The organism is Pseudomonas fulva NBRC 16637 = DSM 17717, from assembly GCF_000730565.1.
GTDB classification, from domain to species: Bacteria; Pseudomonadota; Gammaproteobacteria; order Pseudomonadales; family Pseudomonadaceae; genus Aquipseudomonas; species Aquipseudomonas fulva.
Window position 1 is genome coordinate 114,164 of the sequence record NZ_BBIQ01000002.1, and the last position, 55,829, is coordinate 169,992.

At 62.4% G+C, this 55,829-nt stretch carries 51 protein-coding genes and 1 tRNA gene (2 of these 52 running past the window's edge); 22 read left to right on the forward strand and 30 right to left on the reverse strand.

What is annotated here, in order from left to right:
- The 9 genes from PFU01S_RS03000 to cspD form a co-directional block, all read right to left on the reverse strand.
- On the reverse strand, positions 1-108 hold the beginning of the coding sequence (locus tag PFU01S_RS03000; protein ID WP_028686538.1) for a DNA topoisomerase III. It extends 1,863 nt beyond the left edge of the window; 108 of the gene's 1,971 nt are visible here — the first part of the coding sequence; it begins with the start codon at positions 106-108; its stop codon lies beyond the left edge, outside the window.
- Positions 109-406: 298 nt separating this feature from the next.
- Positions 407-841 (reverse strand): GNAT family N-acetyltransferase, encoded by a 435-nt coding sequence (locus tag PFU01S_RS03005; protein ID WP_027916195.1) that lies wholly within the window; start codon positions 839-841, stop codon positions 407-409.
- Entirely contained in the window at positions 834-2,000 is a 1,167-nt protein-coding gene (locus PFU01S_RS03010; RefSeq protein ID WP_028686537.1) for a ribosomal protein uL16 3-hydroxylase, read from the reverse strand. Before PFU01S_RS03010 ends, PFU01S_RS03005 begins: the two co-directional genes overlap by 8 nt.
- Positions 2,001-2,081: 81 nt before the next feature.
- Positions 2,082-3,452 carry an adenylosuccinate lyase gene (purB, locus tag PFU01S_RS03015; protein WP_023534849.1) on the reverse strand — a complete coding sequence of 457 codons (1,371 nt, stop codon included), beginning with the start codon at positions 3,450-3,452 and terminating at the stop codon, positions 2,082-2,084.
- A gap of 273 nt (positions 3,453-3,725) precedes the next feature.
- Positions 3,726-4,352: a high frequency lysogenization protein HflD gene (gene hflD, locus PFU01S_RS03020; RefSeq protein ID WP_028686536.1), complete on the reverse strand. Its 627-nt coding sequence runs from the start codon at positions 4,350-4,352 to the stop codon at positions 3,726-3,728.
- Entirely contained in the window at positions 4,349-5,473 is a 1,125-nt protein-coding gene (gene mnmA / locus PFU01S_RS03025) for a tRNA 2-thiouridine(34) synthase MnmA (protein WP_028686535.1), read from the reverse strand. The genes hflD and mnmA overlap by 4 nt, the downstream gene beginning before the upstream one ends.
- Before the next feature lie 58 nt (positions 5,474-5,531).
- Complete coding sequence (locus tag PFU01S_RS03030) at positions 5,532-5,972, reverse strand: NUDIX hydrolase (RefSeq protein ID WP_027916190.1); 441 nt, start codon at positions 5,970-5,972, stop codon at positions 5,532-5,534.
- A 95-nt stretch (positions 5,973-6,067) separates the two neighbouring features.
- Positions 6,068-8,293, reverse strand: coding sequence for an NADP-dependent isocitrate dehydrogenase (locus tag PFU01S_RS03035; RefSeq protein WP_027916189.1), 2,226 nt, complete (start codon positions 8,291-8,293; stop codon positions 6,068-6,070).
- A gap of 462 nt (positions 8,294-8,755) precedes the next feature.
- A complete protein-coding gene (cspD, locus tag PFU01S_RS03040) occupies positions 8,756-9,013 on the reverse strand; it encodes a cold shock domain-containing protein CspD (protein WP_088523364.1) in 258 nt (85 codons plus the stop codon).
- Positions 9,014-9,242: 229 nt separating this feature from the next.
- Here cspD and clpS point away from each other — a divergent pair, with 229 nt between their 5' ends.
- Entirely contained in the window at positions 9,243-9,605 is a 363-nt protein-coding gene (gene clpS, locus PFU01S_RS03045) for an ATP-dependent Clp protease adapter ClpS (RefSeq protein WP_023534830.1), read from the forward strand.
- A gap of 30 nt (positions 9,606-9,635) precedes the next feature.
- Entirely contained in the window at positions 9,636-11,906 is a 2,271-nt protein-coding gene (gene clpA, locus PFU01S_RS03050; RefSeq protein ID WP_023534842.1) for an ATP-dependent Clp protease ATP-binding subunit ClpA, read from the forward strand.
- A gap of 86 nt (positions 11,907-11,992) precedes the next feature.
- On the opposite strand, the gene infA is transcribed toward clpA, so the two are convergent.
- From infA to aat, 3 genes are all read right to left on the reverse strand, one after another.
- Positions 11,993-12,211, reverse strand: a complete 219-nt coding sequence (gene infA / locus PFU01S_RS03055; RefSeq protein WP_002553999.1) for a translation initiation factor IF-1 — start codon at positions 12,209-12,211, stop codon at positions 11,993-11,995.
- A 101-nt stretch (positions 12,212-12,312) separates the two neighbouring features.
- On the reverse strand, positions 12,313-13,020 hold the full coding sequence (locus tag PFU01S_RS03060) for an arginyltransferase (RefSeq protein ID WP_027916187.1): 708 nt from the start codon (positions 13,018-13,020) through the stop codon (positions 12,313-12,315).
- A 56-nt stretch (positions 13,021-13,076) separates the two neighbouring features.
- Positions 13,077-13,757, reverse strand: a complete 681-nt coding sequence (gene aat, locus PFU01S_RS03065; RefSeq protein WP_027916186.1) for a leucyl/phenylalanyl-tRNA--protein transferase — start codon at positions 13,755-13,757, stop codon at positions 13,077-13,079.
- 443 nt (positions 13,758-14,200) lie between these two features.
- Here aat and PFU01S_RS03070 point away from each other — a divergent pair, with 443 nt between their 5' ends.
- From PFU01S_RS03070 to cysG, 6 genes are all read left to right on the forward strand, one after another.
- The gene (locus tag PFU01S_RS03070; RefSeq protein WP_174435398.1) at positions 14,201-16,756 is read left to right on the forward strand and encodes a DNA translocase FtsK; all 2,556 of its coding nucleotides are present in this window, start codon (positions 14,201-14,203) and stop codon (positions 16,754-16,756) included.
- A 61-nt stretch (positions 16,757-16,817) separates the two neighbouring features.
- Positions 16,818-17,441 (forward strand): outer membrane lipoprotein periplasmic chaperone LolA, encoded by a 624-nt coding sequence (gene lolA / locus PFU01S_RS03075; RefSeq protein ID WP_027916184.1) that lies wholly within the window; start codon positions 16,818-16,820, stop codon positions 17,439-17,441.
- A 12-nt stretch (positions 17,442-17,453) separates the two neighbouring features.
- Positions 17,454-18,779 (forward strand): replication-associated recombination protein A, encoded by a 1,326-nt coding sequence (locus PFU01S_RS03080; protein WP_027916183.1) that lies wholly within the window; start codon positions 17,454-17,456, stop codon positions 18,777-18,779.
- Positions 18,776-19,150: a fluoride efflux transporter CrcB gene (gene crcB, locus PFU01S_RS03085; RefSeq protein WP_027916182.1), complete on the forward strand. Its 375-nt coding sequence runs from the start codon at positions 18,776-18,778 to the stop codon at positions 19,148-19,150. Before PFU01S_RS03080 ends, crcB begins: the two co-directional genes overlap by 4 nt.
- Before the next feature lie 29 nt (positions 19,151-19,179).
- Positions 19,180-20,460 (forward strand): serine--tRNA ligase, encoded by a 1,281-nt coding sequence (serS, locus tag PFU01S_RS03090; protein WP_027916181.1) that lies wholly within the window; start codon positions 19,180-19,182, stop codon positions 20,458-20,460.
- A complete protein-coding gene (gene cysG / locus PFU01S_RS03095) occupies positions 20,461-21,852 on the forward strand; it encodes a siroheme synthase CysG (RefSeq protein WP_028686533.1) in 1,392 nt (463 codons plus the stop codon).
- A gap of 142 nt (positions 21,853-21,994) precedes the next feature.
- Here cysG and PFU01S_RS03100 read toward each other — a convergent pair whose 3' ends face one another.
- The 5 genes from PFU01S_RS03100 to PFU01S_RS03120 all read right to left on the reverse strand — a co-directional run bounded on the left by PFU01S_RS03100 (position 21,995) and on the right by PFU01S_RS03120 (position 27,075).
- Entirely contained in the window at positions 21,995-23,320 is a 1,326-nt protein-coding gene (locus PFU01S_RS03100) for an OprD family porin (protein WP_027916179.1), read from the reverse strand.
- A gap of 65 nt (positions 23,321-23,385) precedes the next feature.
- Positions 23,386-23,784: a PPC domain-containing DNA-binding protein gene (locus PFU01S_RS03105; protein WP_028686532.1), complete on the reverse strand. Its 399-nt coding sequence runs from the start codon at positions 23,782-23,784 to the stop codon at positions 23,386-23,388.
- On the reverse strand, positions 23,781-24,332 hold the full coding sequence (locus tag PFU01S_RS03110) for a PCC domain-containing protein (RefSeq protein WP_027916177.1): 552 nt from the start codon (positions 24,330-24,332) through the stop codon (positions 23,781-23,783). The genes PFU01S_RS03105 and PFU01S_RS03110 overlap by 4 nt, the downstream gene beginning before the upstream one ends.
- On the reverse strand, positions 24,329-25,909 hold the full coding sequence (locus tag PFU01S_RS03115) for an acyl-CoA synthetase (RefSeq protein ID WP_028686531.1): 1,581 nt from the start codon (positions 25,907-25,909) through the stop codon (positions 24,329-24,331). The genes PFU01S_RS03110 and PFU01S_RS03115 overlap by 4 nt, the downstream gene beginning before the upstream one ends.
- On the reverse strand, positions 25,906-27,075 hold the full coding sequence (locus PFU01S_RS03120; RefSeq protein WP_028686530.1) for an acetyl-CoA acetyltransferase: 1,170 nt from the start codon (positions 27,073-27,075) through the stop codon (positions 25,906-25,908). Before PFU01S_RS03120 ends, PFU01S_RS03115 begins: the two co-directional genes overlap by 4 nt.
- Positions 27,076-27,463: 388 nt before the next feature.
- Here PFU01S_RS03120 and PFU01S_RS03125 point away from each other — a divergent pair, with 388 nt between their 5' ends.
- From PFU01S_RS03125 to PFU01S_RS03135, 3 genes are read left to right on the forward strand one after another with little or no spacing between them, the layout of a single operon-like run.
- Entirely contained in the window at positions 27,464-28,495 is a 1,032-nt protein-coding gene (locus PFU01S_RS03125) for a TRAP transporter substrate-binding protein (RefSeq protein WP_028686529.1), read from the forward strand.
- Entirely contained in the window at positions 28,495-30,375 is a 1,881-nt protein-coding gene (locus PFU01S_RS03130) for a TRAP transporter large permease (RefSeq protein WP_050437972.1), read from the forward strand. Before PFU01S_RS03125 ends, PFU01S_RS03130 begins: the two co-directional genes overlap by 1 nt.
- 12 nt (positions 30,376-30,387) lie before the next feature.
- Complete coding sequence (locus PFU01S_RS03135) at positions 30,388-31,179, forward strand: SDR family NAD(P)-dependent oxidoreductase (protein WP_042139069.1); 792 nt, start codon at positions 30,388-30,390, stop codon at positions 31,177-31,179.
- A 69-nt stretch (positions 31,180-31,248) separates the two neighbouring features.
- Here the strand turns inward: PFU01S_RS03135 and PFU01S_RS03140 are convergent, their stop codons facing one another.
- The gene (locus PFU01S_RS03140) at positions 31,249-32,172 is read right to left on the reverse strand and encodes a LysR family transcriptional regulator (RefSeq protein WP_042139073.1); all 924 of its coding nucleotides are present in this window, start codon (positions 32,170-32,172) and stop codon (positions 31,249-31,251) included.
- Positions 32,173-32,331: 159 nt separating this feature from the next.
- Here PFU01S_RS03140 and PFU01S_RS03145 point away from each other — a divergent pair, with 159 nt between their 5' ends.
- Both PFU01S_RS03145 and PFU01S_RS03150 read left to right on the forward strand, forming a co-directional pair.
- The gene (locus PFU01S_RS03145) at positions 32,332-33,363 is read left to right on the forward strand and encodes a sigma-54-dependent Fis family transcriptional regulator (RefSeq protein ID WP_081783923.1); all 1,032 of its coding nucleotides are present in this window, start codon (positions 32,332-32,334) and stop codon (positions 33,361-33,363) included.
- Between the two features lie 87 nt (positions 33,364-33,450).
- Positions 33,451-34,233, forward strand: coding sequence for an SDR family NAD(P)-dependent oxidoreductase (locus PFU01S_RS03150; protein WP_033695162.1), 783 nt, complete (start codon positions 33,451-33,453; stop codon positions 34,231-34,233).
- A 27-nt stretch (positions 34,234-34,260) separates the two neighbouring features.
- Here PFU01S_RS03150 and PFU01S_RS03155 read toward each other — a convergent pair whose 3' ends face one another.
- The 8 genes from PFU01S_RS03155 to PFU01S_RS03190 all read right to left on the reverse strand — a co-directional run bounded on the left by PFU01S_RS03155 (position 34,261) and on the right by PFU01S_RS03190 (position 40,045).
- Positions 34,261-35,223 (reverse strand): glutathione S-transferase family protein, encoded by a 963-nt coding sequence (locus PFU01S_RS03155; RefSeq protein WP_028686526.1) that lies wholly within the window; start codon positions 35,221-35,223, stop codon positions 34,261-34,263.
- 94 nt (positions 35,224-35,317) lie between these two features.
- Positions 35,318-36,319, reverse strand: a complete 1,002-nt coding sequence (locus PFU01S_RS03160) for a glycosyl transferase family protein (protein ID WP_028686525.1) — start codon at positions 36,317-36,319, stop codon at positions 35,318-35,320.
- Positions 36,316-36,651 carry a TusE/DsrC/DsvC family sulfur relay protein gene (locus PFU01S_RS03165; RefSeq protein WP_023534859.1) on the reverse strand — a complete coding sequence of 112 codons (336 nt, stop codon included), beginning with the start codon at positions 36,649-36,651 and terminating at the stop codon, positions 36,316-36,318. Before PFU01S_RS03165 ends, PFU01S_RS03160 begins: the two co-directional genes overlap by 4 nt.
- Complete coding sequence (gene tusB / locus PFU01S_RS03170) at positions 36,648-36,944, reverse strand: sulfurtransferase complex subunit TusB (protein WP_027916166.1); 297 nt, start codon at positions 36,942-36,944, stop codon at positions 36,648-36,650. Before tusB ends, PFU01S_RS03165 begins: the two co-directional genes overlap by 4 nt.
- Entirely contained in the window at positions 36,944-37,303 is a 360-nt protein-coding gene (gene tusC / locus PFU01S_RS03175) for a sulfurtransferase complex subunit TusC (RefSeq protein ID WP_028686524.1), read from the reverse strand. Before tusC ends, tusB begins: the two co-directional genes overlap by 1 nt.
- The gene (gene tusD / locus PFU01S_RS03180) at positions 37,304-37,696 is read right to left on the reverse strand and encodes a sulfurtransferase complex subunit TusD (protein ID WP_027916164.1); all 393 of its coding nucleotides are present in this window, start codon (positions 37,694-37,696) and stop codon (positions 37,304-37,306) included.
- Positions 37,697-37,764: 68 nt separating this feature from the next.
- A complete protein-coding gene (locus PFU01S_RS03185) occupies positions 37,765-39,144 on the reverse strand; it encodes a nucleobase:cation symporter-2 family protein (RefSeq protein WP_028686523.1) in 1,380 nt (459 codons plus the stop codon).
- A 229-nt stretch (positions 39,145-39,373) separates the two neighbouring features.
- Entirely contained in the window at positions 39,374-40,045 is a 672-nt protein-coding gene (locus PFU01S_RS03190) for a Bax inhibitor-1/YccA family protein (protein WP_028686522.1), read from the reverse strand.
- 133 nt (positions 40,046-40,178) lie between these two features.
- Between PFU01S_RS03190 and PFU01S_RS03195 the strand changes: the two genes are divergently transcribed.
- Positions 40,179-40,266 (forward strand) — tRNA-Ser (locus PFU01S_RS03195).
- Between the two features lie 212 nt (positions 40,267-40,478).
- Positions 40,479-41,117, forward strand: coding sequence for a TetR/AcrR family transcriptional regulator (locus tag PFU01S_RS03200; protein ID WP_027916162.1), 639 nt, complete (start codon positions 40,479-40,481; stop codon positions 41,115-41,117).
- 2 nt (positions 41,118-41,119) lie between these two features.
- On the opposite strand, the gene PFU01S_RS03205 is transcribed toward PFU01S_RS03200, so the two are convergent.
- From PFU01S_RS03205 to PFU01S_RS03220, 4 genes are all read right to left on the reverse strand, one after another.
- Positions 41,120-44,683, reverse strand: coding sequence for a molybdopterin cofactor-binding domain-containing protein (locus tag PFU01S_RS03205; RefSeq protein WP_028686521.1), 3,564 nt, complete (start codon positions 44,681-44,683; stop codon positions 41,120-41,122).
- Positions 44,680-45,153: a (2Fe-2S)-binding protein gene (locus PFU01S_RS03210; RefSeq protein WP_028686520.1), complete on the reverse strand. Its 474-nt coding sequence runs from the start codon at positions 45,151-45,153 to the stop codon at positions 44,680-44,682. The genes PFU01S_RS03205 and PFU01S_RS03210 overlap by 4 nt, the downstream gene beginning before the upstream one ends.
- Before the next feature lie 195 nt (positions 45,154-45,348).
- Positions 45,349-45,825 carry a MarR family winged helix-turn-helix transcriptional regulator gene (locus PFU01S_RS03215; RefSeq protein ID WP_028686519.1) on the reverse strand — a complete coding sequence of 159 codons (477 nt, stop codon included), beginning with the start codon at positions 45,823-45,825 and terminating at the stop codon, positions 45,349-45,351.
- 69 nt (positions 45,826-45,894) lie between these two features.
- Positions 45,895-46,947 carry a 2,5-dihydroxypyridine 5,6-dioxygenase gene (locus PFU01S_RS03220; protein ID WP_028686518.1) on the reverse strand — a complete coding sequence of 351 codons (1,053 nt, stop codon included), beginning with the start codon at positions 46,945-46,947 and terminating at the stop codon, positions 45,895-45,897.
- Between the two features lie 326 nt (positions 46,948-47,273).
- Here PFU01S_RS03220 and nicC point away from each other — a divergent pair, with 326 nt between their 5' ends.
- The 7 genes from nicC to PFU01S_RS03255 form a co-directional block, all read left to right on the forward strand.
- A complete protein-coding gene (gene nicC / locus PFU01S_RS03225; protein ID WP_027916157.1) occupies positions 47,274-48,422 on the forward strand; it encodes a 6-hydroxynicotinate 3-monooxygenase in 1,149 nt (382 codons plus the stop codon).
- Positions 48,419-49,225 carry an N-formylmaleamate deformylase gene (nicD, locus tag PFU01S_RS03230; protein ID WP_027916156.1) on the forward strand — a complete coding sequence of 269 codons (807 nt, stop codon included), beginning with the start codon at positions 48,419-48,421 and terminating at the stop codon, positions 49,223-49,225. The genes nicC and nicD overlap by 4 nt, the downstream gene beginning before the upstream one ends.
- Positions 49,226-49,238: 13 nt before the next feature.
- Positions 49,239-49,991 carry a maleate cis-trans isomerase family protein gene (locus PFU01S_RS03235; RefSeq protein ID WP_028686517.1) on the forward strand — a complete coding sequence of 251 codons (753 nt, stop codon included), beginning with the start codon at positions 49,239-49,241 and terminating at the stop codon, positions 49,989-49,991.
- Between the two features lie 15 nt (positions 49,992-50,006).
- Positions 50,007-50,648 (forward strand): N-carbamoylsarcosine amidohydrolase, encoded by a 642-nt coding sequence (locus tag PFU01S_RS03240; protein WP_028686516.1) that lies wholly within the window; start codon positions 50,007-50,009, stop codon positions 50,646-50,648.
- 209 nt (positions 50,649-50,857) lie between these two features.
- Positions 50,858-52,171, forward strand: a complete 1,314-nt coding sequence (locus tag PFU01S_RS03245; protein ID WP_028686515.1) for an MFS transporter — start codon at positions 50,858-50,860, stop codon at positions 52,169-52,171.
- 135 nt (positions 52,172-52,306) lie between these two features.
- Positions 52,307-53,599 (forward strand): OprD family porin, encoded by a 1,293-nt coding sequence (locus tag PFU01S_RS03250; protein ID WP_028686514.1) that lies wholly within the window; start codon positions 52,307-52,309, stop codon positions 53,597-53,599.
- Positions 53,600-53,787: 188 nt separating this feature from the next.
- Positions 53,788-55,829: the 5' portion of a TonB-dependent siderophore receptor gene (locus PFU01S_RS03255; RefSeq protein ID WP_028686513.1), read on the forward strand. 175 nt of this gene lie beyond the right edge of the window; the window shows 2,042 of its 2,217 coding nt (coding positions 1-2,042); the start codon lies at positions 53,788-53,790; the stop codon falls past the right edge of the window.

Genomic DNA, 55,829 nt, shown 5'->3' on the forward strand with positions numbered 1-55,829 from the left:
CACGCACACGTCGGTGCCTTGCCAACAGCCATCGCCTTTGCGATTGGCGCCGAGCACTTTGGCGATGTCTTTTGCCTGGGAGGGTTTTTCACACAGAAACAGCCGCATGACCATTGACGCTTCATCGATGGAGATGAGCGCTAGGATGCGGGTGCGCAACGAAGTAGGCAAGTTTTATGTGGATGGATGTACAGTGCGAGGCGTATCCGGATGTGCCGGTGATGTGAGCCGGCACAGGATCGGTACGTTAGCAGCGCGATTGAATACGGCTAACGGTCAGCCTGTCGCCGGCAAGCCGGCGCCTGAAGGGGACGTGTACGCGCGTGAGCTTGAACCGCTCCTGTGGGGACAAGAGCGGCGGTCGCGCCGGCATGCCGGGGTCAGATGCGAACAGGCCTGGCACGCTTCAAGAAGGCAAGTGCGACTCGCGCACCATGTCTACGTGAGGGATGCCGGCCTCGAGGAACTCTTCGCTGACCACTTTGAAACCCAGCCGCTCGTAGAACGGTGTGGCGTGCACCTGCGCGCTGAGGCGTTGAGGCTTAAGGTCACGGGCCTGCGCTTCGGCGATGACGGCATTGACCAGTGCGTCGCCCACTTTCAGGCCGCGCCAGTCCTTGAGCACCGAGATTCGGCCGATGGTGCCATCGGCGAGCAAGCGTGCGGTGCCGATCGGGTAGTCGCCCTCCAGTGCCAGGAAGTGCAAGGCATCCTGGTCTTCGGAGTCGAATTCCAGTTCGACCGGTATGTGCTGCTCGGCGACGAACACTGCCTCACGGATGCGGCGAATGTCGGCGTTGTCCTTGACCCAATCGGCCAGGCGCACCCGAATCTTATTCATCGGCAAAACCCAGGCTACCTTGCTTGACCAACTGCTGGATCAGCATCAATGCATCTTCATCCTGCAGCCACTGGCCGAGGTTCTCGCTGTGCAGGGCGTCGGCAGCGCACACCAGCTTGAGCAGGTCGCGCAGCTTTCCAGGCAGCGGGCAGCTACGGCCGCTGGCAAAGAGCAGCAGGTCGCTGTCGAACTCGGACCAGGCCATGCGGGCGCTCGGGTTGCGGATCAGGATGGCGCCCTGCTGCAAGGCGTTGAGCAGCTCCTGCTCGGACAACTCCTCGCCAACGATCTGCTCGGGGTAACGCGGCTCGGTCATGAACTGGCCGAACCAGGTCAACAGCAGATCCTTGTCACCCATGTGCTTGTCCAGCAGCGCCTTGAGGCGGTCCAGGGCATCATGCTGGATCTGATGAGGGTCGCTGACTGGCTGTGCATCGGCGTCGCTGTAGCGCTCTTCGTCCGGCAGGAACTGGCCGAGGAAGTCGGTGAAGTGAGTGAGCACTTCGGCGGCGCTCGGTGCGCGGAAACCGACCGAGTAGGTGAGGCAGTCGTCCACGGCAACGCCATAGTGAGCCAGGCGCGGCGGCAGGTAAAGCATGTCGCCAGGCTCCAGGGTCCACTCGTCACTTTGCTCGAAATCGGCCAGGATGCGCAGGTCGCTGTGCTCGAGCAGGGCGCTGTCGCTGTCGCACATCTGCCCGATCTTCCAGTTACGCTGCCCTTGGCCTTGCAGCAGGAACACGTCGTAGTTGTCGAAGTGCGGGCCCACGCTACCGCCTGGGGTAGCGAAGCTGATCATGACGTCGTCGATACGCCAGCTGGGCAGGAAGCGGAAGTTTTCCAGCAACTCTGCCACTTCCGGCACGAACTGGTCGACGGCTTGTACCAGCAACGTCCAGTCTTTTTCCGGCAGCTCGGCAAACGTGTCCTCGTTGAACGGACCGCGGCGCATTTCCCACGGGTGTGCGCCGTGCTCGAGCACGATACGGGACTCGACTTCCTCTTCCAGCGCCAGACCAGCCAGCTCGTCCGGATCGATGGGGCTGATGAAATCGGGGAATGCCTGGCGCACCAGCAGCGGCTTTTTCTGCCAGTAGTCGCGCATGAATTCACGGGCTGTAATGCCGCCCAGCAGCTGCAGTGGAGTATCAGGATTCATCTTCAACCTATTGAAAAAACGTAATTTTCAGACGGGAATAAAAACGCCCGGCCAGGCCGGGCGTTGGGCGCAGAGCGCGCGTTAGACGCGTTTGGCCTGCGCAGCCGCGTTACCGATGTAGGTAGCGGGCGTGAGTTGCTTGAGTTCGGCCTTGGCTTCGGCGGGCATGTCCAGCCCATCGATGAAGCTCAGCAGAGCATCCGGGGTGATGCCCTTGCCGCGGGTCAGCTCCTTGAGCTTCTCGTAGGGGTTCTCGATGTTGAATCGACGCATCACGGTCTGGATCGGCTCGGCCAGCACTTCCCAGCAGGCATCCAGGTCGGCCGCGATACGGGCGTGGTTCACTTCGAGCTTGCCGATGCCTTTGAGGCTGGCTTCATACGCGATGACGCTGTGGGCAAAGCCCACGCCCAGGTTGCGCAGCACGGTGGAGTCGGTCAGGTCACGCTGCCAGCGCGAAACCGGCAGCTTGCTGGCCAGGTGCTGGAACAGGGCGTTGGCGATGCCCAGGTTGCCTTCGGAGTTTTCGAAGTCGATGGGGTTGACCTTGTGCGGCATGGTCGAGGAGCCGATTTCGCCGGCAACGGTCTTCTGCTTGAAGTAGCCCAGCGAAATGTAGCCCCACACGTCCCGATCGAAATCGATGAGGATGGTGTTGAAGCGCGCGATGGCGTCGAACAGCTCGGCAATGTAGTCGTGCGGCTCGATCTGAGTCGTGTAGGGGTTGAACTGCAAGCCCAGCTCGTCTTCGATGAAGGCGCGGGCGTTCTGCTCCCAATCGATCTGCGAATAGGCCGACAGGTGGGCGTTGTAGTTGCCCACGGCGCCGTTGATCTTGCCCAGCAGCGGCACGGCAGCGACTTGGGCGATCTGGCGTTCCAGACGGTACACGACGTTGGCCAGCTCCTTGCCGAGGGTAGTCGGGGAGGCAGGCTGACCATGGGTGCGCGAGAGCATCGGCACATCGGCATGGGCGTGGGCCAGGGCGCGAATGGCGTCGGCGATCTGACGCATCAGCGGCAACAGCACCTCGTCACGACCGGCGCGCAGCATCAGGGCGTGGGACAGGTTGTTGATGTCCTCGCTGGTGCAGGCGAAGTGGATGAATTCGCTGACCTTGGCCAGCTCAGGCAGCTGGGCGGCCTGCTCCTTGAGGAGGTATTCGATCGCCTTGACGTCGTGGTTGGTGGTGCGCTCGATTTCTTTGACGCGCTCGGCGTGCTCGAGCTTGAAATCGGTGGCCAGGTTGTCCAGCAGCGCGTTGGCTTCGGCGGAAAACGCCGGCACTTCGCTGATCTGCGGGTGGGCGGCCAGGCGCTGCAACCAGCGCACTTCGACCAGGGCGCGGAAACGGATCAGGCCGAATTCGCTGAAGATGGGGCGCAAGGCCTGGGTTTTGCCGGCGTAACGGCCGTCTACAGGGGAAACCGCAGTGAGCGAAGAAAGCTGCATGGGGTGTTCTCGGACAGTCAGGCTTTTGGAGGGCGCATATCATACATTAAAAATGCGCTGGAGTCGGGGGGCTGACCAAAGGTTGCTTCAATCTGCTCGGTTTGCTGAGCGGGCGCTGCACCGATCTGGTGGCGGAGCAACGCCATTGACTGCTCTCTGTCAGCTCGCGTCGGGGCTGCCGTGCAGCCCGTCGGGGCACAAGGCCCCTCCTGCAAGGAGTGTGGTCAGCCAGGCGCGTTCGCGTCTGTGCGCCCGAATGTGTGAGGCTGGGTTTCAGGGCGCTGTGCGCATCATGTCGTACAGCTCGTTGAGCAATTTGCGTCGGCTGAACACCAGCTGCCAGCGGTGCCCACCGAGCTGGCGCCATAGCCGTGCAGCGCGGATACCGGCCAGCAGCAGGGCGCGGATCTTGGAGGCGTTGTTGGGCTGCTGCAGGAAGCGCATGTCGCCGTGCACCTGGATGCGCTGACGCAAGGTGCTCAAGGTGTCCTGGTACAGCGCGCCGCTCGACGCGATGACGTTCTCGTGCACCAGGCCGAAGTGATCGGCCTGGGACTGGATCTGCGGCAGGCGGTTACCGATGGTCTCGAGCAGGTCGCCGCGCTTGTTCAGCTGCCGTTCCAGGCCCAGCATCGACAAGGCATAACGCAAAGGCTCGCGCTGCAGGCTGCTGGGGTCGCGCTCCAATGCCCCGACCAGCGCGCGGTAACCGTCGCGCAAGTTCAGGTCATTGCCACCGAAGACCTCCAGCGTATCCTTGGGATCACGCACCAGCAGGCTGCCCAGCATGCAGCCGATATCAGCTTCGCTGGCCTGCCCGGTACGGGCGATACGGTCCACCAGCACGGCTGCCTGGAATACGCCGCCCAGCGCGATCAACTGTTCCTGCACGCGGTTCACGAGCGTGGGCTCCACGGCTCGGCTGCTTCGATCACGCCACCGCCCAGGCACACCTCGCCGTCATAGAACACCACCGACTGGCCAGGGGTAACTGCGCGCTGCGGCTCGTCGAAGACGGCCCGATAACCGGTGGCCGTACGGTGCAGGGTGCACTGCTGGTCGTGTTGTCGGTAGCGAACCTTGGCAGTGAGCTGGCGCGGGCTATCGAGGTCGACCGGGTTCACCCAGAAGATTTCGGAGGCCAGCAGGGCGCGGGAGAACAACCAGGGGTGTTCATTGCCCTGGCCGACCACGAGCACATTGCGCGTCAGGTCCTTGTGCAGCACGTACCAAGGCTCGTCCCCAGCATCCTTCAGGCCGCCGATACCCAGGCCCTGGCGCTGGCCGATGGTGTGGTACATGAGGCCATGATGGCGACCGATCACTTCACCGTCGGTGGTTTCGATGTCGCCGGGTTGGGCCGGCAGGTATTGCTTGAGGAAGTCGCTGAAACGTCGCTCACCGATAAAGCAGATGCCGGTGGAGTCTTTCTTCTTGGCCGTGGCCAGGCCGTGTTTCTCGGCAATGGCGCGCACCTCGGGTTTTTCCAGCTCGCCCACCGGGAACAAGGTGCGGGCAATTTCCTTGCCGCCCACGGCATGTAGGAAATAGCTCTGGTCCTTGTTCGGGTCCAGGCCTTTGAGCAGCTGGGTCAGTTCGGCGGTGTCGCGGCGGCGAACATAGTGACCGGTGGCGATCAGGTCGGCGCCCAGGGACAGGGCATAGTCCAGGAAGGCCTTGAACTTGATCTCGCGGTTGCAGAGGATGTCGGGGTTCGGGGTACGGCCGGCCTTGTATTCCTCAAGGAAGTGCTCGAACACGTTGTCCCAGTACTCGGCCGCGAAATTGGCGGTGTGCAGGGTGATGCCGATGCGGTCGCAAACAGCTTGGGCATCTGCCAGGTCTTCACGGGCCGTGCAGTATTCGGTGCCGTCGTCCTCTTCCCAGTTCTTCATGAACAGCCCTTCCACCTGGTAACCCTGCTCCATGAGCAGGAGGGCGGAGACGGAAGAGTCCACGCCGCCGGACATGCCGACGATGACGCGGGTCTTGGCGGGGTCTTTGAGTGCTGGGCTGGTCATGGTTACCGATGTAGATCAAGAGGAAAAACGCCGATACTACCAAACCCGCGGCGGCGCGTCAGTCGCGCAGCAGGTCAAGGCTGTGCAGCGGGCCCTGCAGGTAGTCGTCAAGGCAGCGAGGCACCAGTTCGCTGCGCCAGCGCGCCGGATCGGCGAGCAGCTCGTCACGCGTCAGCCACAAGGCGCGCTCGATATCGCTGTCCAGGGGGCTGTCGACGCGATGCCGGACAGGGCGGGCGGCAAAGCAGATGCGCTGGTAGGTCACGCCGTTGCTCGGCGCCGTATACAGGTAAATACCCACCAGCCCGGTCAGCTCCACCTCCCAGGCCGTTTCTTCCAGGGTTTCACGCAGCGCCGCCTGGGCCAGGGTTTCATTGGGTTCGAGGTGGCCGGCAGGTTGGTTGAAGACGTGTCGCCCGGCCTTGAACTCTTCGACGAACAGAAACCTGCCGTTGTCTTCGACAACGGTGGCGACGGTGATATGAGGGTGCCAGGTCATGCAGTGCTCCAGGGTGAGCGAGTTGGCCGTTGTGCGGCCCAGAAAGCACGAACCCCGGTGCGTGGCCGGGGTTCGTGGGTTACGTCAAGCGAGCCTTACAGGGCGGCGATGGCGCTGTTCAGGGTCTGGCTTGGGCGCATGACCTTGGCCGTCAGGTCGGCGTCAGGGGCATAGTAGCCACCAATGTCCACTGGCTTGCCTTGGACAGCGTTGAGTTCGGCAACGATTTTTTCTTCGTTGTCGCTCAAGGCCTTGGCCAGAGGGGCAAAGCGAGCTTTCAGGGCTGCATCGTCGTCCTGGGCGGCCAGTGCTTGTGCCCAATACAGGGTCAGGTAGAAATGGCTGCCGCGGTTGTCGATGCCGCCGACCTTGCGCGAAGGCGACTTGTTGGTGTCCAGGAACTTGCCGGTTGCCTGGTCCAGCGTCTGGGCCAGCACCTTGGCGCGTGGGTTCTCGTAGGTGTTGCCCAAGTGCTCCAGGGAAGCGGCCAGGGCCAGGAATTCACCCAGCGAGTCCCAGCGCAGGAAGTTCTCTTCTACCAACTGCTGCACGTGCTTGGGGGCCGAGCCGCCAGCGCCGGTTTCGAACAGGCCACCGCCATTCATCAGCGGCACGATCGACAGCATCTTGGCGCTGGTGCCCAGTTCCATGATCGGGAACAGGTCGGTGAGGTAGTCGCGCAGCACGTTGCCGGTCACCGAGATGGTGTCCTTGCCTTCGCGGATGCGAGCCAGGGAGAACTTGATGGCCTCGACCGGGGACATGATGCGGATATCGAGGCCGGACGTGTCGTGGTCCTTGAGGTAGGTCTGCACCTTCTCGATCATGGCGCTGTCGTGGGCGCGAGCCGGGTCCAGCCAGAACACGGCCGGGGTATCGCTCAGGCGGGCGCGGTTGACGGCCAGCTTGACCCAGTCCTGGATGGGTGCATCCTTGACCTGGCACATGCGGAAGATGTCACCTGCTTCGACCTTCTGTTCCAGCACCAGGTTGCCCTTGGTGTCGACAACGCGCACGACGCCATCGGTCTTGATCTGGAAAGTCTTGTCGTGGGAGCCGTATTCCTCGGCTTTCTGCGCCATCAGGCCAACGTTCGGCACGCTGCCCATGGTGGTCGGGTCGAAGGCGCCATTGGCCTTGCAGTCTTCGATGGTGGCCTGGTAGATGCCAGCGTAGCAGCGGTCCGGGATGATCGCCTTGGCGTCCTGCAGCTCGCCGGCGCTGTTCCACATCTTGCCCGAATCACGAATCATGGCCGGCATCGAGGCGTCGACGATCACATCGCTCGGCACGTGCAGGTTGGTGATGCCTTTATCGGAGTTGACCATCGCCAGGGCAGGGCGCTCGGCGTACAAGGCCTGGATGTCCGCTTCGATTTCGGCTTGCTTCTCGGCGGGCAGGTCCTTGATGCGGGCGTACAGGTCGCCGATGCCGTTGTTGGCATTGAAGCCTACTTCGGCCAGGGCAGCCGCGTGCTTGGCTAGTACATCGTTATAGAATTCTTCGACGATGACGCCGAACATGATCGGGTCGGAAACCTTCATCATGGTCGCTTTGAGGTGCACCGACATCAGCACGCCCGATGCCTTGGCGTCGGCGATCTGCTCGGCGACGAAGGCCTTGAGGGCCTTGCGGCTCATGGTGGCGCAGTCGATGATTTCAGCTGCCTTGACGGCGGTTTTCTCTTTCAGGACGGTGGTGGTGCCGTCGGCGCCGACCAGCTCGATGCGCAGGCTGTCGTCAGCCTCGATCAGTGCAGCCTTCTCGCTGCCGTAGAAGTCGCCCTGGCTCATGTGAGCCACGTGCGACTTGGAGTCGGCCGCCCAGGCGCCCATCTTGTGAGGGTGCTTGCGTGCGTAGTTCTTGACCGACAGCGGTGCGCGGCGGTCGGAGTTGCCTTCGCGCAGGACCGGGTTCACGGCCGAACCCTTGATGCGGTCGTAGCGGGCGCGCGATTCCTTTTCCTCGGCGGTGGCCGGTTCGTCGGCGTAGTCCGGGATGTTGAAGCCCTTGCCTTGCAGCTCCTTGATCGCGGCCTTGAGCTGCGGTACCGAGGCGCTGATGTTCGGCAGCTTGATGATGTTGGCTTCAGGGGTGGTGGCCAGTTGGCCCAGTTCCGCCAGGTGATCGCCTACCTGTTTTTCTGCGCCGAGTTGCTCCGGGAAGGCTGCAAGGATACGGCCTGCCAGGGAGATGTCGCGGGTTTCGACGGCAATGTCAGCGCAAGCGGTGAAGGCTTCGATGATCGGCAGCAGCGAGTAGGTGGCGAGGGCAGGAGCTTCGTCGGTGAAGGTATAGATGATCTTGGAACGGGTGGGCATGCGGGCTAACTCTCTGTGTGCTGAGCGTGCTCGAGTCTCGTGGTGCACCGGGTAGGCACACCGCCCTGGCAGCGCCATGGGCGGAAAGTCGAGAGGCTGCGAGCTGTGATGGTGGATGCATCAGTCGAGCGTCAAGTGCCGAGCTGCGGTAACAACCCGGGCTTAGTGGCCTGAGATGGCCTGGGACGGTCCGCATTTTCCTAGGGATCGCCCCGGTGACCCTGCGGTCGCGGGGCAGTATATCAAACCAATCAGCCTAATCATCAAGACTGAGTGATATCGGCCCATTTATAAGACCAAAGACGTAGCGACAATGTGACCGGTTGTCGCATGCGGCAGCCTCGCGGGTCGTGCAGAAGCGGAGGGAAGTCTTGATAACAGAGTTGTAACTTCATGCGTACAGATAGGCCGCACGCTGGTGGTCGACACGCGTGCGATCCTTCAAGGATGGACGTACCGGCGTCACGCACTCACAGTGGTGGCCAGTGTCGAGTCAGGTAGCAGCGCCTGGGCAGCCTCTTGGGTGCGGATATTGACAGCGTGCAGGCCTTTGGGGCCTTGAATGACATCGAAATGAACTGCCTGTCCCGCCTTGAGGGTCTTGTAGCCGTCCATCTGGATAGCGGAAAAGTGGGCGAAGAGGTCTTCGCTCTTGCCATCCTCGACCACGAACCCATACCCTTTGGCGTTGTTGAACCACTTGACTTTACCGTTTGCCATCCCTATGTCCCTCTGCAAGGACTCCATCACTGGAGTATCATCCACATCATCCGCCAATGAGCCTTCGAAAAAATCGGGCTGGTTGCGCGGATCTTTATTGACCACGGTGTGTTCCTATTGGTTGTAACACCGTTTTGCCGATAGTCAAGGTCATGCAGCGGCCAGGCCGTATCGCTTGCTGCAGGGTCAACCCATAACCTTATCCTGTCGATGTGATGAAATTCTTTCCATGCATGCACACAGCCAGATTCGACTAACATTCAATCAGGATCGCCCTCAATCCAACGAGGACGATGGCGCTGGTCTGGCGGTTCAGGAAGCCAAGCCGATCCTGCAGGCGCCACCTATGTACAAGGTGGTTTTGTTCAACGATGACTACACGCCGATGGATTTCGTCGTCGAAGTGCTCGAAACGTTCTTCAATCTGAACCGCGAGCTGGCGACCAAGATCATGCTGACCGTCCATACCGAGGGGCGGGCAGTATGCGGATTGTTTACCCGCGACATCGCCGAAACGAAGGCCATGCAGGTCAACCAATACGCCAGGGAAAGCCAGCATCCGCTACTCTGTGAAATCGAGAAGGACGGTTAATCGCCGACCACTTGGGTATGAGGTGAAGCTATGTTAAACCGCGAGCTCGAAGTCACCCTCAATCTTGCCTTCAAGGAGGCCCGTTCGAAGCGTCATGAGTTCATGACGGTCGAGCATCTGCTGCTGGCTCTCCTTGACAATGAGGCTGCCGCGACCGTTCTGCGCGCCTGTGGCGCCAATCTCGACAAGCTCAAGCATGATCTGCAAGAGTTCATCGATTCTACGACCCCTTTGATTCCCGTCAGCGACGAAGACCGCGAGACTCAGCCGACCCTGGGCTTCCAGCGTGTGCTGCAGCGTGCCGTGTTCCATGTTCAGAGCTCCGGCAAGCGCGAGGTTACCGGTGCCAATGTGCTGGTGGCGATCTTCAGCGAACAGGAAAGCCAGGCGGTGTTCCTGCTCAAGCAGCAGAGCGTGGCCCGCATCGATGTGGTCAATTACATTGCCCACGGCATCTCCAAGGTGCCCGGCCATGGGCCGCATTCAGACAGCGATCAGGAAATGCCGGACGATGAGGGCGGTGAAACCACCTCTTCGAGCAATCCATTGGACGCCTACGCCAGCAACCTCAACGAGTTGGCCCGTGCCGGGCGTATCGACCCGTTGGTTGGGCGCGAGCAGGAAGTCGAGCGCGTGGCACAGATCCTCGCCCGTCGCCGCAAGAACAATCCCCTGCTGGTAGGTGAGGCCGGCGTGGGTAAAACAGCCATTGCCGAAGGTTTGGCCAAGCGCATCGTCGACGGTCAGGTGCCCGATCTGCTGGCCCAGAGCGTGGTCTATTCACTCGACCTGGGTGCTTTGCTGGCCGGTACCAAATACCGCGGCGACTTCGAGAAGCGCTTCAAGGCGCTGCTCGGTGAACTGCGCAAGCGGCCACAGGCCATCCTGTTCATCGACGAAATCCATACCATCATTGGTGCCGGCGCAGCGTCTGGCGGTGTCATGGATGCCTCCAACCTGCTCAAGCCATTGTTGTCGTCGGGCGAAATACGCTGCATCGGTTCCACGACGTTCCAGGAGTTTCGTGGCATCTTCGAGAAGGACCGGGCGCTGGCGCGGCGCTTCCAGAAGGTCGATGTGAGCGAGCCTTCCGTGGAGGACACCGTCGGTATCCTGCGCGGCCTCAAAGGGCGCTTCGAAAGCCATCACAACATCGAGTACAGCGACGAGGCGCTGCGTGCAGCGGCAGAGCTGGCCTCGCGCTACATCAATGACCGGCACATGCCCGACAAGGCCATCGACGTCATCGACGAAGCCGGCGCCTACCAGCGCCTGCAGCCTGAGGCCAATCGCGTTAAGCGAATCGACGTGCCTCAGGTCGAGGACATCGTCGCCAAGATCGCCCGTATTCCACCCAAGCATGTCAGCAGTTCCGACAAGGAGCTGTTGCGTAACCTGGAGCGGGATCTGAAGCTGACCGTGTTCGGTCAGGACGCGGCCATCGACTCGCTGGCGACCGCCATCAAGCTGTCGCGCGCAGGGCTCAAGTCGCCTGACAAGCCTGTCGGTTCGTTCCTGTTCGCCGGCCCTACCGGCGTGGGCAAGACCGAGGCAGCGCGTCAGTTGGCCAAGGCGCTGGGTGTCGAGTTGGTGCGTTTCGACATGTCCGAATACATGGAGCGTCACACCGTGTCGCGCCTGATCGGTGCGCCGCCTGGCTACGTCGGGTTCGACCAGGGCGGTCTGTTGACCGAAGCCATCACCAAGCAGCCGCACTGCGTGTTGCTGCTCGATGAGATCGAGAAGGCCCACCCGGAAGTCTTCAACCTGCTGTTGCAGGTCATGGACCACGGGACCTTGACCGACAACAACGGGCGCAAGGCCGACTTCCGCAACGTGATCCTGATCATGACCACCAACGCGGGCGCTGAAACCGCTGCGCGAGCGTCCATCGGCTTTACCCACCAGGACCATGCGTCCGATGCCATGGAAGTTATCCGCAAGAGCTTCACGCCGGAGTTCCGCAACCGCCTGGATACCATCATCCAGTTCGGCCGTCTGAGCACCGAGACCATCAAGAGTATCGTCGACAAGTTCCTCATCGAACTGCAGGCGCAACTTGAGGACAAGCGTGTGCTTCTGGAGGTCAGCGACGCGGCACGTGGCTGGCTGGCGGTGTCGGGCTACGACGTGCAGATGGGTGCGCGGCCGATGGGTCGACTGATTCAGGACAAGATCAAGCGGCCTCTGGCCGAGGAGATTTTGTTCGGCGAATTGGCCGAGCACGGCGGGGTGGTGCACGTGGACCTGCGCGATGGCGAACTGGTCTTCGACTACGAGACCACTGCCGAAGTGGCGTAAGCCTCGGGGGCCGCAATGCGGCCCCTTCCTGACCCAGGCAGGCACAAAAAAGCCCGGCAGATGCCGGGCTTTTTCATGGCTGGAGCTTAGCGCGCACGGTACGTGATGCGGCCCTTGCTCAGGTCATACGGCGTCAGCTCGACGCGAACCTTGTCGCCAGTGAGAATACGGATGTAGTTCTTGCGCATCTTTCCAGAGATGTGCGCGGTTACGACGTGCCCGTTTTCCAACTCCACGCGGAACATGGTGTTGGGCAGGGTGTCGACGACAGTGCCTTCCATTTCGAAGCTGTCTTCTTTCGACATGCAGTAGAGCCCTCGGATCCAGTGTTGGCCCGACGCATAACCGCACCGGGCAAAAAAGTGGCGTGGATTATGCCCGAAAACTGTGTGTCAAGCCAATGCTTTCAGTTGAGGGCAACCCAACGCTGGTTTATCAACAACTCGATAGGCCGATACTGCGTCTTGTAGTTCATTTTCTTGCAGTTCTTGATCCAGTAGCCAAGATACACGCCGTCCAGATCGAGCCGCAACGCCTCGCCGATCTGCCAGAGGATGGCAAACCTGCCCAGGCTGCGGCGCTCCTCATCAGGCTCGTAGAAGGTGTACACGGCAGACAGGCCATTGGGCAGCAAGTCGCAGACGGCGACTGCCAGCAGTCGCCCGCTGGCGCGAAATTCGTAGAACCAGCAGAACGGCAATTGGCGCACCAGAAACGTGGAGAACTGATCACGGCTGGGTGGATACATGTCTCCATCGGCATGACGTGCCTCGATGTAGCGCCGGTACAGGTCGAAATACTCTTCCTTGAAGGCAGGGCGTGCAGCCGTCACCGTCACATCGGCGTTGCGCTTGAGAATCCGACGCTGCTGCCGGCTGGGCACAAACCGTGCTGGCGGTATGCGCGCAGGCACGCATGCATTGCAGTTCTGGCAATGAGGGCGATAAAGGTGATCGCCACTGCGGCGAAACCCCATCTCCGACAGGTCGGCGTACACGTTCACGTCCATGGGCTGGCTGGGGTCCAGGAACAACGTGGTGGCCTGCTCGTCGGGGAGGTAACTGCAGGAGTGGGGTTGAGTGGCATAAAACTTCAACCGCGCCAGCTCTGTCATGATCAACCCCTTCGGTGAGACTTTGCCTAAGTGTAAGCCAGGTGTGAAAAACGCGCCTAGCAAACCCATGTGGCGGTGTTGGGCTGATCGAGGTGGCGGGCCAGGTAGCCTGCGAATTCGCGGCGACTGATGGCGTGAGCGCCCAGGCTTTGCAGGTGATCGGTCGGCATCTGGCAGTCGATCAGCACGAAGCCGGCTGCTTCCAGGTGTCGGACCAACGTCACGAAGCCCACCTTCGAGGCATTGTCCGCGCGACTGAACATGGATTCCCCGAAAAACAGCTGCCCCATGGCCAGGCCATACAGGCCGCCGACCAGTTCACCGTCCTGACGAACTTCGACCGAATGGGCAATGCCGCGCGCGTGCAGTTCGCAGTAGGCCATGCGCATGGGGTCGGTGATCCAGGTGCCGTTTGTATAATCGCGCGGCGCCGCGCAGGCTGCGATCACCGCGGCGAAGTCGGTGTCGAAGCTGACCTGGTAGCGGCCTTGGCGCATCCACTTGGCCAAGGAGCGCGACACGTGCAATCGGGCAGGCACCAGCACGGTGCGCGGGTCGGGCGACCACCACAGGATCGGCTGGCCATCCTGGTACCACGGGAAGCAGCCATGGCGGTAAGCCTGAACAAGCCGTTCGGGCGTCAGGTCGCCGCCTGCGGCGAGTAGGCCGTTGGGCTCTTGCAGGGCGCGGTCCAGCGCAGGGAAGGTCAAGGAATCGCGTTTCAGCCAGGTCAACATGGTCGGTCATGCGGTAGGGGAGGGGAGTGGCCAGCATGGCGCGATGGGGAAATGGGGTCAATCGCTTCACGGCCGCAGGTGGGCGATACGTGATCGCCCACTCCACAAGCAATCGGGTTGCTTCCGCTGAATGGCGGGCCTGGGCAGGGCCGGTGTAGGCAGTGTCCCGCAGCCATTCAGGCAATTTCGGATACATTGCAGCTACGGCCGGCACCATCAGCCACATTTGCTGTCACACCTGTGCAAAAACACAGCATAAGCCTTTGTCACAGAAGACAATGCGTGCTCAAATTGCAGCTATTGGAAAGTCGCCCCCGGCCAGATCCCCAGACGGCGTGCCGCCATGGCGGCTGGCGGGCAGTAATGTTAAAAGTAGTGATCCGTTGGCTTCGGCCCTGGCCGATCACTATTGGACGCGCACCATGCGCAGGAATAGACGCGTTTTGAAGAAATCCACCGCAACCCCAGCTCCCTTGCCCGTGCCCCTGTGGCGGCAGCAGCTGCACTATCGCCTCAAGGAGGGTGCGCTGATCGCTGTCGGCGCCCTGTGCCTGTACCTGTGGATGGCGCTGCTGACCTACGACACCTCGGACCCGGCCTTCAGCCACACCGCCACCGTCGACCAGGTGCAGAATGCCGCCGGGCGAGCCGGTGCCTATTTCGCCGATATCCTGTTCATGGTGCTGGGCTACTTCGCCTACATCTTCCCATTGCTGCTGGCGATCAAGACCTGGCAGATTTTCCGTCAGCGCCACCAGTCCTGGGACTGGAGCGGCTGGTTGTTCTCCTGGCGATTGATAGGCCTGATATTCCTGGTGCTGTCCGGGGCTGCGCTGGCCCATATCCACTTTCATCCGCCGGCAAGCATCCCGTTCTCGGCCGGCGGCGCCCTGGGCGAAAGCCTGGGCGATCTGGCTCGCAACTTCCTGAACGTGCAGGGCAGCACCCTGATGTTCATTGCCCTGTTCCTGTTCGGGCTGACGGTGTTCACCGACCTGTCGTGGTTCAAGGTCATGGACATGACCGGCAAGATCACGCTGGATCTGCTGGAACTGGTGCAGGGCGCGGCCTCGCGCTGGTGGGAGGCGCGTAACGAACGCAAGCGCCTGGAAGCGCAGCTGCGCGAGGATGAGCCCGTCGTCAAGGCCAAGCCTGTGGCGCCCGAACCACGTGAGCCGGCCAAGCCTGCTCTGCGCGAGCGCTTGTTCAAGCGCGAGCCTGCGTCTGCTCAGCCCGAGCCTCGCGAGCCGACCCTGGGCGGTGAGCCTGTGACGATGCGCGACTCGGTCGCGCGTGAACCGGTTGCGCGTGACCCAGGGGTGCAGCGTGAACCTGTGATCACACGCGAACCGGCAGCGGCGCGGCCTTCGGCGCCTGCGCCTGTAGCCGCCCCGGCCCTGATCTCCAATATCGTGCCACCGTCGGCCGCCAAGGCGCCTGAGCCAGTCAAGCGCATTGCCAGAGAAACCCCGGCGCCGCAATTCATCGACAGCGCAGTGGAAGGCACCTTGCCGCCGATTTCCATCCTGGACCCGGCTGAACAGAAAAAAATCGAGTATTCCCCCGAGTCCCTGGCGGGCGTTGGTCAATTGCTGGAAATCAAGCTCAAGGAGTTTGGTGTCGAAGTGGCGGTGGATTCCATTCACCCAGGGCCTGTGATCACCCGGTACGAAATCCAGCCGGCTGCCGGTGTCAAAGTGAGCCGTATCGCCAACCTTGCCAAGGACCTGGCGCGTTCGCTGGCCGTGACCAGCGTGCGGGTGGTCGAGGTGATTCCGGGCAAGACCACTGTGGGTATCGAGATTCCCAACGAAAACCGCCAGATGGTGCGTTTCTCCGAAGTGCTCGCCACCCCGCAATACGACGAACAGAAGTCGCCGGTCACCCTGGCCCTGGGCCACGATATCGGCGGCAAGCCGGTCATCACCGACCTTGCAAAGATGCCGCACTTGCTGGTGGCGGGTACGACCGGCTCGGGTAAGTCGGTGGGCGTGAACGCGATGATTCTGTCGATCCTGTTCAAATCCAGCCCCGAAGACGCGCGCCTGATCATGATCGACCCGAAAATGCTCGAGCTGTCGATCTACGAAGGCATCCCACACTTGTTGTGCCCCGTGGTCACCGACATGAAGGACGCGGCCAATGCCCTGCGCTGGAGCGTGGCGGAAATGGAGCGGCGCTACAAATTGATGGCCGCCATGGGCGTGCGCAACCTGGCGGGCTTCAACCGCAAGGTCAAGGATGCCCAGGAAGCCGGCGAAATCATTCACGACCCGCTGTATCGCCGCGAAAGCATGGAGGATGAGCCGCCTGCCCTGAAGACGCTGCCGACCATCGTGGTAGTGGTGGACGAATTCGCCGACATGATGATGATCGTCGGCAAGAAGGTCGAGGAACTGATCGCGCGCATCGCGCAGAAGGCGCGGGCTGCCGGTATTCACTTGATCCTGGCGACCCAGCGACCGTCGGTGGATGTGATCACCGGTCTGATCAAGGCCAACATCCCGACGCGCATGGCGTTCCAGGTGTCGAGCAAGATCGACTCGCGTACCATCATCGACCAGGGCGGTGCCGAGCAACTGCTGGGCCACGGTGACATGCTGTACATGCCGCCTGGCACCAGCCTGCCGATTCGGGTCCATGGCGCATTCGTGTCCGATGACGAAGTGCACCGGGTGGTCGAGGCGTGGAAGCAGCGCGGTGCCCCTGACTACAACGACGACATCCTCAACGGTGTCGAAGAAGCCGGCAGCGGCTTTGAAGGTAGCAGTGGCGGTGGCGATGGCGACGATTCCGAAAGCGATGCACTGTACGACGAAGCCGTACAGTTCGTGCTCGAGAGCCGCCGCGCGTCCATTTCGGCCGTACAACGCAAGCTAAAGATCGGCTACAACCGGGCGGCCCGCATGATCGAAGCCATGGAAATGGCTGGCGTGGTGACTCCGATGAACAGCAACGGCTCGCGGGAAGTGATCGCCCCGGGCGGCCCGCGCGATTGATATCACCCTGCCGGGCGCCAACGGTGGTGTCCGGCCCCTTCAACGCTTAATGAGGATTCCCATGCGCGCTATTCGCATGCTGTTGGTTTCGGCCCTTGCCCTGGGCCCGGTCTCGGCGTTCGCCGGCGAGCAGGATGTCCAGCGCCTGACCCAGTTGCTGGAAAAGTCGCAGACCATCGAAGCCAATTTCTCCCAGCTGACCCTGGATGCAGGCGGCACCAGCCTGCAGGAAACCACCGGCAAGATGACGGTCAAGCGCCCAGGCCTGTTCTACTGGCACACCAATGCGCCCCAGGAGCAGGTGGTGGTATCGGACGGTAAGAACGTCACCCTGTGGGACCCTGACCTTGAGCAGGCCACCGTCAAGAAACTCGACGTGCGTCTGAACCAGACGCCGGCGCTGCTGCTTTCCGGTGATGTGTCGAAGATCAGCCAAAGCTTCGATATCGTCTCCCGTGAGCAGGGCGATGTGATGGACTTTACCCTCAAGCCCAAGACCAAGGACACGCTGTTCGACTCGCTGCGTGTATCGTTCCGCAAGGGCCTGATCAATGACATGCAGCTGATCGACAGCGTTGGCCAGCGCACCAACATCCTGTTCAATGGGGTCAAGGCCAACCAGACGGTAGCGGACAGCACCTTCAAGTTCGACATCCCCAAAGGTGCGGACGTCATCAAGGAGTAACCAGAGCCAGTCATGGACCTGTTTAGAAGCGAACCTGTCGCCCAGCCCCTGGCCGCCCGTCTGCGCCCGTCCAACCTGGACGAGTATGTCGGCCAGGAGCACCTGCTTGCCCGCGGTAAACCGCTGCGTGAAGCACTGGAGCAGGGTGCGCTGCACTCCATGATCTTCTGGGGCCCGCCGGGGGTTGGCAAGACGACCCTGGCGCGGCTGCTGGCGCAATTTTGCGACGCGCATTTCGAAACGGTGTCGGCGGTACTGGCCGGCGTGAAGGAAATCCGCCAGGCGGTGGAAGTGGCCAAGCAGCAGGCCGGCCAGTACGGGCGCCGTACCATCCTGTTCGTCGACGAAGTGCACCGGTTCAACAAGTCTCAGCAGGATGCCTTCCTGCCCTTCGTGGAAGACGGCACCTTGCTGTTCATCGGTGCTACCACCGAAAACCCGTCTTTTGAATTGAACAACGCGCTGTTGTCACGGGCGCGTGTCTACGTGCTCAAGAGCCTGGACGAGCCCGCGCTGCGCAAGCTGGTGGACCGCGCCCTGACCGAGGAGCGGGGGCTTGGCAAACGCAACCTGCGCGTTGGCGACAAGGCCTTCGACATGCTGAGGGCCGCCGCCGATGGTGACGGGCGACGCATGCTCAATTTCCTGGAGAATGCCGCTGACCTGGCCGAAGACGGCAGTGAAATCGACGTTGATCTGCTGCAAAGCCTGCTTGGAGACAGCCGTCGCCGGTTCGACAAGGGCGGGGAGGCGTTCTATGACCAGATATCAGCGCTGCATAAATCCGTGCGGGGTTCGGACCCTGACGCGGCGCTCTACTGGTTTGCACGCATGCTCGATGGCGGCTGCGACCCCCTCTACATTGCGCGCCGGGTCGTGCGCATGGCCAGTGAGGACATCGGCAACGCCGACCCCCGCGCCTTGAGCCTGTGCCTGGCAGCATGGGACGTGCAGGAGCGGCTGGGCAGCCCCGAAGGTGAACTGGCAGTGGCACAGGCCATTACCTACATCGCTTGCGCTCCGAAGAGCAATGCCGTTTACATGGGCTTCAAGACCGCCCTGCGCGAAGCGGCGGAGCACGGTTCGCTGGAGGTGCCGCTGCACTTGCGCAACGCGCCGACCAAGCTCATGAAACAGCTGGGTTACGGCGATGAGTACCGCTATGCCCACGACGAACCGGATGCCTACGCAGCCGGTGAAGACTACTTTCCGGAGGCGCTGGAGCCGCGCCAGTATTACCAACCGGTGCCGCGCGGGCTCGAGCTCAAGATTGGCGAAAAGCTCCGGCACCTGGCCGAGCTTGATCGCAGCAGTCCGCGACAGCGGAGAAAACCATGATTACGCTGATCGCCGCCGTCAGTGCCGGTGGTATCGCCGGTACCCTGTTGCGCTTTGCCGCAGGCAATTGGGTCGTCGCGCACTGGCCGCGACACTTCTATATAGGTACGCTTGCCGTCAACTTGGTGGGCTGCTTGTTGATCGGCCTGCTGTACGGCCTGTTCCTGCACAAACCCATGGTCCCGGCGGAGTTGCGGGCGGGTTTGATCGTGGGTTTTCTGGGCGGCCTGACCACGTTTTCCTCATTTTCGCTGGACACCGTACGCTTGCTGGAAAGCGGGCAGGTGCCTCTGGCGTTGGGTTATTCGGCCATCAGCGTCGTGGGCGGGCTGCTCGCGACCTGGGCGGGATTGTCCCTCACTCGATTCTGACCAACACCTACACATAACGAGAGAACGATATGCTCGATTCCAAACTGTTACGCGGCCAACTTCAGGAAGTGGCGGATCGCCTGGCCTCCCGTGGCTTTAGCCTGGATGTCGCGCGCATCGAATCACTGGAAGAGCGCCGCAAGGCGGTACAGACCCGTACCGAGCAACTGCAGGCCGAGCGTAATGCCCGTTCCAAATCCATCGGCCAGGCCAAAGCCAAGGGCGAAGACATTGCACCGCTGATGGCGGATGTGGAACGCATGGCCAATGAGCTGGCCGCCGGCAAAACCGAGCTCGACGGTATCCAGGCAGAGCTGGACAGCATCGTGCTGACCATCCCCAACCTGCCCGATGCCAGTGTGCCGGTCGGTGCCAGCGAAGACGAGAACGTCGAAGTGCGTCGCTGGGGCACCCCCAAGGCGTTCGATTTTGAAATCAAGGACCACGTCGCCCTGGGCGAAATCAGCGGTGGTCTGGACTTCGAGGCGGCGGCCAAGCTGTCTGGCGCGCGTTTTGCCGTGCTGCGCGGCCCGATTGCACGCCTGCACCGCGCACTGGCGCAGTTCATGATCAACCTGCACACCGGTGAGCACGGCTACGAGGAGCACTACACCCCGTATCTGGTGCAGGCGCCAGCCCTTCAGGGCACCGGCCAGCTGCCCAAGTTCGAGGAAGACCTGTTCAAGATCACCCGCGAAGGCGAGGCGGACTTCTACCTGATCCCGACCGCCGAGGTGTCGCTGACCAACCTGGTGGCTGGGGAAATTCTCGACGCCAAGCAACTGCCGCTCAAGTTCGTGGCGCACACACCGTGCTTCCGCAGTGAAGCCGGTGCCTCGGGCCGAGACACCCGCGGCATGATCCGCCAGCACCAGTTCGACAAGGTCGAGATGGTGCAGGTGGTGGAGCCCGGCAAGTCGATGGAAGCGCTCGAAGGCCTGACGGCCAATGCCGAGCGTGTGCTGCAACTGCTCGAGCTGCCGTACCGTGTGTTGGCCCTGTGCACCGGTGACATGGGCTTTAGCGCCGTCAAGACGTTTGACCTGGAAGTGTGGGTGCCCAGCCAGGACAAATACCGCGAGATCAGCTCGTGCTCCAACTGCGGCGACTTCCAGGCCCGCCGCATGCAAGCGCGCTGGCGCAACCCGGAAACCGGAAAGCCGGAGCTGGTGCACACCCTGAACGGCTCCGGTCTGGCCGTGGGCCGCACGCTGGTCGCGGTGCTGGAAAACTACCAGCAAGCCGACGGTTCGATCCGGGTCCCCGAAGTGCTCAAGCCCTACATGGGCGGCGTTGAGGTGATCCGCTAAATGGACTACCTGCCGCTGTTCCACAAGCTGCAGGGCGCCTTGGTGCTGGTGGTTGGTGGTGGCGAGATCGCATTGCGCAAGGCGCGTCTGCTGGCCGATGCTGGCGCCGCGCTGCGCGTGGTGGCCCCGGAAATCGATGGCCAGCTGGCCAGCATGGCGCGCGAAGGCGGTGGCCAGGTCCTGGTGCGCGGTTACCAGCCGGGGGACCTCACAGGTTGCCGGCTGGTGATCGCCGCCACGGACGATCCTGGGCTCAATGCCCAGGTTTCGGCCGATGCCCAGGCCCTGAGTTTGCCGGTCAACGTGGTCGATGCGCCGGCGCTGTGCACGGTCATCTTCCCGGCCATCGTCGACCGCTCGCCTTTGGTGATAGCCGTGTCCAGCGGGGGCGATGCACCGGTCCTGGCACGCTTGATTCGGGCCAAGCTCGAAGCCTGGATTCCTGCTGCCTACGGTGAATTGGCCGGGTTGGCGGCGCGTTTCCGACACACCGTCAAGTCGTTGTACCCGGATGTGAACCAGCGCCGGGGTTTCTGGGAGACCGTCTTTCAGGGGCCGATTGCCGAACGCCAGCTGGCCGGGCAGGGCGCAGAGGCCGAGCGGTTGTTGCAGGCGATGGTCGATGGCGCGCCGGTGCAGCAGGGCGGCGAAGTCTACCTGGTCGGTGCCGGCCCGGGTGACCCGGACTTGCTGACCTTCCGCGCGCTACGGTTGATGCAGCAGGCCGATGTGGTGCTGTACGACCGCCTGGTAGCGCCTGCGATCATCGACATGTGCCGTCGGGATGCCGAGCGCATTTATGTGGGCAAGCGTCGTGCAGAGCATGCCGTTCCCCAGGACCAGATCAACCGGTTATTGGTGGACCTTGCCCAGCAGGGCAAGCGGGTGCTGCGCCTGAAGGGTGGTGATCCGTTCATTTTCGGCCGTGGCGGCGAGGAGATCGAGGAGCTGGCCGAGCACAATATCCCGTTTCAAGTCGTGCCGGGCATCACCGCTGCCAGTGGTTGTGCCGCTTACGGCGGCATCCCGCTGACCCACCGCGATCATGCCCAGTCGGTGCGCTTTGTCACTGGGCACCTGAAGGACGGTAGCAGCAACTTGCCTTGGGACGACCTGGTCGCGCCTGCCCAGACGCTGGTGTTCTACATGGGCCTAGTCGGCTTGCCGACTATCTGCGAAGAACTTATCCGCCATGGGCGGGCAGCGAGCACCCCGGCCGCCTTGATCCAACAAGGCACGACGCGCAACCAGCGTGTGTTCACCGGCACCCTGGCCGACTTGCCCGCCCTGGTCGCACGCCACGAAGTGCATGCGCCTACCTTGGTGATCGTGGGTGAGGTGGTGCAGCTGCGTGAAAAGCTGGCGTGGTTCGAGGGGGCACAGCACGGTTGACAGTCTGCGGACGCTTTGGGGATGAGCGAGGCAGTTGTCCCTAACATCCGCAAGCTTGCAGATCGAGTCCACCCCCCCACCTGTGGGAGCGCCCCGGCAAAGCCGCTCCCACAGAGGCTGCGTGAATACGGACAACCGTGGCCTAGAACAATGGCACGGTATAGCTGACGGTCACCCGGTTCTGATCCTGTGCCCACTCGCTGGGCAATCCACTGCGTAGCATGCCGTTGCGCCAGCTCAAGCCCAGCCCCTTCAGCGCACCGTCCTGCACCACATAGTCCAGGGCGATGTCACGTTCCCACTCCTTTTCATCACCACCGGCAGTGGTGCGGATGTGCGTGCCCTTGAGGTAGGTGAGCGAGGCAATCAGGCCAGGCATGCCCAATGCCGCAAAGTTGTAGCTGTATTGGCCGAAGGTGGTGCGTTCACCTGCACGGGTGAAACTGGTCACCAGCCGGTCGGTGAACAGATACAGGCTCGAGCCCGCTGCGCCTTCGCCCGTATTGCCCTGGTTGATCTGCACGAAGTTGCCACTGTCCGAGACCCGCTGATGGCCAAGCAACACCGAGTGGCCACCAATGGCGTAAGTGAACATGGCACTCCAGGTATCATTGTCGATCTTGCCTGGGGTGTCGCCCAGGCCGGTGACGCGATACCCCGCCGCGCGCCCGCTGGCCGAGTCGTTGCGTCCATCGGCGTCGGTCTTGAAGTAGCGCAGGTCGGTGGTCAGTGACTGGTTGTCGCTCAGGGCCCAGGTGTGCACGAGCCCCGCAAAATGCTGGACGTAGTAATCCTCCAGCTGGGCGCCGTAATATTGCAGCTTCAAGGCGGGGGTGAGCTGGTAATCAGCCCCGGCAAACACAAACGCATTACTCTCGCGTGTACCGCCTGCCACGGCCAGGCCTGAGCGGTTGGTCGAGCCACGGCCGGTGGTGTGCTCCAGGCGACCCCCGGTCAGGGTCAGGCCATCGATTTCTTTGGAGGTGACGATCCCGCCTTCGAAGGTCTGTGGCAGCAAGCGCCCATCGTTGGCCACCAGAATCGGCAGTTTCGGTTGCAGCGTACCGTAGCGTGCCTCGGTCTGCGAAAAACGGACCTTGCCGGTCAAGCCCAGGCGACTCCATTCGTCCACCGCGCTGCCATCGCTGGCATCCGGGATCATCGAACTGCCTCGGTGATTGCCTGCACCGCCATCCAGGCGTAGGCCCAGCAAGCCGAGGGCGTCAACGCCAAACCCCACGGTGCCGTCGGTGAAACCCGACTTGTAGTCGAGCATGAAACCCTGCGCCCATTCGGCCGTCTTGCTTTGGCCGGCAGGGCCGGGGCGGTCGCGGTAATCGTTGTTGAAGTAGTAGTTGCGCAGGTGCAGGTTGGCTTTGCCGTCCTCGATGAAGGCCGCCTTGGCAGCCGGAACGGCCAAGGTGGTCAAGGTGAGTAGGTACAGGGGCACGTAGGGCGTTCTTGTCATTGTTTTCTTCCTGAGGGTGATAGGCGCCCAGGGAGCGGGCGCAAAGGGTGCTGCAGGGTGGGCAATCAGTCCTGCAGCCACTCCTGCAGGGTGAGCTCCACGGTGATGAAGGACAGGTTGCGGCCCCGTTGCAGGCAGCCGGCAAAGAGCTTGCCATCGGCGTCGGCGAGCACTGCCTGAAGGTGGCTTCGGCCGGCGATGACCTCACCGCTCAGGCTGAGGATCTCGATACCGGGCCCGGGTACATGAATGGCTTGATGTCCGCGCTCACCGTGGTAGCGCAGTTCGCCGTCGATCAGGCTGCCCAGCCCGCCACGGACCACGGCGCAGGCGATGCCGTGGCTGGCGCAGAGGGCTTCGGCGCTGTCGATCACATCTTCGTTGGGCTTGAGGCGGGCGACCACCAGCCGCCCGAGGCGGCCTTGCTGGACCTGCGAGGTAGTCGTGGACAGGGCAGGTGTCATGAGGCCTCCTTGATCACAGGGTGCAGCAGGTTGAAGTGGGTCTCGGTGTCAGGCTGCACCTGGTAGGCGACGTGCTCGAACAGGCATAGCCGCAGCACCAAGGGTTCGCTACCGACCACGACCCGCTGCAATACCAGGTGCCCACCGTGCTGTTGCCCAAGGCTGTCGAGCATGCCGGCGTGGCAATGCAGCAACGGGGCACCGCTGGCATCCCTGCCGACAGTCAAGGCACCGCTGATGAACGTCACAGGGCCTGTGAGCTCCACGGGCTTGCCATAGTCGTAAGGGCGTTGGCTGTCGCTCGTGGTCACCATGCGGTGGTAGGCCAAGGCGCACGCGCTGCCCCACAGCACGCGGCCGACCGCGCTCTGGTAGCGACAGCGCTCGAGCACCGCCAGCAGGCTTTCGGCCACCTGGCTGCCGGACGCAAGCTCCACGCGCAGTTCCTGGCTGCACGCCACTTCACAGTCGAGCAGCCGGGGTAGGCGGGCCGGGCCTGCGTGCTTGAAGTGGCGCACCCCGCTGCGCAATTCGAAATGGGGCCTCATGCCGATTGCTCCGTGCCAGTCTCGAGCAACGTGCGGATGTGTTTCTTGACGATCTTGCCGTAGCCGGACTTTGGCATCTCATGCCAGCGCACGAACTGCTTGGGCCATTTGTAGCGCGCCAGACGCGGCTCCAGGTGCGCGAGCAGTTGCTCATCGCTGACCTCGGCCGTGGTAACGATCACCGCGCAACCGCATTCGCCCCATTTGTCGTCTGGCATGCCGAGTACGGCCACTTCGTTGACGGCAGGATGGGTCAGCAACGCTTCCTCCACTTCGCGTGGATACACGTTCGAGCCACCGGAGATGTACATGTCCGAGGCGCGCCCGGTGATGAACAGGTAACCGTGCGCGTCCACATGCCCCAGATCGCCGGTATGGAACCAGCCATGGCGGAAGCATTCGGCATTGGCCTGAGGGTTGTTGTAATAGCCGGCGAACACGGCCGGGCCGCGCACGCAGATTTCGCCGTCCGTACCCGTGGGCAGCTCGTGGCCTTTGTCGTCGAGAATGGCCACCTGCATGCCGGTGCGCGGGTAGCCGCAGGAACCGACCTTGGCCTGGGGGCCATCGTCGGCATCATGGCAGTCGGCGGGCAGCACCGTGATGTTGCCGGTGACCTCGCCAAGGCCGTAATACTGGACCAGCACCTTGCCCAATGTGCGCAGCGCATGGCACTGGTCCGCGCGGTACATGGGGGCGCCTGCGTAGATGACGTAGCGCAGACTGCTGTGATCGTAACGGCTGATGGCCGGGTCTTCGGTGAGCATCTTGACGATGGTCGGTACCGTGAACAGGTTGTCGATACGGTGCTGCTGCACCAGGCGCCAGGCCTCGTCGCAGTCCAGCCGGTCCCCGACAGGGAGCACGCAAGCAGCACCCCGGGCTACGTTGACCAGTGCATGAATACCGGCCCCGTGGGACAAGGGGGCCAGTACCAGCGAACGTGACTGCTGGCTCAGGCAGGGCATCAGGTCGGCCAAGTGGTTGTTGACCACGAATGCCATTTGCCCGTGGGTCAGTACCCCTGCCTTGGGGTGCCCGGTGGTGCCCGAGGTGTAAAAGAACCAGAGCGGGTCGTTGTAGTTCACCTCGGCAGGGCGAAACCCTGGCTGAAGCTGGGCGCCTTCATCGAGCAGGGCAGCGTAGGCCAGTTCACCCGGGCGTGGCGCCGCCATGGCAATCACGGTCTGCAGTGCCGGTGATGCCTGTCGCACAGCGTCCACATAATGGCCGAAACCTTCGTCGTAGAGCATCGCTACTGCGCCGCTGGAACTGCCCAGGTAGGCGGCTTCGGGTGGGGTGATGCGCACATTGGTGGGCACCCAGACCATACCCAGGCGAAAGGCCACCCAGGCACTTTCGAACAGCGGCAGGTTGTTGCGCGAGTGCACCAGCAAGCGGTCGCCCTTGCCCAAGCCGCGTGCACGCAGCGCGGCAGCGATGCTGTCAACACGGTGCAGCAGTTGGCGCCATGACACCTGGTGATCGCCGCGAATGAAGCCTGGCAGGTCAGGCAAACGCCTAGCCACCTGGGCCAGCAACTCCCCCAGGTTCATGACATTGTCGATTCCGTTCATCGCACGCTCTCCAGAATGCTCACGTAGTTGGTCACGGCGGCCCCGCCCATGTTGAACACGCCGGCTCGGTCTGCGCGCGGCAGTTGCATGTCGCCGGCCTGGCCGGTGAGCTGCATGGCCGCCATCACGTGCATCGAGACGCCGGTCGCACCAATGGGATGGCCCTTGGACTTGAGGCCACCGGAGGGGTTGATCGGGAGCCTGCCGTCCTTGCGGCTGACGCCGTCGGCGATTACCCGTGCGCCTTGACCGCGTTCGGCCAGGCCCATGGCCTCGTATTCGAGCAGTTCGGCGATGGTGAAGCAGTCATGGGTCTCCACCAGGGACAGGTCTTCCAGCGTCAGGCGCGCCTGGCTCAGCGCCTGCTGCCAGGCACGTGCAGCGCCTTCGAATACCGTGGGGTCGCGCCGTGACAATGGCAGGAAGTCGTTGACCTGGACGGCTGCGCGAAAGCGAACGGCCTGGCCGCTCCCGGTGGGTTGATCGCCCCGGCTGATCACCAGGGCGGCCGCGCCGTCGCTGATCAGTGAACAATCACTGCGCTTGAGGGGCCCCGCCACGAAGGGGTTCTTGTCCGAAGATGTGCGGCAGAAGTCGTAGCCCACGTCGCGGCGCATGTGCGCATACGGGTTGAGCGCGCCGTTGGCGTGGTTCTTGGCGGCGATCATGGCCAGTGCGTCGGACTGATCACCATAGCGATCGAAATAGGCGCTGGCGATGTTGCCGAACACCCCGGCAAAGCCGTTCTCGATGTTGGCTTCTTCGGGCGTATAGCAGCACTTGAGCAGGATCTTCCCCACCTCGGCCGTGGGCAGGCTGTTCATCTTCTCGAAGCCCACTACCAGGGCATGGCGCGATTGTCCGCTCAGCACGGCGTGCAAGGCCGAGTGAATCGCCGCTGAACCGGTGGAGCAGGCGTTCTCCACGCGCACGGCCGGAGTGAAACGCAGTGCTGGCAGGTGATTGGCGAGCAGGGCGGACGGGAAGTCCTGGTAGAGAAAACCTGCATTGAAGTGGCCGACGTGTACCGAATCGATCTGCTGTGCATCGAGCCCTGCGTGATTCAGGGCGCCGAGGGCCGCGTCAGCCATCATGTGCTCGGGGTCGATGTCGGGAAACTTGCCGAAGGGGGCGTGGTACCAGCCGTTGATGAGGGGTGAATGCATGAGAGTAATCCTCGCTCGGGGTTGGCGAGGTCGAGGGCAAGAACGGTGCCAGGCCTGCGGCAAGCGCTCTGCCACGCGCATTCGTGGCACGTTCGACGGTGGCGACGGGTAGCGAGCACGTGCTACAGGTGTCGCCTTGACTTGGCAAGCGACACCCAAGGGAGACACCTGTTACACACTCAGGCAGTGGCGAGATGCCCACTGGCACAGCAAGACGCGTCAGTGGATTTTATTTAGCATTTTAAAATCAAGCAGTTAAGCGCGTATGGCGGATGCCCACTACGCTACACCGTACATCCGCTTGAGTGTGGCACCTCTATTGCAACGTCATCTGCACCATCGCCGTATCCCACTCGATCAATAAGAACAAATAGGTCAGGAGAGCTTCATGAGCGATTTCACCCGCCGTTCCTTCATCAAGACGGCCTCCCTGGCATCGGCGGCCGTTGCCGCTGCCGGCCTGGGCCTCTACAGCACTGGTGCCCGGGCTGCCGACTTCAAACTCAAGTTTGCCAACAACCTGCCCATCAGCCACCCCATGAACGTGCGCGCCCGGGCCATGGCCAAGGCCATCAAGGAGGAGACCAACGGCGCCTTGGTGGTGCAGGTATTTCCAAGCAGCCAGCTGGGCAGCGACACCGATACTCTTGCCCAGGTGCGCTCCGGGGCGGTCGATCTGTTTTCCCTCTCGCCCGTGATCCTGGGCACCATGGTGCCGTCGGTGCAGATAAGCGCCGTAGGCTTTGCGTTCAAGGATTACCAGCAGGTGTGGAGCGCAATGGACGGTGCCTTGGGTGAGCATGTGCGCGCTGAGATCGCCAAGACCGGCACCCTGTTCGCATTCGACCACATGTGGGACAACGGCTTTCGCGTTACCACCACCAGCACCCGACCGGTCGCGAGCCCGGACGACTTGCGCGGCATGAAGCTGCGTGTTCCGCCCAGCCCGATCATCATGTCGATCTTCCGCGCTCTGGAAGCTGCGCCGACCAGCATCAACTTCGCCGAAGTGTATTCGGCCTTGCAGACCCGGATCGTCGAAGGGCAGGAAAACCCCATGACCCTGGTATCGACGGCCAAACTTTACGAAGTGCAGAAATATTGCTCGCTGACCAACCATGTGTGGGATGGCTTCTGGATGCTCGGCAACAGTGCCTCGATCGGGCGCCTGCCGGCGGATATGCAGGCGATCCTGCGCAAGCACATCGACGCGGCGGTGATAGGCCAACGCCAGGACCTGGCCAAGCTCGAAGGCAGTACCCGCGATACCTTGAAAGGACAAGGCCTGGAACTGGTCGAGGCGCCTGCCGATCCGTTTCGCGACAAGCTGCGCAGTGCCAATTACTACGCCGATTGGCACGACAAGTTCGGCGACCAGGCCTGGAGCATCCTTGAACAATACGCCGGGAAGCTGGCGTGATGCGCGCGCCAGCGCTTCCGGCCTCCACCGTTTCGCAGCGCCTGCCGGCCCGGGTGCTCATCTGCCTCAACCAGTGGGCCATGCGCCTGGTGGGCGTGATCGCGGTTGCCCTGATGGTGATCGAGACCTGCGTGCTGCTGGCCGGCGTGATTGCCCGCTACGTGCTGCATAGCCCATTGATCTGGTCCGACGAACTGGCCTCGTCGTTGTTCATCTGGCTGGCGATGTTCGGCGCCGTACTGGCGCTGGACCGCGGCGAGCACATGCGCATGTCGGCGCTGGTCAACAAGCTGCCGCAGGCCTGGCGCGGTTTCAGCGAAACCTTGTCGGCGCTGATCGTCTGCCTGTTCGTGGCGATGATCATCTCGCCGGCCATGCAGCATTCCCACGAACAGATGTGGATCACCACCCCGGCGCTGGGCATTCCCGATGGCGTGCGTGCTGCGGCGCTGCCCGTTGGAGCGGTGCTGATGCTGCTGGCGGCCGTCGCGCGCATGGCCCGTTATTCGACCGTGCGCCAGTTCATGGCCGGGTTGGCAGTCGTGGCTACGGTAGCCGCCGCTTTGTGGCTGGCGCAGCCGGTACTGGCAGCGATGGGCAACTACAACCTGGTGGTGTTCTTCCTGGTGCTGCTGGGCGCCTGCGTGTTCGGCGGCATCCCCATTGCCTTTGCGTTCGGCACGGCGACCATGGCTTACCTGGCCCTGGCGACCCACGCGCCCCTGTCGATCGTGGTCGGTCGCATGGACGAAGGCATGTCGCACATGGTCCTGCTGGCCGTGCCGCTGTTCGTGTTGCTGGGTGTGGTGCTGCAGTTGTCGGGCATGGCCCGCACGCTCATCGACTTCATGGCCTCGCTGCTGGGGCACGTGCGTGGCGGTCTGCAATACGTGCTGTTGGGGGCGATGTTCCTGGTGTCGGGTATTTCAGGGTCGAAGGTTGCCGACATGGCGGCAGTGGCCCCGGCGCTGTTTCCTGAAATGAAGCGGCGCGGATCCAAGCCTGAAGAGTTGGCAGCGCTGTTGTCGGCCACAGGGGCGATGACCGAGACGATTCCGCCAAGCTTGGTGCTGATCACCATCGGTGCGGTGTGCAGCGTGTCGATCACGGCGCTGTTCATTGGCGGGTTAATGCCTGCGGTGGTGGCCACCCTGGCCATTGCGGTGGTGTGCTGGTGGCGCTCGCGCAAGGACGAAGCGCCGGCGATTGCGCGGGCACCCTTGTCCCGCGTGGCCAAGACGTTCCTGGTTGCCCTGCCGGCTCTGGCGCTGCCGTTGCTGATCCGGGTGGCGGTGCTGGAAGGGGCGGCCACCGCGACCGAAGTCTCGACCATCGGTGTGGCCTACGTGGTGCTGGTGGGGCTGGTGATGCACCTGTTCATGCGCCATATCGAATGGCGCCGGCTGTACCCGATGTTGCTGGAAGCGGCGGCCTTGTCCGGGGCGATCCTGCTGATCATCGGCATGGCCTCGGCGATGGCCTGGGCGCTGACCCAATCGGGCTTCTCGCAGTCGCTGGTAGAACTGATCGAGGACATACCCGGCGGGGTGATGGGGTTCATGGTGGTGACCATCCTCACCTTCCTGATTTTGGGCAGTGTGCTGGAGGGTATCCCGGCCATCGTGCTGTTCGGCCCGCTGATGTTCCCCCTGGCCGAAATGCTCGGCATCCACCCGGTGCACTACGCCATGGTCGTGATCCTGGCCATGGGCATCGGCTTGTTCGCACCGCCTTTGGGTGTGGGTTTCTACGCTGCGTGCGCCATCAGCAAGACGTCATCCGATCATGTCATTCGCCGCGTCTGGGGGTACCTCGGGGCGTTGCTGGTGGCGCTGGTGATCGTTGCCTGTTTCCCGTGGATTTCCATCGGTTTCCTTTAAGAGAGCGCTGACATGAGCCAATTTGCGAAAAAGACTTTGCCTGCAACTGCCGTGGGCCGCGTGGCGCTGGTCACCGGTGCGGCCATGGGGATCGGCGCGGCCATCGCTGAACGCCTGGGGCATGATGGCCACACGGTGGTGGTGGCCGACATCGACCTGCAGGCTGCCGAGCTCAGGGTGGAGGGGTTGCGCGAGCAGGGCATCGATGCCTTGGCACTGGTGATCGACATCGGTGATGCAGCGTCGATCACGGCCTTGTTCGATGAGCTGCGCGCGCGCTGCGGGCGCTGTGATGTATTGGTCAACAATGCCGGTATCGCTCGCACCCAGTCATTTCTGGACACGGACCTGGAAGGCTGGCAGCGGCTGATGAACGTCAACCTGACCGGCACACTGCTGTGCAGCCAGCACGCTGCGCAGGTGATGCGCGAACACGGGTGGGGACGCATCATCAACGTTGCCTCCATCAGCGGCATGCGGGCGAGCATGGGGCGCACCGCGTATGGCACGTCGAAGGCAGCGGTGATCGGCCTGACCCGGCAGATGGCCATCGAACTGGCCGAGCATGGCATTACGGTAAACGGCATTGCCCCGGGCCCGGTGGACACGCCCTTGACGCAGACACTGCATTCTGCGGCGACACGCGAATCCTATGCCCGTGCGGTGCCTTTGCGCCGTTATGGCACACCGGCGGAGATGGCGGGGGCGGTGGCGTTTCTTGCGTCCGATGATGCGTCCTACATCAGTGGGCATGTGATCCCGGTGGACGGGGGGTTCATGGCGTCCGGGATTCTGGAGATTTGAGCGGGGGCTGCCGAGCAGCCCCAGGATTTCGGCCTCACATGACAATTCGCCGGCTTCCAGATCAGTTCCTCACTGCTCTGCGCCGCGTTGCGCCTCATCCTCTCGAGTCGCCTGTTCCCCGGCTTGCAGGGCCGTCTCGACGAAGGTGGCAATGCAGGGGTTGTGGTTGTCGGCCTTCCACACGGCCACCACTTCGATGACCGGTGCTTCGCGCAGGGGCCTGAAGCTGGTGCTGGCCAGGCGCATGTTGCGCATCGACCGGGGGACCATAGCCACCCCCAGGCCTTCGCCCACCAGGTTGACGATGGTCTGCTGCATGTTGATCTCAAGGCCGATGTTCGGGGTGACCCCATGCTGGAGGCAGTAGTTGCAGATCATGTCATGCAGGGCAGGAGCAATACGCCGTGGCACGATGATGAAGGTTTCACCGGCAAGCTCACGTGGCTCCACAACGGTTTGCTCGGCCAGGCGGTGGCCGGGCGGCAGTACCAGGGTCATTTCCTCGCGGTATAACGTGACGGTTTCCAGGCCCGTGCAGTCCTGAGGCCGGTACATGATCGCTACATCCTTGTTGCCGCTGGTGATGTCCTGGGCCAGGTCCAATGGCAGCGTCTCGGTCAATTTCAAGTTCACCTGGGGAAACAGCGCGGCATAACGGCGGGTGATCGCCGGTGTGATGCTGTAGGCGGTGGACATCATGAACCCCACGGAAAGCGCCCCCGCCGCACCGCGCGCGGCGGCCAGGGCATTGCGCTTGGCTTGCTCGAAGGCGGCGAACACCGTGCCGGTGTCGAGGTAGAAACGCTGGCCGGCCTCCGTCAGCTCGACCCTGCGCCGTGAACGGTCGAACAGCTTGACCCCCAGCTCTTCTTCCAACAGCGCGATCTGCCGCGACAACGGTGGCTGTGAAATATGCAAGCGCTCGGCCGCGCGGCCGAAGTGAAGGGTTTCGGCCAGCGTGCGGAAATACTGCAGATGCCTCAGCTCGATCATGATGCTCTCGAAGGTATCAGTCGATGCATGATTATGTATTGGAAAATATAACTGCGCCTCCCTAATGTGAACCGTGCAACGTCATTCGGCCCAGGCGGTGTCACAAGCCCGCCCGTCGACATAGTCAAAAGCTATAGAACAAGAAAAAAGGTGACGCTAATGACCGCTTGTAACCCTGCCGTGCGTGCGCCCCAACCCGTCGTGGAGGCGTGCAACATCGCTCAAGACAGTGACCCTGGAGTGCGCCAGGCCTTCAACCGGGCCTTGCGGCTGATGGAGCGTGGCATCGCCGTACTGATCCGCGGAGAGACCGGTACCGGCAAGGAAATCCTCGCCCGCGCTCTGCATGCACACAGTCAGCGCCGCGCGGCGCCATGGGTGGCGCTCAATTGCGCATCCATTCCCGAAACCCTCATCGAAAGCGAGCTGTTCGGCTACAGCCGCGGGGCGTTTTCGGGTGCTCTGCCGGGCGGCAAGAAAGGCAAGGTTCAGCAAGCCGATGGCGGCGTGCTGTTTCTCGATGAAATCGGCGACATGCCCCTGGAACAACAAACGCGCCTGCTACGGGTGATTGCCGAACGTGAGGTGACGCCCCTGGGTGCCGAGCGCAGCATCCCGGTCAACTTCGCACTGGTCTGCGCGACGCACCAGGACCTCTCGGCGCGTGTTGCCGAGGGCAGTTTCCGCGAGGACCTGTTCTATCGCATCGCCACAGGCGTAGTGCAGTTACCGCCGCTGCGCGAGCGTCAGGACCGTGGTGAGCTGCTGTGCAACATGGTGGCCCATGAGCTTCCAGGCTGTGACCCTCGCCAGGTACTGGCGCAGGTGTGGAGTTTGCTGATGGCCCATACCTGGCCTGGGAATCTGCGCCAGATGCGGGCGGTCGTGCGCTACGCCTGCGCAGTGATGGAAGGCCCGCGTATGCTGCGCAGCGACCTGCCGCTGGACGTTCTCGAGCAGTGCCAGGCCCCGGCTGCGTTGCCTGCCAACATCACGCCCATCCGCCGGGCGGCCCCGTCAGGCGATGAGCGCAGTGACGTGTTGCACGCTTTGCAGAGCTGCCACTGGAACATGTCGGCGGCGGCCCGCGCTCTGGGGATTTGCCGGCCCTCGTTGTACCGGGTGATGCGCCGGCTGGACATTCCCCCGCTCAAGGAGCAATTAGCGCTCGGCGCCTGCGGCACCGCCTGATGCCCTGACCCTCCAACACCTTTGACGACCGCCTGCTGCCAATGAGCAGGCGCGCCTGGCTGCGGCCACTTTCGATGGATGACGATCATGAGCACTCCCGTTGTGCATGCTGCACTCAATTTCACCCTGACCGGCCGCACGGCCCTGGTAACGGGCGCTGCCCGTGGCATTGGTCATGCGATCGCCATGGCACTGGGCCAGGCCGGTGCACGAGTAGGGGTGTGCGATTTGGATGCCGAGGCGGCCGAGGCGGCTGCGGCTCGGTTGCGAGAAGTCGGGATCGAGGCTGTTGGGGTGGGAGCGGATGTTGCCGATGAGGCCCAGGTGCAGGCTATGGTGGGCCAGGTGCAAGCTATGTTGGGAGGGGTCGACATCCTGGTGAACAACGCAGGGATCGTTTCGACCGGCCCCTTGCTGGAGGTCACCACTGCGGAATGGAACCGGGTAATGGCCATTGACCTGAACAGCGTGTTTTTCTGCGCCAAGGCCGTGCTGCCGGGCATGATGGCGCGCCAGAGTGGGCGCATCATCAATATCGCGTCGGTGGCAGGCAAGCGTGGGGGGGGCTTGCTGGGCAATAGCTGCTACGCGGCAGCCAAGGGCGCGGTGATCGCGTTGACCAAAGGGCTGGCGCGAGAAGCCGGCCCCTATGCCATCACCGTCAATGCCGTGTCGCCGGCGCTGACCGACACCGAGATGACCAGCGCGCTAGCGCCTCAGGCCAGGGCCGAAGTGCTCGCACAGATGCCGCTTGGCCGCGCCGGCACGCCGCGCGACATCGCCGCCGCCGTATGCTTCCTGGCCTCGCGGGAGGCCGGGTTCGTGACCGGCGAGATCATGGACGTCGATGGCGGGTTCATGCGCGACTGATGCCATCTGGCCAGGGCACAGGCTGATTCAGCTCCCACCCCATATACCCTTCCCGGGCAAGCGAGCGCGATCGTGGGGCAGGCTGAAGTCCAACAGCGGCCCCTTTGGCACGATCCCGTTGGGGTTGATGGTGGTGTGGCTGAGGTAGTAGTGGTTCTGGATGTGCTGCATGTTTACCGTGTCGGCTACCCCTGGCCATTGGTACAACTCCCGCAGCCAGTGGGTCAGGTTGGGGTAGTCGCTCAGACGGCGCAGGTTGCACTTGAAATGGCCGTGGTAAACGGCATCGAAGCGTACCGCCGTGGTGAACAGGCGTACGTCGGCCTCGGTGAGGTACTCGCCTGCCAGGTAGCGATGTCGGCTGAGCACGTCTTCGAGGTGATCCCATTCGCTGAACACCTCGTCGAAGGCCGCTTCGTAGGCCTGCTGTGTCGTCGCGAAGCCGGCGCGGTAAACGCCGTTGTTGATCGCCGGGTAAATGCGTTCGTTCAAGGCGTCGATGTCCGCTCGCAACGGCTGCGGGTAGAAGTCGAGCAGGTTGCCGGTCAGCGAATTGAAGTCATGGTTGAACATCCGCACGATCTGCGCCGACTCGTTATTGACGATGCGGTTTTCGTGCTTGTCCCACAGCACCGGCACCGTCACGCGGCCAGTGTAATGGGGATCGTCCTGGGTGTAGCGCTGGTGCAGGTACTTGAGCCCATCGAGGTGATCGCCGGATGAGCCGTTCTGGCGGTCGAAGGTCCAGCCGTCACCTTGCATCAGCCAGCTGACCACCGAGACGTCGATCAGCGGCTCAAGGCCTTTGAGCGCGCGCATGATCAGGGTGCGATGCGCCCAGGGGCAGGCCAGCGAAACGTACAGGTGGTAACGACCTGGCTCGGCGGCAGGCAGCGGGTTGCGCCGCTGCGAGTCTTCACGCTTGAACGCGCCGTCCTTGCCGTTTTCATACCACTGGTCATGCCAGCGACCGTCGACCAACAGGCCCATGATGAGCTCCTTAACAAAAGCGATTTGTCGTTGGAGCTCAGTCTAGAGAAAGACGTTCGAACCAATAGCGCAAAGAGTGGGGCGGTATGATCGGTTAAATCGATCGATCGCGATCAGCCCACCACCCTTGCGCGTGGGCAAACGCCTGCTCGCGGTCTTGCCCCAACCCACGAAGCGCCAGCGCCATTGTGGCCAGCACCGCTTTTTGGGCATAGCTGTCTTCAACTTCACCACGCCAGAAGGCCAGCATGTGCTCGGGCTCAAGCGATGCCGGCTTGACGTGCCGACGCTCGCTCAGCGCGGGCCATTCTTCGCCCCAGGCCTTACCGTCAGTGGTGCCGTAGAGATGGCTGATGACATCCGGGTTGATCTCGATTTCGCCACCGTCACCTTTGATCACTACCGCGTGATCGCCCAATAACCGACTGGCCTCGCGGTGTACGGCCTGGTAACCCGGGTGGAAGATGCTCTGCAGGCCACAGCGTGCGCCGAGCGGGTTCAGCACCCGTGCGAGGGAATGGATCGGCGAGCGCAGGCCCAGGGTGTTACGCAGGTCGATCATGCGCTGAAGTTGAGGCGCCCAGTCCTGCAGTGGGAAAAAGGCCAGGTGGTGATGGTCCAGGGCTTCACTGACAGCCTGCCAATCGCGGCACAGGGGAATGTGCAACAGCGCGAGCAGTTGCTCGCTGTACAGGCGGCCTGCGGTGTGCGCGCCGCCACCGTGCATCAGGATACGCACCCCATTGCTGGCCAGACACTTGGCTGCCAACAGGTACCACGGCAAATGGCGCTTCTTGCCGGCATAGCTCGGCCAGTCGATGTCCACTGCAATGGCAGGCGCTTGCAGGTGCGCGCGCAGCGCTTCGGTGAAGCCGGCGAGCTCTTCTGCGCTTTCTTCCTTGTGCCTTAGCAGCATGAGGAAGGCGCCCAGCTGCGCGTCTTCGACTTTACCTTCCAGCAGCAAACCCATGGCGGCGCGGGCTTCTTCGCGTGTCAGGCCGCGCGCGCCACGCTTGCCTTTGCCAAGGATGCGTACGTACTCGGCGAAGGGGTGTTCAGCGGGGGTTTCCAGGGTCAGTGGGCGAGGGCTGGTCATATGCAATTGGTCGGCTTGGGCAGGCCCGCCAGCTTGGCGGCAAGTTTGGCGGGAGTGCCATTGAACAGGCGATTCAGATGGGCGCTGTTGCCCTTTTCCGGGCCCAGCTTGAGCGCTGCGTATTTGATCAGCGGGCGCGTGGCGGGCGAGAGCTGGTACTCCTGGTAGAACGTGCGCAGCAATGACAGGATTTCCCAATGGTCAGGCGTCAGGGCGATGCCTTCGCGGGTGGCCAAGCCTTGCGCGGTGGCCGGTGACCAGTCCTCAAGGTTGACCAGAAAGCCGTCCTTGTCCAGGGCAATGGCCTTGCCTTCGATATCGAGCGTGTTCATAACCAGCTGTTGACCTTGTCATGGTGCAGGGACAGCGCAACGAAGCCTGGGTAGTCGACCGTCGTTGCCAGCGAGGAAGAAATGGCCCTGGCTTGCATGTCTTCTTCCAGGGCATAGAGGCGACCGACCAACTCGGCCTGCTCCAGCAGACGCAAAGGCTCGCTGCCCGAGAGCAGGGCGTAGACCGCATCGCCACACAGCAGTACGGCGTCTTCGCTGCCCAGCAAGCGCAGGCAGCTGTGAAGGCGTTCGTCACCAAACGGGGAGTGGGCTATTACATGCAGGGTTGTCATCAGAGCGTCACCACTTGGTCGAACTGTGCGATCAATGCCGCAAGCTGCGCATCGTCGAGTACCTCTACCGGCAGGCCAAGGCTTGCGTGGGCCATGCCGCGCCGTGCCAGGCTGTGGCCACAGGCGTATAGCGCGTCCACGCCGAACATGGGCAATGCCTGCAGGTTCGCCGCCAGGTTTTTTTGCTCAAGGGCGGCGGGGTGCTGGTCGCAGGCAAGCTGGAACACGCCATCGTCCAGAAACAACATGCCCAGCGGCAGATCGAAGGCGCCGCCGGCCAAGACGATATCCAGCGCTTCGCGAGCAGACAGCCCGCTCCAGGGCGCCTGGCGACTGATGATCAACATGGACTTGGCCATTCAATCGCCTCCAAAGCAGATCAGCCGGTCGGCCGTTTGCGCGGCTTCATGCAGCTGACCGAGCCCGGACAGTTCATAGGGTTGCTGCAGGTTCACGGCAGGGCGCTGATAGCGGCTGGCTTCGCGTTCGTCCAATACGCCACGGCGCAGGGCAGCGGCGATGCACACCACCGCATCCAGCTGGTTGGCCTGTAGGAACGTGCGCCATTGCTGCGCGATGTCCTGTTCGTCCTGAGGGGCTACCACATTGGATGAAGCACTGTGCACACCGTCCTGGTAGAAGAACAAGCGGGTGATGCCGTGCCCGGCAGCCAACGCTGCCTCGGCAAAGCGCAGCGCCCGGCGGGAAGCGGGCGCCTGTGCGGGGGAAAACACCGCGATAGCGAATTTCATGGCGAACTCGTGCTATGGAATCGCGCCATGATAAACAAAAAGGCCTGGCTGCTGCAGGCCTGTGGTCGTCAGGCCTTCTCCTTGCCCTCAGGCAAGAACCAGTTCAGGACCAAAGCACAGATGCCTCCGGTGGCAACCCCCGACTCCATCACATTGCGAATCGCCGCTGGCATATGGGCGAGGAACTCGGGTACCTGTGCCACGCCCAGGCCCAAGGCCAGCGATACGGCGATGATTAACAGGGCGCGGCGATCGAGGCGGGTGCTGGCCAGGATATTGATACCCGAAGCTGCCACGGCACCGAACATGACCATGGCCGCACCGCCCAGCACAGGCTCCGGAACCGCCTGGATCACCCCGGCAACGCTGGGGAACAAGCCGAGCAGTATCAACATCGCCGCAATCCATACACCGATGTGACGGCTGGCGATACCCGTCAGCTGAATGACGCCGTTGTTCTGGGCGAAGATCGAGCTTGGGAACGTGTTGAACACGCCAGCCAGCAGTGAGTTGGCGCCGTTGACCAGCACACCGCCTTTGATCCGTTGCATCCACACGGGACCTTCCACGGGCTGGCGCGAGACCTTGCTGGTGGCCGTCACATCACCGATGGCCTCCAGAGAGGTCACCAGGTAGATCACCAGCATCGGGATGAACAGCGCCCAGGAAAAACCGAGGCCAAAGTGCATGGGTGTCGGCACCTGGAACAGCGCGGCCTCGTGCATGCCGGTAAAGTCCAGGCGGCCTAGGTAGCCGGCCAGGGCATAGCCCGCCGCCAGTGCGATGACGATGGCGCAACTGCGCAGCCAGACCACAGGTATGCGGTTGAGGATGACGATGATTGCCAACACCACGCCTGACAGCAGCAGGTTCTCGCCGTTGGCAAAGGTCCCGTTGGCCATGGCGCCAAAACCACCGCCCATGCTGATCAGGCCGACCTTGATCAGGGTCAGGCCGATCATCAGCACAACAATACCGGTCACCAGCGGGGTGATCAGCCGTTTGACGAAAGGCAAGATGCGCGAGACGCCCATCTCGACGAAAGAGCCTGCAATCACCACGCCGAAAATGGCGGCCATGACGCCTTCTACAGGCGTGCCTTGCTTGACCATCAAGGCCCCGCCGGCAATCAGCGGGCCGACGAAGTTGAAGCTGGTGCCTTGCACGATCAGTAGGCCGGCGCCGAAGGGGCCGAAGCGTTTGCACTGGATGAAGGTGGCGATGCCGGAGATGACCAAGGACATGGACACGATCAGGTTGGTATCACGGGCAGAGACGCCCAACGCCTGGCAGATCAGCAGGCCAGGGGTGACGATGGGCACAATGATCGCCAGCAGGTGTTGCAGCGCTGCCAGCAAGCCGATGAGCAGCCGCGGCTTGTCTTCCAGACCCAGTACTAGTTCGTTGTCAGGCGCTGTCGCACCTGGGCTGTGTTCCTGTGAGCTCATTGCGCAGCGCTGCCCGTCTATAAAAAAGGAGCGCATTCTACGGGCAGAATGGGGAATGCGGTAGGGGAATGCCGGTTAGCCGCCTGTTCGACGATCATCGCCTTCGTTACCTGACTTTTAAGTCAATAAGTCTGAGCGCAGCCACCGCTTTGCGACTGTGCATGTTCGGTAGAAACGGCAGGGACAAAAAAAGCCCGCGTAGGCGGGCTTCTTCACACACGTCGTTGTATCAGTCGTCACGACCCATGATGCCGAACAGCTGCAGCAGGCTGATGAACAGGTTGTAGATCGAAACGTACAAGCTGATGGTCGCCATGATGTAGTTGCGTTCACCACCGTGGATGATGGCGCTGGTCTGGAACAGGATGCACACCGACGAGAACAGCACGAAGCCGGCGCTGATGGCCAGTTGCAGGCCGCTGATCTGGAAGAAGAAGCTGGCCACGACCGCACCCAGCAGGACGAAGAAGCCTGCGGTGATGAAGCCGCTGAGGAAGCTCATGTCCTTGCGGGTGATCAGCACATAGGCCGACAGGCCACCGAACACCAGCGCCGTCATGGCGAAGGCCGAACTGACGACTTCAGCGCCGCCGCTCATGCCCAGGTAGCGGTTGAGGATAGGGCCGAGAATGAAGCCCATGAAACCGGTGAGGGCGAAGGTGGAGACCAGGCCCCATACCGAGTCGCGCAGCTTGGCGGTGAGGAAGAACAGGCCATAGAAGCCGATGAGCACGACGAACACGTTCGGGTACGCGAACCGCATCTGCTGTGAGATGAAGGCCATCAGGCCGCTGAAAGCGAGGGTAAGTGCCAGCAGGCTGTACGTGTTGCGCAGGACCTTGCTGATCTCCTGCTGCTCGACCTGCTGGCCGTGGTGTACGGCATAATCCCGTTCGCGCATGGCGACACTCCTTGGTGAACCTGAGATATGAAACGTCGAAGATGGTAGGAGTCTACCAGAGCTCCTGCAACCCGCGACACAGAGAGTTTGACAGCGTGTTTCATTCCGGTATTATGGCGGCCGCAAAGCAGCTGGAAGCGTGGCCGAGTGGTTTAAGGCAACGGTCTTGAAAACCGTCGATGGGCAACTATCCTAGAGTTCGAATCTCTACGCTTCCGCCACTACTCTCTACAAAAAAGCCCTGACAATTCAGGGCTTTTTTGTGTCCGAACGATTTCCGCCTTTTGCCCAAGCCCTGCTCGTGTCCGTCGTTGCCAATCGCAGTACTTGAGTCACACCTCCCTCGCTCGCACCGATCCTCTCGCCCAAAGGCTACGCAATACCCATCTAATATGGCAGTGTGACTCCCCTCGTCACCTCCACAGGGACCTCCATGCAAACGCGCAAAACCGGTATCCGTGCCCAACAGGCCGACCGCACCCGGGACAACATCCTCAAGGCTGCCGTACAGGTCTTCAGCAGGGAAGGCTTCGCCGGTGGGCGCGTCGAGCAGATTTCCAGCCTGGCGAAATCCAACGACCGAATGATCTACTACTACTTCGGCAACAAGGAAAAGCTGTTCATCAGTGTGCTAGAGCACATCTATGCCAGCTTCAACCAGGCCGAAGCCGGGCTGCAGCTGGACTTGGCCAACCCTGAGCAGGCGGTGCGTGCGCTGGTGGCATTCATTTGGGATTATTACGTGCAACACCCCGAATTCGTCACCCTGCTGGCCACTGAGAACCTTCACCAAGGCGAGCATGCGCGCAAGTCACAAAACCTCAAGGCCTTGTCGGGCGAAGCGGTTGGCGTGCTGCGGCCGATCATCGACGCGGGCCAGGCGAAAGGCCTGTTTCGCGACGACATCGACATCACCCACGCCTACCTGATGATTGCTTCGCTCTGCTATTTCTATAACTCCAACCGCCATACGCTCAGTTCGTTCTTGGCCGTGGACCTGGCAGACCCCAAGGCCAAGGCCGACTGGTTGGCGTTCATCAGTGACCTTGTCCTGCGCGGTCTGCGCCGCTGACCTCAATGGCTGCCTGGGTTGGCGCGAACCTGCGCGGCCGTGGCGGCGAGCCCTTGCCAGGCGGGCTTGTCACCTGCAAAACGCTGGCGCAGGTACGCCGCAAGATCGGCTACCTGTCGGTCCGACAAGCTGTCCTTGAAGCCTGGCATGTAGCCCAGGTCACGGGTGGCGGGGGTAGGAATTCCATGCAGTATCACCCGCAGCAGATTGTCTGGCAGGTCGCTGTGAACGTTGCTGTTCACCGCCATCGACGGGCTGACGCCGAACAGTTTCGGCCCCTGTCCATCGCTGTGGCAGGCCATGCAGGCGCCTTTGAACACGCGTTCGCCATTGCTCAATGAAACGTGTGTTTCAGCCGGCTGCGGTGCCTTGGTCGCCTGCGACTGAGGTTCGCCATCGAGTGAGCCGAGGTAATGGGCGATGGCACGCACGTCGCTTTCCGGCAGCGTCGCCAGCTCGCTGACCACCGGGCCCATGGGGCCGGCCGCCACACCGTGTTTGTCAGAAAATCCGGTACTCAGGTAGTTGAACAACTCGTCTTCGGTCCACGGGGTGGATGATTTACCCAACGCATTGAGGGCCGGTGCTTCCCAGCCATCGACCATCCCGCCGGCCAGGTAGCTGCTGCCAGCTTTCTCGGCGCCCATCAGGTTGCGCGGCGAATGGCACGCCGTGCAGTGACCGAGACCGTCGACAAGGTAGGCGCCGCGGTTCCACTGATCGCTGCGCTGCGGGTCGGCCTGATATTCACCGCGCTGCAGAAACAGGGCGTTCCAGCCAGCCATCAGCGGTCGCTGGTTGAACGGGAAGCGCATCTGGTTGGCGGGCGCTTGCTGGCGTACCGGGGTCTGCGACATCAGGTAGGCATACAGCGCTTGCATGTCGGCGTCGTTGATGACGCGGAACGAGGTGTAGGGAAACGCGGGGTACAGGTGACGGCCGTCACGGCTGATGCCTTCACGCATGGCCCGTTCGAAGGCGGCGAATGACCAGCGGCCAATGCCGGTTTCCGGATCGGGCGTGATGTTGGTGGTGTGGAGCGTGCCGAAGGGCGTGTGCATGGCCAACCCGCCGGCATTGACCTTGCCGCCGCTGACGGTATGGCACACGGCGCAGTCGCCGGCCGCTGCCACCTGGCGCCCGCGTTCGAGCATCGCGGCGCTCCAGCTGCCAGCACCGGGCGGGGTGACCGGTGCGATTTCACTGCGCCAGGGCAGGGCGGTGGCAAGCATGCCCAGGGCTGCGCCCAACACCCCAGCCAGGCCGCCGAACCACCACTTTGAGCGTTTGCTTGCAGGCTGCGCCGGGGCCGAGGGCCCAGGCCCCTGGTCATTGGCGCCAAGGGCGGCGCGCACCCGTTCGGCCGTGATCGGCAGCTCGCGAAAGCGGATGCCGGTGGCATCGAAGATGGCGTTGGCAATGGCAGCGGCGCTGGGTACCGAAGCGGATTCGCCGCTGCCCATCGGTGCTTCGTGCTGACGCGGCAGCATCATCACGTCGATGGCAGGCAGCTCGGGGAAGGTCAGGATCGGGTAGCCGCCCCATTCCTTGCTGGCCACGGTCGACGCTTCGAAGCTGACTTGCTCCTTGAGTACGCGGCTGGTGGACTGAATGACATTGCCGTGGATCTGGTGGCGCACGCCTTCGGGGTTGACCATCATCCCGGCGTCATGCCCGATCACCACGCGGGTGACGGCGACTTCACCGGTACGCCGGTCAACGGCCACGTCAGCCACCCACGCCGCCCATGCGGCGCCAAAGCCTGGGAATTTACTGTGGATGTAGCGCGCATAGGCAAAGCCGCGCCCGCGCAGTACGTCACCTTCGCCCTGGCTCTGCATGGGCTGGGTATGCGGCTGCCAGTCGGCGCGGGCGGCGGTGGCCTTGACCAGGTCGATGGCACGCGGGTCGGACAAGTGCTTGAGCCGATATTCCACCGGATCGACACCCGCTGCGAACGCCAGCTCATCGATGTACGATTCGTGGGCAAAGCTGTTGGGCATGGCCGACACACCGCGCATCCACGAAGCGCGCACCAACGGCGTCATGTCGTTGATGGTCACGCGCATGTGTTCGTAGTCATACGGTGGAATCGACGTGCGGTCGCCCATTTCGAACAAGGCCGGTACCGGCTCCACCGCGCCAGTGAGCAGCAGGGCCAGGGTCGGCGCGCCGTTGGACGGATAGCTGGTCTGGAAGTCATAGGCAGCCACGCTGCCATCTTCGTTCAGGCCGCCGTCGATCTCCATCAATTGTGCAGTGCCTTTGGGTTCCCAGGCGTGTTCCTGCTCGCGGGTCAGCTGTACCCGCACGGGGCGTAGCACAGCACGCGACAGCAGCACGGCGTCGGCGCAGACATCGTCGGCGCAGTTACGGCCGTAGCAACCGGCAGCCTCCATGCGGATGATTTCGATGCGCTCCTCGCCGCAGGCCAGCAGCCAGGCCAGATCAGCGCGCAGCAGGTGTGGGTTTTGGGTGCCAGACCACACGCGGATCTGCCCAGGCGTGTAGTCGGCCAGCGCGCATGATGGGCCAATCGAAGCATGCAGCTGATACGGCCATAGATAGGTACGGCTCAGGCGCTGACTGGCATTGGCAAGGCCTGCATCGACATCGCCCTGGTCCAGCACCGTGCGCTGGACCCTCGGGTTGTCGCGGATGGCCTGGGCCACATCGCTCAGGTCGGGCAGCTTGCCGGTAAAGGGCTTCCAGCTGATTTTCAGGTCTTGCGCGGCACGAATGGCCTGCTCCTCGCGCTCGGCAACCACGCCGACGAAATCGCGGATCACGACCACGGCCACGACGCCGGGTACGTGGGCGATGGATGACTCATCGACGGCCAGCAGGCTGTTGCCAACGAAGTCGCCGCTGTCATGGCCAGCATAGGGCGGACGGATCACTCGCCCGTGCAGCATGTCGGGCAGGCGCATGTCGTGAACGTAGGTCAGTTCACCCGTGGCCTTGCCGGGAATGTCCACGCGGGCAGTGCTGCGCCCGACCAAGGTGTAGTCTTCGATGGGCTTGAGCGGCGCATCCTCGGCAATGTGCAGTTGCTGGTTTTCCCCTTTTACCAGTTCGGCATAACTCAGTGCAGTGCCGTCGTCGGTGAGGACCGTGCCTTCTTCGATGCGCAGCGACTCGGGCTCGCACCCAAGGCGCAGTGCCGCCCGTTGCAGCAAATGACGGCGCGCAGTCGCCGCAGCCTTGCGCAACGGCACGGCTGAAATCTGCAGGGTGGCGCTGGCGATGGTCGCGCCCTGGTTGGGCGCCCGCTCGGTGTCGCCCAGCACCATGTGCACCTGGTCCATGCGCAGGTTCAACTCTTCGGCGACGATCTGCGCCAGCGAGGTGCGGATACCGGTACCCAGGTCAACGTGACCATTGAAGGCATAGACCCTGCCGTCGTCACAGACGGCGATGAACAGCGCCAGTTCGCGCTCCCGGGGCTCGGGCGTCACACCCTTGGCCACCGGGCCGGAAGGCGGTGTGATCTGATCGACGATCAGCAGCACCCCAGTCTTGGCCAGCAGTTGGTCACGGCTGGGCACCTGTTGCGAGTGGTTCATGCTTTTCTCCGGGTGTCGGCGGCGCGGCGCACGGCGCGCAGGATTTCGACGTGAGTGCCGCAGCGGCACAGGTTGCCGGACAGTTCGTTGCGAATCTGTTCGTCGCTCGGCTGGGGGATTCGATTGAGCAGGGCCGTGGCGGTCATGATCATGCCGTTCATGCAGTAGCCGCATTGGGCTGCCTGCTCGTCGATGAACGCCTGCTGCACAGGGTGCGGCGCGCGCTTGCAGCCCAGCCCTTCAAGGGTGGTGATCTCCCGGCCGACGGCTCCGGCCAGGGGGATGATGCAGGAGCGGGCGGCCACGCCGTCGATGATCACCGTACATGCCCCGCACTCACCCAGGCCGCAGCCGTACTTGGGGCCGTTCAGGCACAGGTCGTTGCGCAGGATCAGCAGCAAGGGCGTTTCAGGCAGGGCGTCGACTTCGAACGACTGGCCGTTGACCCGCACGGAGAGGGTTGTTTGCATGGTGGGCTCATCTCTGGAGGTGACTTGCGCTACCGAAGCACCCACAGGGTGCGTGCATTTCGGTAAGTACTCACTACATGAAATGAGCGAGCAAGAAGCAGGCCAGGCATTCGGATGAGCAGGGCATGAAAAATGAGCTCACCGAATCGGTGGCTCAGGCAGGGCGCGCGAAGGGGTGTCCGGCAGTGGTGTGGCTCAGGCCGCGCCGTCGTCGCTGTCGATCATCTTGCGCAGCAGGTACAAGATGGCGACGCGCTCAGCGGCATTGAGGCTGCCCATGCTCAGTTCACTGATCTGCCGGGCGCAGGGAATCATCGCATCGAGCAAGGCCGCGCCGCTGTCGGTGAGCGTGACGATCACCTTGCGCCGGTCTCCCGGGTCTGGCGAGAGCTGCACCAGTTCACGTGCTTTCAGACGCTCGACGATCCCGCGGATGGTCGCCTGGTCCACGGCCGTTGCCTTGATCAACTCGGCCTGAGAGCTGGGGCCGTGATCGCGCAGGGCGCACAGGGTGACGAATTGAATGGAGGTCAACTGTGGGTCGCAAGCCTGCTGCTGGAAGATCGCCGTGTGCCGCTGGTAAGCCTTGCGCAGCAAGTGACCCACCTGTTCGGTAACGTCGTAGGGGGCGGTGTCGTGTGGGGCGCTGCTGGGGGGAGTCGTGTTCGGCATGAGAGGCTTTGGGCTGGTGGAAAGGAGCTGGCCGGCCGCCAATAGCGGAGCGCCCGGCCAGTATAACCGTTATCGCGCCAGCGATTGCTGGGGCGCGACCACGTCCCCGGCCATGACCACGGCCTGATCGTCCAGGTAGATATCGCAGTTGCGCAGCGGGATGTCCAGGTGGCAAGGGGTCTTGCGCTTGCCGCCCACTTCGGTATTCGGGCCTGTGGAGAACAGGAAGTTGCCGTAAAACGCGCGGGCATCCATGCACATCCCGTCGTTGCGGTCGTGCAAGCCCATGGCAGTCCACTGGGCGCGCGGTTGCAAGCCCCAGCCGATGTGCGAGATGCCGTAAACCTCAGGGTCGTTGAAGTACTTGAGGTAGTCGCGCAGGTACTCGGCCTCGAAACCGCCATGAATGCCGGTGATGAAGCCCTTTTCGATTTCGAGCGTGATGCGCTCGCGGCAATAGTTCTTGAACGGCAGGATGATGTCGCCTACATCCAGGACCAGCGTGCCCTCGGCGCTGTCCTCGTTTGGCCAGGTGAACAGAAATCCACTGGGCCAGTGGTCCCAGCGCCCCGGCTCGTCGGCGTAGCCGTACTCGGTGACTGCCGGGTACTGGCCGAGCGGGGCATGGAAGTCGCTGCCAGCCTTGGACCGCACATGCATGCTGCGGGCCTGCTTGAGCAGGGTTTCGGCAGCCAGTACCCGGCGCTTGTCGTCCTCGTTGGGCAGCATGCGCGCCAGCACTTCGGCTGGTTCCACCGCCAGCAGAATGCGGGTGCCGGTCTTGAGAATCTGCTCCTGCTCGGGGGAGTGCAGAAGCATCATCGTGTCGACGATCAGGTCGGCGGCTTCCAGTGCGCGCTGCGCCGCCAGATTGCCGGTAAGTGCCGTGTCCCCGCAGTAGGCGGTCATGTCCCGGCCCATGGCGGTCGGGTGATTGAACGCCGGCAGTTCCACGGCGTAGACCTTCGCCCCTAGTCGCTGCGCCGCTTCCATCGCGGCGTTGACCGTGCGCGGATCGGAGTAATGGCTCTTGAGGACGGCCACGCTCTGGGTGTCGTCCACACGGGACAGCTTCAGTACGTGCTCGAACATCTGGGTCAGTTGTGCATTGCTCACCGGCATTGTGGGTTCTCCTGGGTGGCCTCTGGCGGCATCAAGCGGTGCACCATCGCAGTGCTCGACGCTTTATCTTGGCGCACAAAAAACAGTGTGTACGCCATAACCTGAGCGATAAGAGCGCATTCATTCGATCAACGCAAGTGATCTTTGAGATGTTACCAAACAACTCATCTCCCAGTTATGCGGTAACAAACGGCCATGTTGCCGTTCGATCACCTGTTTGAAAATATTTTAGCAAGGCTATTCCTAAGAGCCATTTAAAGTGTATACGCTGTAAATGACTCGCGGCCATGCCGCTTGCCACACATCAGAACAACAGGAGACTCTCCATGCGGGGAAGCCAAAAAATCGCAATCGTCGGCGCGGGTTTGGGTGGGGCGGCAGCAGCAACGTTGCTGCAGCAGGCCGGCTTCGATGTCGAGGTGTACGAACAGGCCCCGGCGTTCACCCGCCTGGGTGCCGGGATCCACATCGGCCCCAACGTCATGAAGATCTTTCGGCGCATGGGGCTGGAGCAGAAGCTGGAACTCATGGGTTCGCACCCGGACTTCTGGTTCAGCCGCGACGGCCAGAGCGGCGATTACCTCTCGCGCATCCCACTGGGTGAGCATGCTCGCCGCGAATACGGTGCGGCCTACATCACCATCCACCGGGGTGACTTGCATGCGCTGCAGATCGATGCCATCAAGCCGGGTACCGTGCACTTCGGCAAACGCCTGGAAAAGATCATCGATGAGGGTGATCAGGTGCGTCTGGACTTCGCCGATGGCACCCACACGGTCGCCGACATCGTCATAGGGGCCGACGGCATCCACTCCAAGATCCGCGAAGAATTGCTCGGTGCCGAAGCGCCGAACTACAGCGGCTGGGTGGCGCACCGTGCGCTGATCCGTGGGGTAAACCTGGCGCAGCATGCCGACGCATTCGAGCCCTGCGTCAAGTGGTGGTCCGAAGACCGGCACATGATGGTCTACTACACCACGGCCAAGCGCGACGAATACTACTTCGTGACCGGTGTGCCCCACGAGGCGTGGGACTTCCAGGGCGCCTACGTGGACAGCAGCCAGGAAGAAATGCGCGCTGCCTTCGAGGGCTATCACCCCACCGTCCAGAAGCTGATCGACGCCACCGAATCGATCACCAAGTGGCCGCTGCGCAATCGCAACCCGCTGCCGCTGTGGAGCCGTGGGCGTCTGGTGATGCTCGGTGACGCCTGTCATCCGATGAAACCGCACATGGCGCAGGGCGCCTGCATGGCCATCGAGGATGCGGCCATGTTGACGCGCTGCCTGCAGGAGACCGGTCTGTCGGACCACCGCACCGCCTTTGCCCTGTACGAGGCCAACCGTAAAGAGCGAGCCTCCCAGGTGCAGTCGGTATCCAACGCCAACACCTGGCTCTATACGCAGGAGGATCCAGCCTGGGTATACGGCTACGACCTGTACGGTCAGCCGCTCAAGAGCGGGGAGGCCGCATGACTACCTTCGTGACTGGCGGCCATGTGAACGCCAATGGTATCCGCCAGCATTACCTGCGCTATGGCGGTAAGGGGCATGCGCTGATCGTGGTGCCAGGGATCACCAGCCCGGCGATTACCTGGGGGTTCGTCGCCGAGCGCCTTGGCCAGCACTTCGATACTTACGTGCTGGATGTGCGCGGGCGTGGTTTGTCGTCAAGCGGCCCCGATCTGGACTACGCCACCGATGCCTGTGCCGCCGACATTCCCGCCTTTGCCGCCGCGCTGGGGCTGGACAGTTATCACTTGGTTGGGCACTCGATGGGCGCACGGTTCGCGATTCGTGCCGCTGCCAACGGCGCGCCAGGCTTGCAGAAGCTGGTGCTGGTCGACCCGCCGGTATCCGGGCCAGGGCGCCGCGCCTACCCAAGCAAGCTGCCCTGGTATGTCGATTCCATTCGCCAGGCCAGCATGGGTATGAGTGGCGAGGACATGCGCACCTATTGCGCCACCTGGAGCGACGAGCAGTTGGCGCTGAGGGCCGAGTGGCTGCACACCTGTTACGAGCCTGCGATCGTGCGGGCCTTCGATGACTTCCACGAGGTAGACATCCATCAGTACCTGCCCGCTGTACGCCAGCCGGCGTTGTTGATGGTGGCTGGGCGTGGCGGGGTAATCGAGCCGTGCGACATCGCCGAAATCCGTGAGCTCAAGCCTGACATTCAGGTCGTACAGGTTGCCAACGCTGGGCACATGATTCCCTGGGACGACCTCGATGGTTTCTTTGCTGCATTCGGCCTCTTCCTCGATCGATCCCTTGCCTGAAGGAGCACGAGACATGACCAAGCTATACCGCATCGGCCAGATCGTGCCGAGTTCCAACACCACCATGGAAACCGAGATACCGGCGATGCTCAACGCGCGCCAAGCCATCCGCCCGGAGCGCTTCACCTTTCATTCCAGCCGCATGCGCATGAAGCAGGTGAGAAAGGAAGAACTGGCGGCCATGGATGCCGAGTCCGACCGCTGCGCGGTGGAGCTGTCCGATGCCAGGGTCGATGTACTGGGCTACGCCTGCCTGGTGGCGATCATGGCCATGGGCCTGGGCTATCACCGGCAATCCGAACAGCGCCTCAGGCAGGCGACTGCCGATAATGATGCACTGGCGCCGGTCATCACCAGTGCCGGAGCGCTGGTCGAAGCCTTGCATGTGATGAAGGCCAAGCGCATCGCCATCGTCGCCCCGTACATGAAGCCGCTGACCGAGCTTGTGGTGAACTATATCCGCGAAGAAGGCTTCGAGGTTCAAGACTGGCGTGCCCTGGAGATTCCCGACAACCTGGCCGTGGCCCGTCACGACCCCGCCAACCTGCCCGGTATCGTCGCCGGCATGAACCTTGAAGGGGTGGATGTGGTGGTCTTGTCGGCCTGCGTGCAGATGCAGTCGTTGCCGGCCGTGGCCAAAGTCGAGGCGCAGACCGGCAAGCCTGTGGTCACCGCTGCCATCGCTACCACCTACGCCATGCTCAAGGCGCTGGACCTCGAGGCGGTGGTGCCAGGTGCCGGCGCCTTGCTGTCGGGCGCCTATTGAAATCGGGAGATGGACATGAGCGAGGCACAAAGTGCTCGGGACAACTATCAGGGTGTATGGGGGCAGCGTATCGGTTTTGGTCGCGCACCGGCGCTGCTGATGATCGACTTCATGCAGGGCTATACCACGCCGGGGGCTGCGCTGTACGCCCCAGGCGTCGTCACGGCAGTGGCGCAGGCCGCGGACCTGCTGGCGCTAGCCCGCGATTGCGGCATCCTGGTGGTGCATACCAACATCCGCTACCAGCCCCCGCATTTTGTCGATGGCGGGGTATGGGTGCGCAAGGCGCCGGTGATGAAGGACATGGTCGAGGGTAACCCCTTGGCGGCGTTCTGCGAGGCCGTTGCCCCACAGCCGGAGGAGGTGGTGCTGAGCAAGCAGTACGCCAGCGCTTTCTTCGGCACCAGCCTGGCGCCGCTGCTGCACGCCCAAGGAGTGGACACCGTGGTCTTGGCCGGCTGCTCCACCAGCGGGTGCATCCGCGCCAGCGCGGTAGATGCGATGCAGCATGGCTTTCGAACCATCGTGGTGCGCGAATGTGTGGGTGATCGCCATGACCACCCGCACCACGCCAACCTGTTCGACATCGACAGTAAGTACGGCGATGTGGTTTCCCGCCAGGAAGCGATGGCGCAATTCAGGCAATTGACCGGCTGACACCGGCAGGCGCCTACCCAATAACAATCAAGGAACGGTGCCGGAAGCACGTTCATGACCGCCTGCTGTCCGGGCGGTCGCCCCGCAGGAGCACTCGGGGTTTTTCAGGCGTGGCCTGGGCCTGTCGCGTGTAGCGCGCGACGGTCCTTGTGCGTCGAAAACTGCTGGCCTTAAAAACAACCACAAAGTCGCCCGCCAGGAGACAGGAAATGCCAATTGCGAATGCAACCACGGTCCATAGCGACATTGATCAGGGCACCAAAGCGCTGTACAGCAAGATCACCTGGAGGCTCATTCCCTTCCTGTGCTTTTGCTACCTTGCCGCCTACCTGGACCGTATCAACGTCGGCTTCGCCAAACTGCAGATGCTCGAAGATCTGCAGTTCAGCACCGCCGCCTATGGCCTGGGTGCCGGGCTGTTCTTCGTCGGCTACATCATTTTCGAAGTGCCCAGCAACCTGATTCTGCAGCGCGTCGGTGCCAAGCTGTGGATCGCCCGCATCATGATCACCTGGGGCCTGTTGTCGGCGTGCACCATGTTCGTCAGCACCACCACCCAGTTCTACATCCTGCGGTTTCTGCTCGGCGCGGCCGAAGCAGGGTTTTTGCCAGGGGTACTGTTCTACCTGACCATGTGGTACCCCACTTACCGACGCGGGCGCATCATCGCCCTGTTCATGATCGGGCTGCCGCTGTCGAGCGTGATCGGTGGGCCTATCTCGGGGTGGATCATGGGGCACTTCGATCAGGTCCACGGCCTGCATGGCTGGCAGTGGCTGTTCCTGCTGGAGGCGATCCCCAGCGTGCTGCTCGGCATTCTGACCTTCTGGGCCTTGCCCAATCACTTCCAGCAGGCCAAGTGGTTGTCGAGCCAAGACAAGGCTCAGCTGGCAGCAGACCTTGCCGCCGACGATGCAGAGGGCAAGGACAGCAAGCACAGTTTCCGTGACGGGTTCTTCAACCTCAAGGTGTGGATGCTCGGCGGTATCGATTTCTCGATCCTGCTCAGCGCCTACGCGATGGGCTTCTGGATGCCGACCTTCATCCGCGATGCAGGGGTAAGCGACACGTTCCACATCGGCTTGCTCACTGCCATCCCGAGCCTCGCCGCACTGGCCGGCATGCTGATGATCGGCGCCAGCTCCGACCGTCACCGTGAGCGTCGTTGGCACATCATCGTTCCATTCATCGTCGGCGCCATCGCCATGGCCAGCAGCACATTGTTCAGCCAGAACCTGGTCATGACTGTATTCCTGTTCGCAGTCGCCTCGGCCGCGATCATTGGTGCGGTGCCGGTGTTCTTCAGCCTGCCGGCGACCTTCCTGAAAGGAACGGCAGCCGCCACCGGTTTTGCCCTGGCCTGTTCGGTGGCAAACATTGCCGGGCTGGTCAGCAACTCGCTGATGGGCCTGGTCACTGACTGGACCGGTACTTCCCACGCGGCGCTGTGGGTGTTCGCCGGCTGCTTGCTCCTGAGTTGCTTCCTGGTCATCGCCCTGCCAGCGAAGCTGGTCAACCGCTAGCGGTCCAGCGCTTCACGCCCGGTAGGGCAGGCCGGCCGATGCCGGCCTGCCCACTCATTCTCAATGCAATCTGCACGTCGGCGGGCGTTTGTCTCGCCGGTGGATTGCTGTTGCCCGAATTTCAGGAATCGCCCCATGCACGCTTGCACTGCACCGCGTTTTTTCCCGAAGGCACGCCTGGCTGGCGGCTGCATCGCAGCCGCGCTGTGTACCGAGGCACCGGCTGAAGAGGTCGGTTTCATCGAAGGCGCCCGTGCGACCCTCCAGGCTCGCAATTATTTCTTCAGCCGCGACTACGCCGATATCAAGGGAGCAAGCACCCAATCGCGTACTCAGGAGTGGGCGCAGGGCTTCATCCTCAACGCCAGCTCAGGTTATAGCCAGGGCATCATTGGTGCCGGGGTCGATGTGATCGGCCTGTTGGGTTTCAAACTCGACAGCAGCCCCGAACATGCACGCTCAGGCCTACTGCCAAGCCTTGACAGCGGCACGTCCGCCGACCATTACAGCCGCGTGGGCGCGGCGCTCAAGTTCAAGGTTTCCCAAACCGAATTGAAGGTGGGGGAATTAATGCCCAATCTGCCTGTGTTGCTGTTCAGCGACCTGCGCCTGCTGCCACCGACTTATCAGGGCGCAATGCTGGAGTCACATGAGTTTGCTGGGCTGACGCTCAGTGCCGGCCAATTTCGCTCCACCAGCCTGCGCGACTCGTCCAACAGTCAGAAAATGTATGCGCTGGTCAACGACCCCATCAACCCCGCGCGGCTGGCCCGCTTTACCAGTGACCGCTTCAATTACCTGGGCGCCGACTATGCCTTCAACGACAACCGCTCCAGCGTTGGGGTATGGCAGGCGCAGCTGCGGGACATCTACCAGCAGCGATTCTACAGCCTCAAGCACGCCGAGCCCCTAGGTGACTGGACCTTGGGTGTGAATGCCGGCTATTTCCACGCCCGCGAGGATGGGCGCAAGCTTGCCGGCAACTATGATAACCATGCGCTGTTCAGCCTGTTCTCGGCGAGAACGGGCGGGCATACGTTTTACGTGGGCTACCAGCAGATAGGCGGGGAGGACGGTTTCATCCAGGTGGGCGCCAACACCAACCCGATGGGTAATACCCTGCCGACCTACGAGTTCTCGGCGCCTGGGGAGCGTTCCTGGCAGGTGCGGCATGACTACAACTTTGCGGCATGGGGGATCCCCGGGCTGACCTCGACATTGCGTTACGTACAAGGCCGGGACGTCAAAACCGGGCTGGGCTTTGAAGGGCGTGATCGGGAGCGGGATCTGGACCTGGCCTACGTGGTGCAAAGTGGGCCGCTGGAGGGGCTCGGCGTGCGCGTGCGCAATGTGATGGCTCGCTCCAATTACCGAACAGATATCGACGAGAACCGCGTGGTGCTCAGCTATACCATGAAGCTGTTCTAGAGGTTGTAGCGGACACCATCAGGCGAGCACGACAAACGGCCACCTCGGACGTGCACCTGGCCGGCTAAAAGCGACCAGGTGTACAACCCCGCTCAGCTGTAGCGGTTTATGCGATTAATTATCATATGATGATGATTATGATGTAGATTTGCGCGCACGGATTTTCACGCGCAAGGAGTCAGCTCGCAATGCCCCCGTCCATTTCCCATCCCACTACCTTCACCCTCGGCCTGTACGCTTGCTTAATCTGCCCGCCATCCTTTGCCGATACCCAGGCAAGCCAAGACGGCCCCGTGCTGGAGCTGGGCTCAACCGATGTGATTGCTACCGGCCTTGGCAGCGTCACTGAACGCAGTGGCTCCTACACCACCGGTAGCATGAGCGCAGCCACCCGGTTGAATCTCTCGATCAAGGAGACACCCCAATCGGTCTCGGTCATATCCCGCCAGCAGCTGGACGACTTCCAGCTCAACAGCCTGTCCGAGGCCATGGCTCACGTCACGGGAGTTACGGTGCAACGCAATGACTCGGAGCGACCGAGCTACTATTCGCGTGGTTACGCCATCAACAACTTCCAGATCGATGGCATGCTCAACACGTTCTCGGGGCTCAAGTCCGACTCCGACACCATCATCTACGATCGAATCGAAGTCGTGCGTGGGGCCACAGGCTTGACCACAGGTGCAGGCGATCCCTCAGGCACCATCGCAATGGTTCGCAAGCGCCCTACGCACGCGTTGGCGGTAAAGAGTGGTGTAAGTGGTGGCAGTTTCGACAATTACTACAGCTACCTGGACGTGGGTGGCCCGCTGGGCTGGGACGGCCGTCTGCGCGGACGCACCGTGCTGGCGTACCGCGACAACAAGTCGTTCATGGACAAGTATGCCACCCAGCGTGAAGTGGCCTACGGCGTGCTCGAAGCCGACCTGACCCCAAGCACCGTGCTGGCGGTGGGGTATGACTATCAGAACAAGCATGTGCAAGGGTCATCCTGGGGCACGGTACCGTTCTGGAACGCCGACGGCAGCAAAGCCAACTTGCCCCGTTCCACCAACCTCAGTGCGCCCTGGTCTTCCTGGCCGCTCAAAGACCAGACGGTATTCGCTACCCTCGACCAGTATCTGGCCAACGACTGGGTCATGAAGGTGGCGTATACCCACCGGCAAAGCGACAGCGACGGAAAGGTCTACTATGGGGGCAATGGCTTCCCCGAAGCCGACCGTAGCGGCATGCAGGCCTGGTACTCGCACTTCGGGGGCTCCGAGCAGATGGACGCGCTGGACTTCAACCTCGCGGGCCCTTTCCAGTTGTTCGGCCGCAGCCATGATTTCATGATCGGTTACGGCGAGTCGCGACGGCGCGACAGTGAACCCCACCGCCTTGATCTGCCTGTACCCGACGGTTTCGAGACGATTGCCGATTGGAAGTACATGGGGGCCACACCTACGTTCTATGACCTCGAAACCGGGCTGGACAGTTCGCGCTCCAGCATTCGTCAGAAGGCCGGCTACATTGCAACACGTCTGAACCCCACGGATCGCCTGCACATCGTGATTGGCAGCCGCTACGGCAGTTGGCAGACGCAACAGCGGGAGTGGGATTACGGTGATGCCCTGCAAGTTACCGATCAGTCCACTACCAAGCAGGTCCAGAATGATCAGTGGACGCCCTATGCCGGCGTACTCTTCGATCTGACCGACCAGTTCACCGCCTATGTCAGTTACACCGATATCTTCAACCCGCAAACCGTGAGAGACGTCAACAAGCAGTACCTGGAGCCCATCGTAGGCAAGGTTTATGAGGTGGGGCTCAAGGGCAGCCTGTTCGCTGACCGCCTGAACCTGAGCACGGCAGTGTTTCGCAGCAAGCAGGACAACGTGGCGGAACAAGACGACTCAGTGCCGCCCAATGGCAACGAAGTATTCTACAAAAGCGGTGGCAAGGGCGTGGTTGTCGAAGGTTACGAGGCTGAAGTCGCAGGCGAGGTGATGACCGGGTGGCAGATGAGCCTGGGCTACAGCTATACGCATGCTGCCACGGCCGAGAAAAAGCGAAAGAACACCGAACAACCCTTGAACCTGGTGCGCTTGTCCAGCACCTATGCCCTAACACCAGCATTGACCGTAGGGGCAAGCCTGGACTGGCAGAGCGACAATTTCAGGCTGGCGAACCGACCGGTAGGGCGCGACGGTGATCGAATCATCACGGCCAAGGACGAGATCGGCCAGAA

Excerpts from the sequence above, each read along its gene's own strand:
- PFU01S_RS03005 (WP_027916195.1), bottom strand. The coding sequence starts at position 841 with ATGAATAAGATTCGGGTGCGCCTGGCCGATTGGGTCAAGGACAACGCC.
- PFU01S_RS03125 (WP_028686529.1), top strand. The coding sequence starts at position 27,464 with ATGAGCGATTTCACCCGCCGTTCCTTCATCAAGACGGCCTCCCTGGCA.
- PFU01S_RS03185 (WP_028686523.1), bottom strand. The coding sequence starts at position 39,144 with ATGAGCTCACAGGAACACAGCCCAGGTGCGACAGCGCCTGACAACGAA.
- PFU01S_RS03035 (WP_027916189.1), bottom strand. The coding sequence starts at position 8,293 with ATGCCCACCCGTTCCAAGATCATCTATACCTTCACCGACGAAGCTCCT.
- PFU01S_RS03030 (WP_027916190.1), bottom strand. The coding sequence starts at position 5,972 with ATGACCTGGCACCCTCATATCACCGTCGCCACCGTTGTCGAAGACAAC.
- cysG (WP_028686533.1), top strand. The coding sequence starts at position 20,461 with ATGGACTACCTGCCGCTGTTCCACAAGCTGCAGGGCGCCTTGGTGCTG.
- PFU01S_RS03250 (WP_028686514.1), top strand. The coding sequence starts at position 52,307 with ATGCACGCTTGCACTGCACCGCGTTTTTTCCCGAAGGCACGCCTGGCT.
- PFU01S_RS03105 (WP_028686532.1), bottom strand. The coding sequence starts at position 23,784 with ATGACACCTGCCCTGTCCACGACTACCTCGCAGGTCCAGCAAGGCCGC.
- PFU01S_RS03205 (WP_028686521.1), bottom strand. The coding sequence starts at position 44,683 with ATGAACCACTCGCAACAGGTGCCCAGCCGTGACCAACTGCTGGCCAAG.
- PFU01S_RS03210 (WP_028686520.1), bottom strand. The coding sequence starts at position 45,153 with ATGCAAACAACCCTCTCCGTGCGGGTCAACGGCCAGTCGTTCGAAGTC.
- PFU01S_RS03120 (WP_028686530.1), bottom strand. The coding sequence starts at position 27,075 with ATGCATTCACCCCTCATCAACGGCTGGTACCACGCCCCCTTCGGCAAG.
- PFU01S_RS03130 (WP_050437972.1), top strand. The coding sequence starts at position 28,495 with ATGCGCGCGCCAGCGCTTCCGGCCTCCACCGTTTCGCAGCGCCTGCCG.
- PFU01S_RS03190 (WP_028686522.1), bottom strand. The coding sequence starts at position 40,045 with ATGCGCGAACGGGATTATGCCGTACACCACGGCCAGCAGGTCGAGCAG.
- clpA (WP_023534842.1), top strand. The coding sequence starts at position 9,636 with ATGTTAAACCGCGAGCTCGAAGTCACCCTCAATCTTGCCTTCAAGGAG.
- nicC (WP_027916157.1), top strand. The coding sequence starts at position 47,274 with ATGCGGGGAAGCCAAAAAATCGCAATCGTCGGCGCGGGTTTGGGTGGG.
- PFU01S_RS03200 (WP_027916162.1), top strand. The coding sequence starts at position 40,479 with ATGCAAACGCGCAAAACCGGTATCCGTGCCCAACAGGCCGACCGCACC.
- PFU01S_RS03060 (WP_027916187.1), bottom strand. The coding sequence starts at position 13,020 with ATGACAGAGCTGGCGCGGTTGAAGTTTTATGCCACTCAACCCCACTCC.
- PFU01S_RS03110 (WP_027916177.1), bottom strand. The coding sequence starts at position 24,332 with ATGAGGCCCCATTTCGAATTGCGCAGCGGGGTGCGCCACTTCAAGCAC.
- cspD (WP_088523364.1), bottom strand. The coding sequence starts at position 9,013 with ATGGCAAACGGTAAAGTCAAGTGGTTCAACAACGCCAAAGGGTATGGG.
- PFU01S_RS03140 (WP_042139073.1), bottom strand. The coding sequence starts at position 32,172 with ATGATCGAGCTGAGGCATCTGCAGTATTTCCGCACGCTGGCCGAAACC.
- PFU01S_RS03165 (WP_023534859.1), bottom strand. The coding sequence starts at position 36,651 with ATGAACACGCTCGATATCGAAGGCAAGGCCATTGCCCTGGACAAGGAC.
- aat (WP_027916186.1), bottom strand. The coding sequence starts at position 13,757 with ATGTTGACCTGGCTGAAACGCGATTCCTTGACCTTCCCTGCGCTGGAC.
- PFU01S_RS03215 (WP_028686519.1), bottom strand. The coding sequence starts at position 45,825 with ATGCCGAACACGACTCCCCCCAGCAGCGCCCCACACGACACCGCCCCC.
- PFU01S_RS03150 (WP_033695162.1), top strand. The coding sequence starts at position 33,451 with ATGAGCACTCCCGTTGTGCATGCTGCACTCAATTTCACCCTGACCGGC.
- lolA (WP_027916184.1), top strand. The coding sequence starts at position 16,818 with ATGCGCGCTATTCGCATGCTGTTGGTTTCGGCCCTTGCCCTGGGCCCG.
- nicD (WP_027916156.1), top strand. The coding sequence starts at position 48,419 with ATGACTACCTTCGTGACTGGCGGCCATGTGAACGCCAATGGTATCCGC.
- tusB (WP_027916166.1), bottom strand. The coding sequence starts at position 36,944 with ATGACAACCCTGCATGTAATAGCCCACTCCCCGTTTGGTGACGAACGC.
- PFU01S_RS03115 (WP_028686531.1), bottom strand. The coding sequence starts at position 25,909 with ATGAACGGAATCGACAATGTCATGAACCTGGGGGAGTTGCTGGCCCAG.
- PFU01S_RS03240 (WP_028686516.1), top strand. The coding sequence starts at position 50,007 with ATGAGCGAGGCACAAAGTGCTCGGGACAACTATCAGGGTGTATGGGGG.
- PFU01S_RS03220 (WP_028686518.1), bottom strand. The coding sequence starts at position 46,947 with ATGCCGGTGAGCAATGCACAACTGACCCAGATGTTCGAGCACGTACTG.
- PFU01S_RS03080 (WP_027916183.1), top strand. The coding sequence starts at position 17,454 with ATGGACCTGTTTAGAAGCGAACCTGTCGCCCAGCCCCTGGCCGCCCGT.
- crcB (WP_027916182.1), top strand. The coding sequence starts at position 18,776 with ATGATTACGCTGATCGCCGCCGTCAGTGCCGGTGGTATCGCCGGTACC.
- clpS (WP_023534830.1), top strand. The coding sequence starts at position 9,243 with ATGCATGCACACAGCCAGATTCGACTAACATTCAATCAGGATCGCCCT.
- mnmA (WP_028686535.1), bottom strand. The coding sequence starts at position 5,473 with ATGACCAGCCCAGCACTCAAAGACCCCGCCAAGACCCGCGTCATCGTC.
- tusC (WP_028686524.1), bottom strand. The coding sequence starts at position 37,303 with ATGGCCAAGTCCATGTTGATCATCAGTCGCCAGGCGCCCTGGAGCGGG.
- purB (WP_023534849.1), bottom strand. The coding sequence starts at position 3,452 with ATGCAGCTTTCTTCGCTCACTGCGGTTTCCCCTGTAGACGGCCGTTAC.
- PFU01S_RS03100 (WP_027916179.1), bottom strand. The coding sequence starts at position 23,320 with ATGACAAGAACGCCCTACGTGCCCCTGTACCTACTCACCTTGACCACC.
- PFU01S_RS03010 (WP_028686537.1), bottom strand. The coding sequence starts at position 2,000 with ATGAATCCTGATACTCCACTGCAGCTGCTGGGCGGCATTACAGCCCGT.
- PFU01S_RS03135 (WP_042139069.1), top strand. The coding sequence starts at position 30,388 with ATGAGCCAATTTGCGAAAAAGACTTTGCCTGCAACTGCCGTGGGCCGC.
- PFU01S_RS03145 (WP_081783923.1), top strand. The coding sequence starts at position 32,332 with ATGACCGCTTGTAACCCTGCCGTGCGTGCGCCCCAACCCGTCGTGGAG.
- PFU01S_RS03155 (WP_028686526.1), bottom strand. The coding sequence starts at position 35,223 with ATGGGCCTGTTGGTCGACGGTCGCTGGCATGACCAGTGGTATGAAAAC.
- PFU01S_RS03160 (WP_028686525.1), bottom strand. The coding sequence starts at position 36,319 with ATGACCAGCCCTCGCCCACTGACCCTGGAAACCCCCGCTGAACACCCC.
- tusD (WP_027916164.1), bottom strand. The coding sequence starts at position 37,696 with ATGAAATTCGCTATCGCGGTGTTTTCCCCCGCACAGGCGCCCGCTTCC.
- serS (WP_027916181.1), top strand. The coding sequence starts at position 19,180 with ATGCTCGATTCCAAACTGTTACGCGGCCAACTTCAGGAAGTGGCGGAT.
- infA (WP_002553999.1), bottom strand. The coding sequence starts at position 12,211 with ATGTCGAAAGAAGACAGCTTCGAAATGGAAGGCACTGTCGTCGACACC.
- PFU01S_RS03245 (WP_028686515.1), top strand. The coding sequence starts at position 50,858 with ATGCCAATTGCGAATGCAACCACGGTCCATAGCGACATTGATCAGGGC.
- PFU01S_RS03235 (WP_028686517.1), top strand. The coding sequence starts at position 49,239 with ATGACCAAGCTATACCGCATCGGCCAGATCGTGCCGAGTTCCAACACC.